Raw genomic sequence first — 57,671 nt, forward strand, 5'->3', positions numbered from 1 at the left:
GGCAACCCAAAAGCAGAACGATTGACGTGATTTTCGGTTTTAGTTTTCCCGACGGGAGCGTATTTCATGAACGAAGTCCTACCTATCGCGCCGGAGGGCGTAGCGCTTCCCCTGCTGAAGGATTCCGATCATCAGGCGCTGGTTGTCGATTACAACGCCACGGCGGCACGCTATCCGTCGGACAGGACGATCATCGATCTCTTCCGCGACCAGGCGATGCGTAGTCCTGACGCTGAAGCGATCCGCTTTGGCGATGCAACGCTGACCTACCGGCAGCTCGACGAACGCTCCAACCAGATGGCCGCGTATTTGAGCTCGACCGGCGTGGGCCCGGGCCGGATTGCCGTTGTCTTCATGGAGCACTCCATTGAAGTCGTCGTTGCGATCCTGGGCGTCCTGAAGTCCGGCGCAGCCTACGTGCCGGTGGATGCGGCAACGCCGAAGGGGCGTATCACAACAATCCTGCAGGACATTTCCAACGGGACCGACGGGCGGGCGCCCGTGGCGATCACCCAATCGCGCATGCGTTCGGGCATCGCCTCGAACCTTGCCGACATTTTCGTACTTGACGCCGATCTCGAGTCGATCTCGAATCAGCCGGCCTCGGCCCGACCGTCCGCTGCGACGCCGGACGGCGCCGCCTATATCATCTTCACCTCCGGCTCGACCGGCACTCCCAAGGGCGTCGAGATCGAGCATCGGAGCCTGGTGAACTACATCTGGTGGGCCGCCCGGGTGTACAGTTCCGGCGAAAGTCTCGCATGGCCCCTTTTCTCATCCCTCGCATTCGACCTGACCGTCACAACGCTCTTTACGCCACTCATCACCGGCGGCCGCATCGTGGTCTATCTTGGTGATCCCGGAGTGCAGAGCATGGTCGTGCTGAAGGTGATCGACGACAATGCGGTGGACATCATCAAGCTGACGCCGGCGCATCTCGCGATGATCCGCGACCGCAATCTCGATACCACAAGACTGCGCAAGTTCATCGTGGGCGGTGAGGACTTCAAGGCCGCGCTGGCTCGCGATATAACCAGCGCTATTCCCCATCCTATCGAGATCTACAACGAGTATGGACCAACCGAAGCCACGGTGGGCTGCATGATTCACCGTTTCGACACCGATCGGGATCAATCCGCATCGGTGCCGATCGGCGTTCCGGCCGCGAATGCGGGAATCTACGTCCTCAGCATAGAATATCAGCCCACCGGCCCCGGAATCATCGGTGAGATGTTCATTGCCGGCGACGGTCTCGCGAGAGGTTATTTCAATCGCCCCGATCTGACCGACGAGCGCTTCCGCACAGTCGCCGATCCCCGAGATGGGCGCTCGAAGCTGCGGCTCTACAAGACGGGCGATCTCGCCCGCTGGAACTCGGAAGGACACCTGGAATTTCTCGGCCGCGCCGATCATCAGGTGAAGGTCGGCGGCACCCGTATCGAGCTCGGCGAGATCGAAGCACGGCTTCTCAAGCACCCGGACGTTCACGAATGCGCCGTCGCCACCTCGATGACGAAAGCAGCGACACAAAAAATGGCCCAAATCGGCAATGGCGAACCGTCGACGCCCGAAGACGGCATCGCACGACTTGTGGCCTACTATGTCGCGTCGAAACCTCTGACCGTGGCGGACCTGCGCGCGCACCTCGCCGAAGAACTGTTGGAGTCCATGATTCCGACGCACTACGTTCGCCTCGAGCGGATGCCGCTCACGTCCAACGGCAAGATCGACCGCTCATCGCTTCCCGAGCCGACGGCGGAAAACATCCAGCCCGCGCACGCCTTCGCCGCCCCCTCGACAGAGACCGAGAAGACGCTGGCCGGTCTATGGTGTCAACTCCTGAAGCTCGAGTCGATCGGACGCCACGACAACTTCTTCGAACTGGGCGGGGAGTCGCTCCTGGTGGTACGGGCGGTGTCGCGCATGCGAAAGATCTTCGGCGTCGACGTGCAGCTTCGCAACCTCTTTGAGCGGCCGACACTGGCCGAACTAGCGGAAGTCATCGACGGAATGCGCTGGGTGGCCGATTCCAATGCCCCTTCCCTCTCGGAGGGACCGAGAGAGGAGGTCGAACTCTAGCCGGAAGGTCTCCGCCTGGTCTTGGGTGGGACAGGAGCCTTTGAGTCAGGCTCACAGCAGATCGGATGAAGATGATGGACAAAGCTTGGAAGGCGGCGCAAGAGCCGGAGCTGCCTTGGATGGCGGCGGAGTATGAGCTCTTGCGGGACCAGGTCCGCCGGTTCGTCAAGGAGGAAATCAAGCCCTGCGCGGATCACTGGGAAGAGAACGGGTTCATTCCCCGTTCGATCCTGCGCCGCATGGGCGAACTCGGTTTCTTCGGCATCCGCTACCCGGCTGAGTATGGTGGCGCCGAAATGGACGCTGTCGCGTCAACGGTCTTCGCCGAGGAGCTCGGGCGCTCGACCTATGGCGGCGCCGCCGACGCGATGCTCGTCCATGCCGACATGGCTTCCTCGTACGTCTTTCACGACGGGACCAAAGCCCAGCGGGCCCGCTGGATGCCGGGCATTATCAGCGGCGAGGTGATCACCGCGATCGCCATTACGGAGCCGGATGCGGGCTCCGACGTGAAAGCCATCCGCACGCGCGCGGTGCGAGATGGCGACTCTTACGTGCTCGACGGCACGAAGCTCTACATCACAAACGGCGTCCACGCGGATCTCTACTGCGTCGCGGCCAAGACTGATCCCTCGGCCGGAAGCAACGGGATCACGATGTTCCTCGTCGAGAAGGGAACGCCAGGCTTCAGCGTCGCGCGCGAGCTGGACAAGCTCGGCTGGCGCTCCTCCGACACGGCGGAACTTGTCTTCGACGGTTGCCGCATCCCCGCCGAGAACGTGCTCGGCGCGGAGGGACAAGGCTTCTACTCAATCATGCGCAACTTGCAGAACGAACGCCTTGTCCTCGCCGCCATGGCGATAGGGATGGCCGAGGCAGCGATCGACATGACCCTCACCTACGTGAAAACCCGCCGGGCATTCGGGGGCGTCCTTTGGGACATGCAGGCGATCCGTCAGCGGCTCGCGATGCTTTCTGCGAAAGTGGAGGCAAGCCGCGGGTTTCTCTATGCCACCGCTTGGCGCATGGCGGCCGATGACGATTGCCTGCGCGAGATCTCGATGCTGAAGGCCATCTGTGGCGAGCTCGTCAACGAGGTCGCGTATGATTGCGTGCAGTTCCACGGCGCCATGGGCGTCATGCGCGAGAGCGCGATCGAGCGCGTCGCGCGCGACGCCCGCGTCCTCTCCATCGCCGGCGGCGCGACCGAAGTGATGCTTGAGGTGGTCGCGTCGATGTCATGATCCTGACGCGGCGTTGAGGACGTCGCTCTGGCGTTGCTTGCAGAAAGGCCAAGTGCCGGCGCTTCGCGCGGCGGGCCGGGCTTTGAATGGTCTCGGCATCCGGGCCGGTCGCGGCGACCGACGCAGCATACGGCGCGCCGGATTCACCCACGAAATCCGGCAGGCGTCATTGCCGCCGAACACCGGGCGACGCTGTGTGGAATCCGAAATTCACTTGAAGGACGATTTCACTCCGCCGCTGCAACCCGTCCGCCCGATGGGGCCTTCGAACTGTTGAGATTTTCAACTGACCGAACATGATCAATGGCTTGAACGTGGATGCCTTTCACTGCCCTTCCAGATGGGTCATTCATGCTCGCAAATTGCTGAGACCAGAGAAATGCCGTCGGCGTGGAGCAGGCGATCGAAGGACCGACGGGCACAGTCAGGCAGGCTGTCGGGTTGTTGAAAATGCTGTCAAAGATGGTCCGGTAGAAATAGCCTTCCTTGGACGTCGGCGTTTGCCGCGGAAAGCGCTTGCTCGCCTCTGCGAGCATCTGATCCGAGACTTTATTCTCGGCTTGATGCTTCAAGCTTTCAATCCAGCTGTACCCTACCCCGTCGGAAAACTGCTCCTTTTGACGCCACAAGATCGCTTGCGGCAACAGATCGGTAAATGCTTCCCGCAATATGCCCTTCTCGATTTTCTCGCCAGGGCACATCTTCTCGGCGGGGTTTATCGACATTGCGTAGTCCAGGAATTCCTTGTCCAGGAAGGGCACACGGGCTTCGACCCCCCACGCCGCCATTGCCTTGTTCGCGCGACAGCAATCATACTTGCTGAGCGCAAAGATCTTTCGGACGGTCTCGTCGTGGAATTCTTCTGCTGACGGCGCCATGTGGAAGTAGAGATAGCCGCCGAATACCTCGTCAGCGCCTTCTCCGGACAACACCATTTTGATGCCCATTGATTTGATTTTGCGCGCCATGAGATACATCGGCGTGCCGGCACGAATGGTGGTGACGTCAAAGGTCTCCAGGTGCCGGATCACGTCCGGCAATGCGTCCAATCCTTCCTGCACGGTAAAAACAATCTCGTGATGGACCGTGCCGATGTGAGCCGCCACGTCTCGCGCATGCCTCATGTCGGGTGAGTTTTCGAGGCCGACAGAGAACGAGTGCAGCCTCGGCCACCATGCTTCTTCGGTTTCTCCCGACTCGATCCGCTTGAAGCGGTGGCGCGCCGCGAGCGCCGCGATAAGCGACGAGTCGAGCCCGCCGGAAATAAGCACCCCGTAAGGCACATCGCACATCATTTGCTGCTTGACCGCAGCTTCGAGCGAAAATCGGAGCTCCTGCAGGGATACCTTCCTGCTTGGAAGAGTATGTGCCCATTGTGGATCATACCACTTGACGAACTTTCCGGCTTTGGCGCTGTAATGATGTCCCGGAGGAAACTCCCGGATCGTCTCGCATACGCCATCGAGAGCTTTCATTTCGCTCGCGACGTAAGTCGTGCCGTCGCTGCCCCATCCGATGTAAAGCGGAACAATGCCGATGTGGTCTCGGGCGACGAAGAACTCGCCACTGCGCTCATCGAAGAGGGCAAATGCAAAAATGCCACTCAGCATATTGCACACGGCAGGGCCGTACTCGTCGTAGAGATACAGGATGATTTCGCAGTCGGACTTCGTTTTCCATGCGTGCGGCAGCTTCAGCGCCTCGCGCAAACCGACATGATTGTAGATCTCTCCGTTCACGGCCAAGGCGCGACCCGCGGTCACGTCGAGAAGGGGTTGAGCGCCGTGCTCCACGTCGACGATGGAAAGGCGCTCGTGCGCGAGCACTGCGCCGTCGCTGGAATAAATGCCGCTCCAGTCTGGCCCGCGGTGCCTGACCGTCTTGGCCATCTCGAGCGCCCGGCTGCGCGCCGACTCAAGCGATTCTTTAAATCCAAAGATGCCAACGAAGCCGCACAAGGAGGTTGCCCCTTCTGTAGGTTCAGATCGCAGCGAAGCGGAACAGCGGATCGAGAACGGCAAAAGTCACAAAATATTCAAGGTTCAGATCAAGCGGAACTACCTTATGTCTATGCCTAAGCGGCGACACCGTCGCATAGGCTAAAATATACGGACAAGCGGCATCAAACTCCGTGGCTGCTCGTGTCTTCTCGACGTGCCAATCCCGATCACTCTGCCGCTTCCGGCTTTGTCACCTGCTGTCACGCCGCGAGTCTGCCGCGGTCACGTCGGTCCGGCCTATCACGACCGGAACGTTTGAACTGCTCAGCTTTCGGGGTGCCGCCTCGGGACCATCCTGGTATCGCAGCGAGACCTCGATGGTGTCACCCGGCTGCAACTCGGCATCCTCGTTCACGACAATCCGTTCCGGTCCTTTCTCGCTCTTTCTAATAATAGCAATATCCGGCTTACTGCCGGCTCCCCGTGCGAGCTGCGATCGAACCATCGAAGTGTATTGAAGCTTCTCACCGACGCTTTGCAGTTTCTCGCGAATCTGATTGAGCTTTAAGCTGGTCTCTTGCAGCTCGCGGAACAGATCAAGCTTCCGCTGATCGTCGAGCTTTGCTAACCGTCTGGCGTACTCGTCCTGCAATTTCTTGACCTGGAGCAATTGCGCAGAGGTTTGCAGCCTCCGGGTCGCCGACAGCAGAACCGCGCGACGCGCATCCGTCACGCGAGGGCTGATCAACGATCCCTTGCCGAACAGGTCGGTCGCTTTCTGAAGGTCCTCGACGTCGGACTGAAGTCCTTCTTCATCTTTCTTTTGCTGCTCCGACAGCACGCGGACCTCGTCGTCTCCCTGCCGAACGCTGCGCTGCAAGTACGCCTTTTCCTGCTGATAGTCACTCTGCTTCGTCTTCAGATATTCGGCTTCCGCATTGACGATTTCCGAAACCGCCGACCGGGCTATCGGCAGGTCGGCAAGAGAAGCGCTTGGATTGATCTGCGTCCCCTCCCCGAGCTCGCTCTTGATGCGCCACATCCGCGCCTGTTCCTTGGCGAGTTCTGTCCAAAGCGAACCATACTCGCTTCTCAGGTCGGCTGACTCGAGATACGGGTTGTTCATTCTGATATGCATGATGTCGTAGCCACCCGCCATGGCGATGAGCTGGCGCGCGGTGCTCGCCGGACGATAAGGATACTCCCCCGGCTTCGACACGTCCCCGTTGACGTAAACAGGCCTGTACTCCGCAACGATCGCCGTGACCTGATCTGCATCTATCACGACCACGACCTCGCGGCCGTCCACAGTCCTCTGTCGAAAGACCTTGCTCGTCATTGCGGCCCCGACCTTGGCCCGAATCTCCTGCAACGGCAGGCCGGCGACCGGGACCATCCCGACCAGCGGCAACGAGATATTGCCATCGACCTGGACGGGCGCGCGCTGCCGCAGCTCCGGCACGCCGGCCACCGCGACCTCCAGAACATCTCCGACGCTCACTCGATATTCGGCTTTCGCCTGCGCGGAAATCGTCAGGCCAACAGCCACAAGGCCCCACCTGACGCAACGGCCTGGTTGACCGCGACGGTTGTCAAGATGGAAGAAATTGCGCAGCTTGGCGTTCGGCATGGCGTGCTCGATGGCTCGGTCTCACGGATTGATCGACAATCTAATCCCGCAGCGCCTCGGCTCAACTGACCATCGTAGTTACTCCCGGCTACCCATTTATTGCCAATCCGCCTCCTGACCCGAATGCTATGTTTTTGTCAGGGGGACGGACTGCGTGACGGACTGCTTGGGAGTAACCGGTGAGTTATGCGTTTTTCACCAATTCGCCGGCCCCTACCGAGCGTTCGGCGCATTCGGTCACTGGCCGCAAGGCAATTGCGGCTGACCTTGGCAAGAACAGATTGGCCGCCTTGCTGGTACTGGCGGCAGGCGCCGAGTTCCTCCTCGTAGCCGTTGGGGCTTTTGCCGCTGCCGTCCTCTATTATCGGCTGGTCCTTGCCCTCGACTATCCGGACACTCCCAAATACATCCTGGAATCTCTTCTGATTGCCACGTTGCAACTGCTCGTATCCGTTGGGCTCCGGCAGTATTCGCGGATCCAGACGCAGCCCCGGCACATCTTCCTATGGAGCGGCGTCAGCGCCGTCTTCTTCGTATTCTCCTTCTTCATCTCAACGATATTTCTTCTCAAGATCTCGGACGGTTACTCGCGCGCGACCGTGATGGCCCAGGCGGCAAGCGTCATCGTCATGGTGCTCTTCGCGCGGGCAATATGCTTCTCGTTGCTGCAGCCTGCCATCGCATCCGGACTGATCGACGCCAGGCGCGTCATCCTCATAGGTGAACCGAGCCACTGCCTGGATTTTTCCGCACGAGTAAGCGCCACCGGAATCCGGACCATTCGCTCGTTCGAGTTGCCGACCTTTCGCAAGGGCTCTTCGGCATCGGAGCACTTCGGGGCGGTCGAAGTGCTATCCCATGTCCGCGAACTGATCGCAGAGTGCCGTCCCCTGCGAGCGGATGACATTGTCATTCTGACTTCGGAGTCGGATGTTCGGGCGGCCCTCGCGCTCGCCGGCGCCCTGTCAGAGCTCCCGGTTGATGTTCACGTCGTCCCGGTCGGTGCAATCGACCTCATGGCCGTGTCGCGCATCACGCAATTCGGCAACATGGTGACGATGCGCATCTTCCAGTCTCCCCTGACGCCGTTCCACCGGGCAATCAAACGAGCCTTCGACATCGCGGCCGCAATTGCCGGTCTCGTCATAATCAGTCCCCTCTTCGTCATCCTTCCACTCGCAATCAAGCTCGATTCCCCCGGGCCGGTGCTATTTCGTCAGACGCGGCACGGCTACAACAACGAGACTATTCGCGTGTTGAAATTCAGATCGATGACCGTGACGGAGGATGGCGACAATTTCAAGCAGGTGACCAGACACGATCCACGCGTGACCCGGTTGGGACGCTTCATGCGCCACACCAATATCGATGAGCTTCCACAGCTCTTCAACGTGCTGGTCGGCGATATGTCACTCGTCGGGCCTCGTCCGCACGCGACCTCGCAGAACGAGAGCTTCGCCCGGCTGATTTCGTCATTCTCCCGCCGTCACAACGTCAAGCCCGGCATTACCGGCTGGGCACAGGTCAACGGCTATCGTGGCGAAACCGACACCCTGGAGAAGATGCAACGTCGTATCGAGCACGACCTGTATTACATCGACAACTGGTCGTTCCTGCTCGATCTCAAAATCATCGTCATGACCTTCTTCGCCAGAAAGGCCTATTGGAATGCCTGTTGACGCGATGCCGATTGCTGCATGCACTCCGTACAGCAGGATCGCAAGGGCATTGCAGTCGATCCCGTTCCCGGCTGATCGGCGGAGCCTTCGGTAGGCCACCAGAAACTGCAGGTTCGAGACAATGCTGCAATCTCACAGAACTGACAATTCGGCACCTCAGGACACGATGCCGCCTGAATTTGGTTCGCCGGCCGAATTCGTGGCGGAGGGCCTCGCCTTCTTGCGCCGCCGCCTCTCGATCATACTGCTGACGTGCTTCTTGATGTTTGGCGCCGGCTTGCTCTATCTCGTTGTCGCAGTTCCGACGTTTACGGCAACCGCGCAACTCATCGTCGACGCCAAGACGACTTCTTCCAACGACACGGCGTCGGCAACGACGGCCGTCGAGAGTCAGGTCGCAATCCTGAGGTCCGAGAGCGTCGCTCGCGCGGCGATCGCGAAGCTCGGTTTGGCGGGGGATCCGGAATTCTCCGGCGGCGCCCTGCACCGACTCGGTCGGTCGACGTCCAGGCTGCTCGGATGGAGCAGACCGGACACGGACGTCGTCACGCGTGATGCGATGGAAGCATTCGCGCGCAAGCTCTCGGTGAAGCGCGCCGGCCTCACCTACATAGTCGATCTCGCCTTCAACTCCGCCGACCCCGAACGGGCCGCGCAGGTCCTGGACACCGTCGTAGAGACCTACATCACGACGCAAATGGACGCGAAATACAAATGGGGTCTGCAAAACGAGAAATGGGTCAAGGAACGTGTCAACGAATTGAGCAGCCAGGCGTCGACTGCCAAAAAGGCCGTAGCGGATTACAACAGGGCCAGGAATGGCGCCGCGGCTCCCGCGAACACCGCCGAGGCAGGTCCACCCTCGTCGCAATCGACCGGAGCGACGCAAGACGAACTCCGCGAACTGGAAGCCACGGCGGACGCCGCCACCAGAACGTATGACAATTTCCTCCGGATGTTGCGTTACATGGACGCCATGCAGCAGCAATCCGCGCCGGTGTTCGAGGCTCGTCTGCTCACCGGAGTGTCTCATCCCTACACGGCCAGCTCGCCGAACGCCCGCTTGATACTTGGATCAGCCATCCTCGGCGGCATGCTTCTGGGGATTGGAATAGGATTGCTGCGCGACAGGTCGGACCGGGAACGCGCGCCCGCGCGCAGGTCTGCAGCCGCCGCATCCGGAGGAACTGCAGTCGTCCAGGGGCTCAAGGCGAACGGCGTCAAGCCCCATTTCGATGGTTCGTTCAAGGTCGAGAAGCAACACACCTACAAGGAGGCCAATCCTGACTTATAGTCGCATGAATTGGCTCCCGATCGCGATACCGCAAGCTCGATTGAAACGCCCCGTACATCACCCGTCGAACAATGCTCGTCGGCGAACCGCCTTCATCGCGACGAAGGCAGCATGTTTCTCGTTACGGCCACCGGAGTAGGTAGTCCGGAAGGGCCGAATGCCTTCCGCATCCACGAAGTTACATTCGGCCTCTATCATGCGACAATCCGCCACACGATGGAAAGTTGGCTCTTGAAGCTTCAGTCAGTGCGCAACCCACCATCCGCCCGCGAAGAGCTCGATTACAATCGCTGGGCGTCGCGTAGCGTTAGCCAACGTTGGAATGCGCAATGACGAGCTTTTTTCAGGCGTCCGGCGGATCGGTGACCATGCTCAGCAATATCCTCCGGCAGTCATGGCTGGCTATGGTCTATCGCTGCTCGGGCGCCGCCGTATCCTTCCTCTTTGGCGTGAGTTTTGCGCGGATGATGACCATAGAGGAATACGGGGCGCTCATGTCGCTGATGACATTCGCGGTCGTCGCCTCCACGGTCGGCCTCTTCGGCCAGCAGTTTCGCGTGCTGCGGGAAATACCAAGCATCGCCGTCCGGAAATGTTTCCCAGAGATCGGTTCGATTGTTGCAAAGCAGGTTCGTTTGGCGTGTCTCGGCAGCATTGCCGTTACTCTGGTCTCTCTCCTCCTGTTCGTCGTCGCGCACGGCCGCGATGGTATATTCGGACGGTGGCAATACTGCACGAGCGTGCTGCTGATCTTGCCATTGGCCTTGATCGAAATGCAGGGCTCGTTGGGGCGCGCGCTCGGTTCCGTCAACCTCGCGCTTATGACCAAGGATGTTTTGTGGCGGTTGCTCATCATACTGTTGAGCAGCGTTCTCTTCTCGACGTTTGGCCGCCCGCTGCAGGCGGGAGACGTTCTGATGATTGCGACCGGCATCCTGGTCGTGCTGATCCCCGCTCAGAACGGTTACCTACGACGTCTCGCAGAGGGCTATAACGTATTCACCGTGGCGGTGAAGCGATCGAATGACCGGATTGGCGACATCCTTTCCACTTCGGGACCGTTCTGGGTAACCAGCATCACCAGCGTGATGGGCGGCACGATAGATGTCATCATCGTCTCGGTGATGGTCGGCCCGGAAGCCGGCGGATATTACTACGCTGCCACCCGGATCGCGTTCCTGCTTGATTTCTTTCTGGCAACTTTCTGCGTACCCGCAGCGCCCCTCATGGCACGCTTGTTCGATGAAAATCGTCATGCGGAAATCACACGCATCACATCAGGAGCGTCACTGGCTGCGTTCGTCGCCGTCCTCGGCTGCGTTGCAACATTGGCCGCCGCCGGCGACCTCGCGCTGATGACGTTCGGAGCCGACTTCACCCGCGCCTACAGCGTCCTGATGGTCTTGGCAATCGGCCTGTTAATCTCGACATACTTCGGCATCGGCCCTATCGCACTGAATATGACCGGACACCAGCGGGCCGCGATGCAAATCGTGGTAACAACCTGGGCCGTGGGACTCCTGGCCATGATCAGCGCGACCTGGGCCTTTGGGGCTCTAGGAGCGGCGGTTGCTGGCTCCTGCGCAGGCGTGGCAACCAGGGTATGGACAGCGGCCTACATGTACGCCGCGGAGGGGATCGATATCACGGCCACCGCGACGCTCATTGCGCTAGCAAGGCGTACAATGCGGCGAGGCCCATCCGAACCGCTCATGGACGCGGTGCGGCCGGAAACCGGCGCGACTATTCTCGACTTGCGGCCGCGCGTGCGGCGGTCGGGACACGACGTGCGTGATTCGGGGAGATAGTTGAATGCGTTCGTTGCCATACGAGGACGCGACTGCTGTAATCGGAATTGGGCGCGAGAGACGGCACCTCATGGACCAGGATACATTCGATTACGAAGTGTCGGGAAACCCGATTTCGATCGGGCTGGTGAAGCTTCTGCACACGATTGTTGCGCGGAGTACGGGGCGTGGAATGGGACTCGCAATGCGAGCGGTCCGTCCGCTCATCCATTCCCAGACGCCTTGCGTCCATTTCGCGGACGGTAGCCGCTTGTACTTTGAGCTGGACGACGCCTACTGGAATGCGTTTTTTGTCGGTCAGCCCCATCGTACCTACGAATCAGACATAGCGATGCTTCTGCTGCGGCTGAAGGATGTCGACTACACGTTCTTCGATTGCGGCGCAAACATCGGGTACTGGTCCGTTCTCGTCACGTCGGAAATGCTGGGTCGCAAGCGCGCAATAGCTGTCGAGGCATCGCGGCAAACGCTCGCGATTCTCGAGCAGAACCGTAGCGCCAACGATCGGCGCTTCGAGATCTGCCGCAAGGCCTTGTTCGAGACTGACGGACAGATGTTGTCCTTCTCCGACGACGGATCTCATGACGCCCGACACATCGTTACGTCGCAAGGTATGCGCTCAAAGCACGTCGAACCGGTCGTATCGATCACGCTTGATTCGCTGGCACGGCAACTGCAGATGACCGACCATGATCGGCTCGTCGTCAAGCTTGACGTCGAGGGTGCGGAAATCTCGGCCTTCAAAGGGGCGCGCGAAGTGCTAAAGCGCGATACGCTGATCATCTACGAGGATCACGGCAACGACCGGAGCCACACGACCACGAGGTACATGCTCGAGACCGAAGGATTTCCGGTCTTCTCCATCGCTATGGACGGGGCAATTACGAAGGTCGAGGAACTCGGCTTTCTGGACAGGGTCAAGACGAACCCGAGAATCGGCTACAATTTCGTAACCTGCCCACCAGGGAGCGGATTCCACCAGTGGATGGAACGGGCTGCCGGTCGCGCATAAACGCGCCGGGCGCCGCTACGGATGATCTTGGCGGAGCGCCTCATAGATTGAGAGCCCGAGCGATCTGATTTCGTGCCTCACGCACGAGCGGCTCACCGCCATCACCAGAGTGTAAGATTACTAGCTAAGACCCAGCAGTCCGTGCATCGCCGACTGGATACCGTTCATTCGGGCCTCGAACGCAAGCTTTGTGTCGAATTGTCCACCCACGCCGATACGAGGCAGTGCAAGTGGATTTGGCTTGCGATCGGACACCTGCCCATGCCGCGTGGTCACCGCGGTCGAAAAACCGACTTCCTCCGCAAGACGTTCCTCCCGAGTGTCACACGCTCCGGGGGTGCCGTAAGGATAGGCGAAATGCCGGACGGGATTCTGAAGCAAATTCTCCAGATAGCTGCGGTTGCCCGCCATTTCGGCGCGCGCTGAGGCTGCATCCAGACACGCCAGTGCCGGGTGGGAATCCGTGTGGCCGCCAATTGAAGCGAGAGGATGCTGCGCCAAGCCTTGAAGCTCGCGTTCATCCAGGAAATAGACGTCGTTCAAGGCCGATAGAGATACACCCGCATTGCGGAACGTCGGGGCGAGCAATTCGGCCCGGTTATAATCTTCGTGAACCCACTTCGCTACCTTGCTCATGGCCGACGCCTTGCTGTTCAGATCGGGACAGGAAAACCGAATGTCCATCGCGTCAATGGTAACGGTGTCTCGCGAGCGAAGAATTTCGCGCAAGCCGAGCCACCATGACTGCAGCGTCCGCGTCGGAGCGCCCGTAGGAACGTAGACCGTGAACGGGGCGTTGTTGCGCTCGAGGATCGGAAGCGCCGTCGAAACGTTGTCTCGATAACCGTCATCGAAGGTAACCACAGCATAGCGGCGCGGCTGCGAATCATTTGCCAACCGCTCAAGACATGTTTCGAGGCTGACGATCTCCCACCCCTCGTGGCGCAGCCACTTGAGCGAATACTCAAAGAAGTCCTCTGACGTTCCGGTCATCAGTTCTGAGCGGAAATCCCGCTGAACCTCGTGGAACATCAGAATAGCGGCCCTGCCTGCAAAAATCTTGCGGAGAGCTGGCGTCAGTCCGGACCAACGTACCGCCTGGAATACGGCTGCCTTGAAACTCTGCCTCACGGCGCCCCCTCGTCATCGCTGGTCAGAGAATTCACCAGATGAATCTGAGGCCGGTTTAATTCCACGCGCGACGCGCCGCCGATATTCATCTTCAAATTGTCCATCGTGAGAACAGTGAGCGTCTCATAGGCACTGGCAGGCATTGCCCTCTATTTATCGTGGAACCGCTGCATCTACGCAACTGCGACACCGGTACTCACTCATAGGTACCCCTCAATTCGCCCATCCCCACCCTGAATGCGCCACCTGCCTCGGATGGCTTTCAAGATAGCCTTTTTCTGTCGAGCACAAAAAGCACCAGGCGCGGGTGGCTGTTGTGATCTGCGTATCGATGGAACGGCTCATTAATGAAGGTACTCCTCGCTAACAAATACCTCTTCAACAATGGTGGCGCAGAGACCGTTCTGTTTCAGGAACGAGCGTTCCTGACGGGCAGCGGGGTGGAAGTCATTGACTTCGCAATGCAGCACGAGCGGAATATCGAGTCACCCTACTCGACCCATTTTGTGTCTCGTCAGGATTATCGCAACGGCGGCTACCTCTCCAAGATCAGGGGCGCTCTCGCGCTGATCCACTCGCGCGAGGCCGTAAGCAAGCTCGCATCCCTGATCGACGAAACGCGACCAGACTTGATGCACTGTCACAACGTCTATCATCAGTTGACACCATCGATCGTCGGCGTCGCCAAGTCGCGCGGAATCCCGGTTGTCCTGACGCTGCATGATACGAAGCCGGTCTGTCCGGTACACACGCGGGCGCTCGGAAACCAATTGTGCTCGCTATGCCTCACCGGCGGCTTCCATCACGTGCTGACGCATCGTTGTTCCGACGGCTCGTTGGCGCAGAGTGCCACGCTTTACCTCGAAGCAGTCACGCAACAATGGCTCGGAAGCTACGAGAAAGTGGATCGCTTTATCGCACCGAGTCTCTTCATGCAGGATTCGGTATCCCGCCGCTTCTCCCCAGACCGAACGGTGCTGCTCTACAACGGCGTGGATGTCAGGAACATTTCGCCGCGCGGCCGGGACAACGGATACGTTCTTTACTGCGGCCGGCTCGCACCGGGCAAGGGTGCGGAGACGCTGTTGCGCGCCCATCAGGCGGCGGGATGTCCGTGGCCACTTGTCATTGCGGGCACGGGCCCGCTGACTGATGACTTGAAGTCGCAGTTTGCACGAAACGTGCAGTTTGCGGGTCACCTCTCCGGAGACACGCTGAGCAAAACAATAGCCGAAGCATCCATAGTGGTTGTGCCTTCGGAGTGGTGCGAGAATTGCCCGATGTCGGTCCTGGAGGCGATGGCGCAGGGCAAGGCCGTCATTGCGACCCGCATTGGCGGCATTCCTGAGCTCGTGAACGACCGGGAGACCGGATTTCTGTTCGAGCCCGGCAATGTCGACGAACTTCGAACCCATCTCGAGTGCCTCATGGGCGACGGCGAGCTCCGCGCACAGATGGGGGCCGCCGGACGGATTCGTGTGGAGAAGCACTTCTCCCTCGAAAAGCACAACGCCGAGCTGATGGCCGTCTACCGATCACTGCTGCCGGAGCGAACCTCGGTGGTGGCTGCAGCGGTAAATGGCGCAAGGAGTCCATGAATAGTTTGTAGATTCTAGGAGGAATTCGTCGTGAGTGCGGATCATCTCGTACTGAGGGTAATCATGCTTGGCCTGCGTGGATTCCCCAATGTGCAGGGAGGGGTTGAAACTCACGCGGAGCATCTGTGTCCCCATCTCAAGAAGTTGGGATGCGATGTCAAAGTGATCGTCCGCTCCTCGTATATGCCGCCCAGTCGTGGCGACGAGTGGCACGGAGTGCGCTACCAGCGGGTATGGTGCCCGAAAGCGTCCGGCCTCGAGACGATTGTGCACTCGTTTCTCGGCGTGCTGGTCGCCGCATGGCAACGACCGGACATATTGCACATCCAGGCCATCGGGCCGGCTTTGATGGCGCCGCTCGCGCGATTGCTGGGACTGCATGTTGTCGTGACGCATCATGGCCCGGATTACGACCGCGAGAAGTGGGGCCGACTGGCCAAGGCGGTTCTGCACGCTGGCGAAGCCTGGGGCATGCGGTTCTCCGACGGCCGCATCGTGATCTCGCAGACCATTCGGAAGCTGGTGCGGGACAAGTACGGCTTGAACTCAGACCTTATTCCAAACGGCATCACCCTGCCCGACGTACCAAGTAGCACCTCAGCGCTCGAGAAGTTCGGGCTTACGCCGGGACGATATGTGCTGACGGTGGGCCGGCTGGTTCCGGAGAAACGGCACCTCGACTTGATTCAGGCCTTTGCCGCTGCCAGGCTCGACGAATGGAAGCTCGTGCTGGTCGGGACATCCGAACATCCCAATGCCTATACCGCGGAGGTGACAGCGCGCGCCGAGGCGACTTCCGGGACAGTCGTGGCAGGCTTTCAGCACGGCATCGCGCTACAGGAGCTGTACGCCCATGCCGGCATTTTCGTCCTGCCTTCTTCGCACGAGGGCTTGCCGATCGCGCTGCTGGAGGCCTTGAGTTTCGGCCTGCCAGTCGTCGCCAGTGACATTCCCGCTCTTCTGGAGATCGGATTAGACGACTCGCACTATTTCCATTTGGGAGACGTATCAGCGCTCGCGGGTCGCCTGGCGTCCTTTGCAAGCAGTCCGTGGCCGCCAGAACTCCGCGAGAAAACGCGCCGCTGGTTGGCAGAGCGAGAGGACTGGCACTCTGTCGCCGAACGAACGCTCGGATGCTATCGCAGAGCCATCGAGCCACACCAGGACGTGCGGCGCCGGACCGCCCCTCCCCATGCAGCCTAGCGCGTTGCTCGGGTGGCGTGGCGGCAAGCACGTGCTGGCCGCCTTGCGCTGGAAGCGTCCCCAGCCAGCGCGACGCCGTACCGATCTTCGGGCTGTCGTTCGACCCCTGAGTGAGCCGGAGTTGCGCTCAAGATGAATGCGCTCCTGACATTTTTTCTTTTCTTTGTTTTTGTGAGATCGTTCTCCAACGGAATCGATCGCCTGTACGGCACCGGCATTTCATCGACTCTTTCGTTGATCATCATCGCGGTCGGCCTCGTGGCAGCCTGGAACATGCGAGATGTCAGGATACACCGGAGACTCTTCGCGCTGTTAATATGCTTGTCGGTCTTCACGGCCACTGCCGTACTGTCGCTTGTCGTCAATACGAGGAGCATCATCGATCAATACGCCGCGTGGTACGAAATCATCAGGTACGTCTACCTGTTCATGCTTGTGATATTGGTCTCTTCCATTTATCGATCTCCCGGCTTTTGCCCGAACATCCATCGTGTTTTTATTGTTCTGCTGTTTCTGATGTCGGCGATCGCATTGTTCCAATACCTGGCCGGATATACCGAGCTCGCATCGCCATACGACAAGCATGCACGAGCGGCGGGGCCCTCGGCGCACCCGGTATCCTTCAGTCTCGAATTGGTGCTGGTCTTCTTCCTTTGCGAGCTGTCGCGTCGCAAACTACGCCTTTCCATGGGATACAAAGACATTGTCGTTTATCTGTTCTTTCTCGTCGCCCTCGCCCTCGCTGCGTCAAGGACTGGGGTCGCGCTACTCGGGGTAACCTTCGCCATATATATCTTTGCTCGGCGGCCTGCCCTCTTGCCGGCGTTCGCTGCGGCATTCGTTGTCGTCATATGGACATCTCCATTTGGAGCATCGTTTTCGGAGCTAAGCTCGATTCCGGATTATATCTTGAGCGGCAACTACACGGTTTGGGATTGGCGCACGGCTCCGAGCTCCGTCCATTGGCGCATTTACCATTGGTACTATCTGTCCACGCTTGCACTCGAACAACCGCTGATTGGATACGGCCCCGGTCAAACGGGGCTCTACAGCCCATTCGCCCTGCTTGCGCATAGTGCGTTCGTAGAAATGTTCTTCGAAACCGGCGTAGTCGGCCTGATCTCCTTTACTGTGTTCTGGTTCAGCCTTCCGCTGGCCGCAATGTCGGACCGGCAGAAGCTTGTTGCCTGCTATGGAAGGAGGTCGGCGCAAATCCAACCTCTGAACCTCTGGATTGCCCTGTTCATTGGCGTGACACTGGTGGCGTTGTTCGATGACAGCTTCAACAGGGAAACGGTGGCGTTGTCGTACCTGATCCTCGGCATTTTCCTGGTGCTGGCCCAACCTGAAGCTGCGGTTGAACGCGCCCCCGGATCGCGTGAATCGCCGACCCCAATGATCGCGGGTTCGCGGACTGAAGCATTGGGGAGCCCTGGAGCCATCTGAGCCGAACTTCGCTGCTGTTCTACTGGCCCCTGCTAGGAATTCTTGCGTGAAGACATACCTTGCCATTTCCCTCACCGCGCTCATGGTCCTCGAAGCTCTCGTCCCGTCACCGGGTGCCGGGGGCAAGCGTGCTCACCAGCCCATTTGCGTGTCCTTATCTATCGAATGCGTCGTATCGCAAAATTCCGGACATGACGCCGGCATCTATCCCCACGGAGTCAGAACCTCCTACTCGTGGTATGCCGGAGGCGCTGCCGCCACTGGAAACGGCGCTCCGCCTTCTGATTTCACTTCACTGACGGGTTGGGGGCAGATCTATCCGCAAGCTGGCGCTCCGAACGTTGCTGCCAATATCTATCTGAAGGACTATCGCGTCTATGTACACTTGACGAGTGGCGGCTGGAGGCTCGTGCAGGATCAGGCAACGAATTCGGTCGATGGCGGGCACTACGTGGCGGATTTCTCCGACAACTCCTCTACAACGATGGATCTTATTCTTGAGCCCGACCGAAGCATCAGGATGAGCTCGCCGTCGCCCGGCTACAATGATCATTTCTGGATGGAGCCGAGGGGCTCGTATGCTCCTGAAACGGTCGACGGAGTGTTCTCGTTGGCAGAACTGCGCACCGATAGCGCGAACGCAAATCTGATTGCAAACTTCGGCGGAGACTGGTGGAGAGACACCTCGGCTCCGTACCTCTACCGTGATGGAGTGTTTGTGAACAATCCTGGCATCGGCATGGGTGCGTGGGTCAGATTGACGACGACCTACCAGTACTTTTTCTTCACGACCATGACCAGATCGCAGCTGCAGACCGATCCACCGCCGCCCTTGCGATAGCCGATCTGAACTCTGGCTCCCGATGGAATTCCGACTAGCTGGCGAGGACCATCAACGAGGCTCCGCCAAGGACGCGCACCGAAAGGTCCTCTCCGGCAATGCTCCGAACCAATTGCCGCCCAGCCATGGCGAGGGTTGATTTCGCGGTTCGCCATTCGGGATGAACATGGAGGAAATCCTCCATCCGGGTGTACTGGTTGTCGATAATCTCAAAACCGGTATCGCGCAGCGTCGCCAGAGCGGTCGTCTGGTCGAAGTAATGCAGGTGACCGACCTCCTTGCGCCGCTGGAGAGGCAAACCTCGCAGAACGCCGAGGATGGTCATGTCGAGCGGGATGTGAAACACGCAGTATTTCGCGCGCCCTCTGATCCTTCGCAGAAAGCCCATATAGTCATCGATGTGCTCGAAGACATCGATGCACAATAGAAGATCGTAATTTTCGCTGGTATGCGAGAAGTCTCCGCAGTGGAATCGCAAATTGTCCCGCTCGCGCGGTTTGGCGGCGGTGATAGCATACGGAGCGATATCGTAGCCGACGGCGGTCGAGTCACGGAAGATGTCGTGCTCGAGCAGGGCGTTCAGAACGCCTCCCACCCCGCAACCGATGTCGACGATCGTCCGGCAGGTGACGTTGTTGTCACGCACGATCTTGGCGATCTTCGCGGCCTTGGTTCCTGCATCTTCGTCATGCCAGCCTGGATGGGCTTCAGCATAACCTTTCCCGGTATAGAGATCGTCGGACCCGAACTCTGCCTCTCTGACGACAGCCATCGTTCTCTCCCTCAATTGAATTGCGCTCGCCTCAGCCTGCGAACCGCAGCCGCGCCGAGAGCGTGCGTTCGAGTTCGTCGTACGCGATCAGGCGACCGCGTGTCCTTCCAGCGCTGTTGGATCGCCGAATCGTCGGGCTTCAGATTCGCCAATCCACGAGCCGCCATTCAAAGAGAACCGATCCATCTCCACCGGCGAGTGTGTTCTTGATCTTGAGGTTGTCGCAATAATCCTTGCGGGCTACCCCGGCGCGCAGAACCCAATCCGCGCTGGCATCGACGAGCATCAGTCGCCGCGACACACGTGCGTCGAGAGCAAGGGATTTGCGCCCCATATACGTGTGTATAAATCACGATTTGAAGGTTTTTTCGCCATTTTTGCTCATTAACCAAACGGCGCAGCAGTCGGGGGGGCAAATTCATTAAACCCGCTGCTTTGAAATCTCCTCGCGGTTCGAGGCCTGCAGTGCATTGAAATCTGTTCGTGGTCGCAAGACCTTACGAGCATGCAGTATGTCGCGCGTCCCCCATGCGCGGCAGTGGAATTCTTCGTCCTCAATTTGGTCTGCAATGGAGAATTAGCTTGGCCGCTCTGAACGATGTCATCACTCAAAATACCACAGGCAATAGCGAAGGATTCCCGCTGGGCGTTCCTTCATCCTACTCTTGGTATTCCGGCAGAAACGGTGGCGGAGGCACCCCTCCTGCCGGCTTCTCGGCCATCACCGGATGGGGTCAGATCTATCCCGAGGTCGGGCAGACGGTTAATCCGGGCAGCGTCGACATAGCAAATTTCGAGACCTGGGTGCATCTCACGAGCGGCGGCTGGGTCAAGGTGCAGGACCAGGACACGAGCTCCCTCGGAGGCGCCCACTTCACCGCTGACTTCGTCGGGAACGCGAACATTGCATGGAATCAAACTACAAACGCGGATGGCAGCGTATCTGTCGATGCACCGACCAGCGGATACAACGACCATTTCTGGCCGGGCGGATCCCGCGGCACCTACACGCCCGGAACGATCGACGGCGTTTTCGTCACGGCGAGCATGAAGGTCGACAATCCGAACGAACACTACGTTGCCAATATCGGTGCCGACTGGTGGAGAGACGCCACCGCGGGATACGTCTACCAGAATGGCGTATTCGTGAATAATCCCGGCGTCGGGATGAGCAACTGGGTCGAGCTGACAACCAGCTATAAGCAACTCTATTTCACAACGATGAATACGACGCAGTTGCAGGGCGATCTGCCGCCTCCGCTGCAGGGCACCTCTTCGCCGACGACGCCCACGACACCGACGACGCCGACGACGCCGACCGATCCGACGATACCGGCGCAGCCGACGACGCCGACCGACCCCACGACGCCGACAACCCCCACGACTCCAAGCGTGACCGCACCGGTGCTCGACGTCGCGGACAAGTCGCTCTGGGTGGCCGGCAGAGGCGGTCAGGTCGACCTGGGGACGACCGTTACAACGACCGACCCCAACGACAACCTCACCCTGAACATCATGGGATTGCCGCGATACGAGACGATCACGACCGGCGACGGCACGACGCTCAGGGGCAACAACATCACCCTGACTTCCGCGCAGGTCGACAGCGGACTGACGCTGACATCGTACTACAAGGGCAATGCTCATCCGGTCGCGAACCTCACGCTGACCGCGAGCGCTATGGATCCGACCACCGGCGCTGTGATGTCGTCGGATCCGCAGACGATCCGCGTGACGGATCCCCGGCCGTCCAGCTGGACTGGCGGAAACGCAGGGAGCTGGGCAAACCACGGCTTTGCGCAGTTGCAGCAGCAGATGGGCGACACCAGCACCCTGGCGAACACAGCATCGCAGACGACCGGTTGGGCCGATCAAGGCGCGCGAGCGTCCCAGGCAAGCCAGGGCTTTGCGCTGCTGAACCAGTATCTGGCCGGTAGCACCGGTCGGGTCGACGCTGGTCAGATCGTGGCGGCCATGTCGAATGGGACCGGCTGGACGCACAACTCGTTCTTGAGCAAACCTCAAGGTTGATCCGGCTACTGCACCCGGGGGCTCTGCGCCCGGGTGCAGTACCATCAACCTGTTGGGAATTGGAAACGGGCGGTCGATCGCGGACGGTAACGGCGAAGGGACTGCCACGCGCGGGTCCTGGTCTCGGTTGGCTTCATCGCTCGCATCTGTTTCCGAGCGATAGAAATGCGTGCTGGCGCAACAGCTTCGGGTATGCGGCAAATTTGCGCGCAACATAACGGTGCAAAAATCAAGATTTGAAACTTTTTTCGCCATTTTTGCGCATTAACGAACCGGTTCAGCAGTCGGGGGGCAGGTCTAAAATCCCACTGCTTTGAAATCCCCTCGCGGTTCGAGGCCCTAGTGCTTTGATGTTGCTTGCGCCTTTTTGGCTGCGAGCAAGCGGTATGTCGCATGCTCTGTCGATGCGCGGCATTGGAATTCCCAGTCTTTGGAAATGCATGAGAAGGAACACTAACGCGGCCGGGTAGCCGCGAAGGGTTGAGTAAGAATGGCGATCCAGAACGGAAATGCCCCCGCCGCAGATCTAGGGCTTCGCGCGCTAGCTCTGTTCCTGCGCCTCCATGGCGTGAATACTGTGCCGGACCAGCTCCGCGATCGTTGCGGGAGCGACGAGATCGGCGTCCGCGCGATGCTTCGCTGCGCGCGCGAATTCGGGGTCAAGGTCCGCTCGCGGACAATGGATTGGACCCGCCTTGCGGGTATCCAGCTGCCCGGAATCGCCTCGCTGCGTGACGGCGGATTTCTGCTGCTGGGCAAGATCGACGACCAGGTGGCGCTTGTGCTGCACCCGACCTCGCCGCATCCGAGCCGGATGACGCGCGCGGAATTCGAAGCGATCTGGGATGGCGGTTTGATCTGTGCTGGATCACAGAGCCTCGCGCAGCGCGCACGTCATGCATTTGCCGGCATCCGCACGCGCTCGTTTGACCTGGGCGCCGGCCTGATGCACCGCGCCGGCGAGGGCCTGATGCGGGCTCGTGACGGTCTCACGAAGAGCTTCTTGGCGATGAGACCTGGCATCCTGATGCGCGGGCCTCGCGACGATGCCGCAATCCATCCGGCGAACACAAACACCGAATCCCCGGCCGCCGGCGTCGAATCCGAACATGACGATGAATCCGGGCTCATTGCGCTGGCGATCTTGCTGCGTTGCCATGGAATCGCTGCCGACCCCGGCCAAATTCGTCACCGGATCGGCGCAGCGCGCCTCGGCGTTACTGAAATCCTGCGCTGCGCCAAGGATTTCGGACTCAAGGCAAAGGTTCAGAGGACGAGCTGGAACAGGCTTGCCGTCACCCCGCTGCCGGGAATTGCGGTGCTGCGCGACGGCAGCTTCCTGATCCTCGGCAAGGTTATCGACGACAAGCTTCTCATTCAGCGCCCGCTGTCTCCGCGGCCCGAAGCAATCACCCAGGCCCAACTCGAGGCGATCTGGGACGGCGGCATCATCCTGATGGCCCGGCGCGCCAGCCTGACCGATCTCGCGCGGCGCTTCGATATCTCCTGGTTCGTCGGCGCCATGCAAAAGTATCGTCGCCTGCTCGGCGAGGTGCTGGCGGCGTCGTTCTTCCTTCAGATCTTCGCCGTTGTCTCGCCGCTGTTCTTCCAGGTGGTGATCGACAAGGTGCTCGTGCATCGAAGCATGAGCACGCTCGACGTGCTGGTCGTCGGGCTGGTCGTACTGACCGTGTTCGAGGCCGTCCTCGAGACGCTGCGCGTCTATCAGTTCGCGCATACGACAAACCGTATCGACGTCGAGCTCGGCGCCAGGCTGTTCCGTCACCTGCTGGCGCTGCCGATCGCCTATTTCCAGACCCGCCGCGTCGGCGATTCGGTGGCGCGCGTCCGCGAGCTCGAGAACATCCGCCAGTTCCTGACCAGCTCGGCGCTCACGCTGGTGATCGATCTGCTGTTCACCGTCGTCTTCCTTGCGGTGATGTTCTATTACTCGACGACGTTGACGTGGATCGTGCTGGCGTCCTTCCCGCTCTACATCGGCATCTCCGCGGGAGCGGCGCCGCTGTTCCGTCGGCGCCTCGACGAGAAGTTCAATCGCGGCTCCGAGAACCAGGCCTTCCTGGTCGAGAGCGTCACCGGTATCGAGACGCTGAAGGCCATGGCGGTCGAGCCGCAGATGCAACGCCGCTGGGAGGAGCAGCTCGCCGGCTATGTGTCCGCAAGCTTCCGCGTGCTCAGCCTGAACAACACGGCGAGCCAGGCGGTCCAGATGATCAACAAGCTGGTCATCGCCGCGACCCTTTACTTCGGCGCCCGCCTGGTGGTCAGCGGGGACCTCACTGTCGGTGAGCTCGTCGCGTTCAACATGCTGGCCGCGCGTGTCAGCGCGCCGGTTCTGCGACTCGCGCAGATCTGGCAGGACTTCCATCAGGCCCGCCTGTCGATCGATCGTCTCGGCGACATCCTCAACACCATTCCCGAGCCGAGCTTCACGCCGGCCCGCGCGGCGCTGCCACCGATCCGCGGTCAGGTCACATTCGAGCACGCGACTTTCCGCTACCGCATCGACGGCCCCGAGGTGCTGCACGACGTGTCCTTCAGCGTCGAGCCAGGCCAGGTCATCGGCATCGTGGGTTCGTCGGGCTCGGGCAAGAGCACCATCACCAAGCTGATCCAGCGTCTCTATGTCCCGGAAAGCGGGCGCGTGCTGGTCGACGGCGTCGACCTCGCGATGGTCGATCTGAGCTGGCTGCGGCGCCAGATCGGCGTCGTGTTGCAGGAGAACGTACTGTTCAACTGCACGGTTCGCGACAACATCGCGCTGGCCGATCCGGCGATGCCGATGGAGCGCGTCATCGAAGCGGCGGAGCTAGCCGGCGCCCACGACTTCATCCTCGAACTGCCGGAGGGTTACGACACCGTTGTGGGCGAGCGCGGCAGCAGCCTGTCCGGCGGGCAGCGCCAGCGAATCGCAATCGCGCGTGCACTCATCACCGATCCACGCATCCTGATCCTGGACGAGGCGACCAGCGCGCTGGACTACGAAAGCGAGCGCGCGATCCAGCAGAACATGAGGCGGATTTCCGCCGGCCGGACCGTGTTCGTCATCGCCCACCGGCTGTCGACGGTGCGCAATGCAAGCCGGATCATCACCCTCGAGCATGGCCGCATCGTCGAGGACGGCAGCCATGACGAGCTGATCCGCACCAACGGCCGTTACGCCAACCTCCATTATCTGCAGGCCGGTATCCATGACGTCCGCTAGCCGCAATGTCGTCGCGTTTCCGAGACGCGAACCTCGCCGCCGCGAGCACGAAATCGCCTTTCTGCCGGCGGCGCTCGAGATCGCCGAATCGCCGCCATCGCCGATCGGGCGCGCGATCGGGGCCTGCATCATCGCCGCGTTCTGCATCGCGCTGTTGTGGGCGACGCTCGGCAGCGTCGATATCGTCGCCAGCGCGACCGGCAAGATCGTGCCGGGCGGGCGCACCAAGCTGATCCAGCCGTTCGAGACCGGTGTGGTCCGCGCCATCCGCGTCCGCGACGGCCAGAGCGTCAAGGCCGGTGACGTCCTGATCGAGCTGGACCCGACAATGACGGAAGCCGACCAGGAGCGTCAGAAGAGCGATCTGCTTGCAGCCGAGCTGGACGTCGCGCGGCTGCGCGCCGCGCTGGCCGCAGACCCGCTCGCGGCCTTCCGGCCGCCGCAAAACGCAAGTGCGGCAGAAATCGAGATGCATCGCCAGTTCCTGATCAGCCAGCGCGCCGAGCAGAGCGCAAAGCTTTCTGAAATCGAGCGCCAGCAGGGGCAGAAGGAAGCGGAACGGGCGACCACATCGGCGAGCGTCGACAAGCTGGAGGCGACGATCCCGGTACTGAAGGAGCGCGTCGACATCCGCAAGGGTCTCGTCGAGAAGGCATTGGCGTCGAAGGTCGTCTATCTCTCCGAATATCAGGAGCTGGTCGCCATGCAGCAGGACCTCGTCCTGCAGCAGAGCCGGCTGCGCGAAGCCGATGCGGCGATCGCGCTGCTGAAGGAGACCAAGGACAAGACCGCCGCGGAGTATCGCCGCGCGACCTATGATGCCCTTGCGAAGGCCGAGCAGAAGGCTGCGAGCGCCGCCCAGGAGGTGGTCAAGGCGGATCGGCGAACGAAACTGCAGAGCTTGACCGCACCGGTCGACGGCGTCGTGCAGCAGCTTGCCGTTCATACGGTGGGCGGCGTGGTGACGCCCGCTCAGGCGCTGGCCGTCGTGGTCCCGAGCGAGAGCCAGCTCGAGATCGAGGCCATGCTGTCGAACCGCGACATCGGCTTCGTGCATCCCGGCCAGAAGGCGGAGATCAAGGTCGATACGTTCAACTTCACCCGGTACGGGCTGCTTCATGGCGATGTGCTCAGCGTGTCGACGGATGCCATCACGCGCGACAAGCAACAGGGCGGCCCCAATGACCGGACACTGGGCACGGCACAGAGCAGCAGCGAGCCTAAAGGTCAGGAGCTCGAATATGCCGCGCGCGTTTCGCTCGACCGGACGCACATGCAAATCGAGGACAAGCTCGTCAAGCTCGGGCCGGGCATGGCGGTGACGGTCGAAATCAAGACCGGCACGCGCAGGATCATCAGCTATCTGCTTTCGCCGCTGGCACGGTACCGGCAGGAGGCCCTGCGCGAACGGTAAAGCGAAGCCCGTCGCCGGACGTTGCGGCCGGGCGCCACTCGCGTGAGAGCGAAGCTGATCGCGGTGGTGCCCGTCGTTAGGACGATTGCGGTGAAATTGCCGGTGGATTGGCAAATGCGCTATCGGCGCAGAGCTTCCAGACGCGATTTCGCCTCATGGACTCCCGCGGCGTTGGCCTTGGCGTAGAGGTCTTGCGCCCTGCGCTCGTCGCCGCGCGTGCCGTAAGTCCCCCACTTCGCAAGAATCAGGGGATCGTAGGTTTCTGCCAGCGCGAAGCTCGCCTGGGCGCTGCCCATTTCCACGGCGCGCTCGAGTACAAGCCGCGCCGCGCCTATGTCGCCCTGACGCAACAAGGAGCTCGCCCGCGCAACCAACCCTCCGGCTTCCGCAGCCTGCTCGGGAGCAGGCTGGGCAACCGCGCGAGCAGGCGCCGCTCGCGTCTGTTCGGCGGTTGGATTGGTGGCCACTTCGATGGACTTGTCCCGCGCGGTCGCACCGGTCGTCAACGCCGCGCCGTGCGCCTTGCGATCCTCGGCCTCATACGCATGGATTGCGCTCCGCGACAAAGGGAGGTGCTGTGCCTGCACGTCGATCCTGGCGCGCAATTGCCTCAATTCGGCAGCGCTGGCTTCCGCCGCCTGCTTCTGCAGCAAGATTTCCTCGCTTGCCTTTGCCGCCCGCGCCGTCTGGGTCTCGCTGTCGCGATGCGCTGCCGCCAGATCTTGCTCCAACCGCGTGGACCGCTCACGCTCCTTTTGCAGGTCCGTCGCAGCGCTCTTCTCCACCGCCCTCAGCCGGGACGTTTCCTTGCCCGCTTCGCTCACCAGCACGGCCTTGCTCTCGACATCACGTCGCGCCGCCGCAAGATCTTGCTCCAACCGCGCGGACCGCTCTCGCTCCTTTTGCAGGTCCGTCGCAGCGCTCTTTCCCACGGCTTGCAGCCGGGACGCTTCTTTGCCCGCTTCGGTCACGAGCACGACCTTGCTCTCGACATCACGTCGCGCTGCCGCAAGATCCTGCGCCAGCCTGGTGGACCGCTCATGCTCCTTTTGCAGCTCGGCCGCACCGCTCTTCTCCACCGCCTTCAGCCGGGACACTTCCTCGTCTGCTTTCGTTGCCAGCGCCGTCTTGGTCGCGACATCGCGCCGCGCTGCCGCGAGATCCAGCTCCAGCCGGTCAGCCCGCGCCGCTTGCAGTGAGTTCTGCAACTCCGCCGCACCGCTTTCCCTTTCCCGCTTCAGTCGGGCGCTCTCCTCGCTTGCTTTCGCCGCCAGCGCGGTCTGCGTCTCGACATCGCTGCGGGCAGCCGCAAGATCCTGCTCCAGCCGCACCAGTCGCTCACGTTCGTCCGGTGTGGCTTTGTGAACCGAAGCTGCGCCGTTCTCAGCCACCTGCCTGAGCTCCGCCGCTTCTTCACCGGCTTTGCGGGCCTGCGCCTCGAAGGCGTAGATCGTGCTTCGGGTCTGGGAAAGCTCCTGTGCCAGCACGTCGGCCCTCGCGCGCGATTCCCGGAGCTCGGCGGCCCCGGCCTCCACCGTCCGCTTCTGCCGCAGGGCTTCATCGGCCGCCTTTGCCGCCAGCGCGGTCTGGGCCTCGACATCACGCCGCGCGACCGCAAGATCCTGCTCCAGCCTTGCGGACCGCTCTCGCTCCTTTTGCAGGGAGCCCTGCGACTCGGCCGCTCCGCTTTCGCTTTGCTGTTTCAGTCGGGAAACCTCCTCGCCTGCTTTGGTCGCCAGCGCGGCCTGGGTCTCGACATTGCTGCGGGCAGCTGCAAGATCCCGCTCCAGCCGCGCGAACCGCTCACCTTCGTCGGGCGTGAATTTGCTGACCGAAGCCGTGCAGCTTGCAACCGCCTGCCTGAGCTCCGTCGCTTCGTCTCCGGATTTGCGGACTTGGGCTTCGTATGCGTAGATCGAGCTCCGTGACAGCGAGAGGTCTTGTGCCAGCGCCTCGGCTCGTTCGCGCAATTGCCTGAGCTCGGCAGCTCCGACGTCCGCTGCCTGCTTCTGCCGCAGAGCTTCTTCCTTTGTCGTTGTCGCCAACGCCATCTGGGTCTCGACATCGCGCCGCGCTGCCGCCAAATCCTGCTCCAGCTGCGCGCTCCGCTCGCGCTCCCGTAGCAGGGACGACTGCAGCTCCGTAGCGCCGCTTTCACGCATCCCCTTCAGCCGGGAAACCTCCTCGCCTGCCTTTGCCGCCAGCGCCGTCTGGGTCTCGACGTTGCGGCGCAATGCCTCGAGATCCTGCTCGAGCCGCGCGGAGCGCTCGCGCTCCCGCTGCAAATCCGCCGCGCCGCCTTCCGCCGCTGCTTTCAGCCGAGACGCTTCCTCACCTGTTTTTGTCGCCAGCACGGTCTGGGTTTCGACATCACGCCGCGCTGCCGCCAGGTCCCGCTCCAGGCGCTCCGCCCGCTCACGCGTCTCTTGCAGGGAGTTCAGCAACTCCGCGCCGCCCTGCGCGGCCTGCTTCTCTTCGGCGGCTTTGTCCGTCAACGCGGCCTGGGCCTCGATATCGCGGCGCGCCGCCGCGAGACTCTGCTCCATCGACTCGGCCCGATAGCGCTCCTGCTCGAGACGTTGCAGCAACTCGATGTCACGTCTTGCATTCGTCAGTTCGCAGGAGAGCGACTCCGCCCAGTTGTATTCCCGTTTCGAGGCCTGCCCCGTGTCGCTGACGCTCGCTTGGGCGACCTGCACCGGTCTGTCATTGCCGCCTCGCCCCGGCGGTAAGGCTTCAGAAGCGCGGTTCCTTGCCGCTTCGATGAAACCGAGACTGCGGGCAGCCGCCGAATGCTGCGGTTGCGTCGATGGGTGGGCTCGATCCGGGGAAGCCCGTGTTTCCGGCGCGCATGCCATTGCGAGCATGGCAGCGGTCGTCCACGACAACGCGGACCGTCCCGCCTTGGGCAGCAGCCGGCGCGACGAATCTGCGATGTCGCAGCCGGCAACTGCCTTGTCCTTGAGGATCACCGGGCCCATCCGCAATCACCTGTCGCGCGGCGACACGATCTGTTGAGGTACGGCATTATGCGCCGTACCGCAGCGCGAAGCCTACAGCCCGCATGGAGGACCCCACCCACCCCTTTCGGGTTAGGCCACAGGTCACGGCTTCACATAGGACCAGCCCTTCTCCTGCAGTTCCATCACGCGCACGACGCCTGACTTCACCACCTCCGCCTGGCGAACAATCGGGATGTCCTTGTTCTCGGCCTTGTGCATTTTTTCCTGGGTATTGCCGCAGGCCTTGAACGAGACCTCCGGCGTGCTCAGCGCCATTTCCTCGAGACGGGCTTTCACCGGCGACGTGTCGTCGCGCAGCATGTGCAGCCCAGGCCCGAAGGTGACCACCTCGATCTTCACCTTCTCGCCGAGATCCTTGTAATATTGCGCAACGTTGACGGCATTGTTGAGCGCGAGATTCATGGCTGCGGGATCGTTCGTGTTCACCTGCAGGATCAGGTTGTGGGACTTGGCGTTGGATGGAAGCCGGGCGTTGGCGTCGAGAGGAGATCGTTCCCTCTTGTGGGTGGTCGCCTTGCGCGAGACATGAACCCTTTGGACCTTTTCTGAAACGTGCTGATAGTCCGCAGTGCGGTTCGTTGTTGTCGGTGTCCAGTACCGTCCGCCGCCTTGCTCCGCCGCAGCGTATGAAGCGGCCAGGAGCGCCGTTGCGGCTCCGATGATGGTTACCTTCGCAATATGCTGAAACACGCGCATGGATACCTCCTGTTAAAGACACGTTATTCAAATCCCTAGCCGTTGGGTTTTGCGGTCGGCTGTGGCCACCTGCAGGCAGCGGTGATCTTCGCGCGCACCACATCCATCCCGCCCAACGGAAACACCGCATCCAGCGCCGGTCCGGTACGGGGTGCGAGGTGAATATTGAGACCTCCGCCGTCCGGAAGGGACTGCAGCAAGCGAACCACGTCACCGCCGAACGCAACGCCGGTCCCGGACGCAGGCACAGCTGCCGCGACTTGCTGCGGCGGACCGTCGTTGATGCGGTAGGAAATCGCATATCCATCGCCGCGACCGGACACGCGGGAGCCCGCGACGATCAGTTCGCTCCGCCCGCCATGGCAGCGAATCGAAAGCGTCATTGCGCTTTCGCCAGCACCGTCGCGCGATGACGTCGTGGCGGTGGCGACCGGTGAATAGTCGAGCGGTGAAGTCGTCAGGCTGACGACCCAGCTGTTACCCAGGTTCGCCTGGGGCAGCGCCGACGCCCGCGGTGTCTTCTCGGAGCACTCCGGCCGTTCGGAGCGTTCCTTGGCGGAGCAATCGCGGAGCTGAGCGATCTGGCGATATCCTGCCGCCTGCGCCGAAGCAATGCCGCTTGCGAGCAAGACTCCAGCCACCGCGCAGGTCGCCGCGCGTCTCATTGCGATGTATTTGCGGCGGCGCGCGGCTCGCGATCGAGCCACGCCTGCGCTGCGGGGAAGCGCGTCAGGCCGGGAACGGTCGCGGCGAGATTGATCGTCTTCCACTTTTGGTCGAAGCCCGGCTGCTGCAGCTTGTCGATCCGCGAGAACAGATACTCCACGAAGCGCGCAAGGCGCTCATAGCGGTTCGATTTGGCCGGAAAGTTGAAAGCCACCAGGGCGGTCGGCACTGCGATTGTCGTGACGCGCTCGCCCTGCTTGATGAGATTGGGATATTCCGTGGCCTCGAGCGAGGCGGGAAGATAAAAGTCTTCGAACCTCCTGTCATAGGGAACAGGCAGGAACTTGAACCCCGGCTCCCAGCGGCCGCGCACGAAAGCATCCACCGGCTTCGAGGTGATGAAGACGACCGCGGCCATCTCGCCCTTGCGCATCTGCTCGAGCGCGACCTGATGCGGGATGAAGGTTTTTTCCACATCGAGGCCCAGGCGGCTGAAGATCAGCGGCCCCGAATAGGCCGCCGCAGTACCCAGATTATTGAAGTTCACCTTCTTGCCGGCGAGATCGCTCAGGCTTTGGATCTCGGGACGAACGAAGATATGCAGTTCGGACGGAAACAGGTTCAGCACGAAAGCCAGCCGTTGCTGGATATCCGGCACCTGGCTCCGGTATTCCTCGAGCACGTCGGAATTGATGATGGCGGCATCGATCCCGCGCAAATACAGCAGTGAGTTCACATTCTCCGTCGGCCCGCGCGTCACGACCGGCAACACATGCAGCTTGTCGCCATCGTCTACGACGCGGGCGATTTCGGCCGCGAGACGAATGGGCGCGCCCTCGAGCAGGCCCCCGGCGAGGCCGATCGTCCAGGCATTCATCGTCACCTGCGGCTTTTGCGACGGCGGCTCACGGCGCAATTGACGCGGTGCAGCAGGTTGCGCCTGTGCATCCACGTTTGACAGCGGAACGGTCGTGAGCAGCGGAATCAGCAGCGCCAGCATGCGCAACGGGTGCAATTCCCTTTTTGCGGTCTGTCCCATGGGATCTCCGCCCTCGCCGATCGGTGATTTTGTCGTAGTTTCATGCAGTTCATCGGCGCGCGCTATTTCTCCCCATGGGGGAGCCCACTACTCCTTCCGGATTATCCATTGTGCGTGTCCCCACGCCGCGGCAGCGAGGGCTCGACAAGCCCGGAACCAGTCGCGCCTGACCGGCTGCCGCTAGCCCAGGATAGCCCACCCATGCGGCTGCAGCGTGAGCTCGGTCCTTGCGCCCGCCCTGCGCACCGCAACTGACCCTGCGAGCCTGTCGACGCCAGAGTCGATGGTGCGTACAACCGCTGCGTCGGCCAGGTTCAGAGCAACCCATAGCCGATTGCCTTCGTCGAATGCTTCGAAGACAAGGTCGGAATTGCGAAGCTCGATCATACGGGACTTCGCCCGGAGCAGCCATGGATGCCTCCGCCGCAGTCCGATCAGCTCCTGATGGAGCCGGTAGACCGGCCAGCCAAATGGCGCCAGCTCGGCTGGCGCCGCCGGAAAGGTCGGACGGATCGCGTCGTCACCTCCGGCACGACGCTCCTTGATCCCGCGGAACGCCTGTTCATCCCCGGCGTAGATCGAAGGCGTGCCGCCACAGGTCATGAGGATGACCAGCGCGTGCGCGATATGCCGTTCGTCCAGAAGCTGGCTCGCGATCCGCGTGACGTCGTGATTGCCGATGAACGTCTGCGGCACGAAGCGGTCGAGCATCGCATTGTGCCGCCCGAGCGCCCATGCGAGTTCATGCAAGTTGCGATCGTTCAGGGCACTCCAGATCGCCTTCCAAAGCTCGTATTGCGTGACGGCATCGACACCGGTCTCGGCGACGAATCCGGCATAGTCGCCGTGGATCACCTCGCCGAAAATGTAGGCGTCGCCATGCCGCGCGCGAACTGCAGGCAGGACGCGCCGCCAGAATTGCCGCGGGACGGCATAGGCTGCGTCGAGGCGCCAACCATCGGCACCGCGATCAAGCCAGTGATTCATCACGCGGATGACATAATCGACGACCGCGGGCTCGTCATGGTTGAGCGTCACAAGCTGGTGGTGACCCTCGAAGGTCGCGCAATCGGGCGCCTGACCGTCCGGGGGCCAGGTCAAGCGAAACCAGGCGGCATCCGGCGATTGCGGGCCGCCGGCGACGGCGCGCTGAAAGCGTGGAGATTCACGGCCGAAATGGTTGAACACGCCATCCAGGATGATGCGCAGGCCACGGCCACGGGCTGCTGCGACCAATGCATCGAAGTCCGCATCGTCCCCAAGCCGCCCGTCGATCAGGAAGTGATCGATAGTATCGTATCCGTGGGTCGACGAGGCAAAGATCGGCCCCAGCAGGATACCGGATGCGCCAAGATCGACGGCGTAATCGAGCCATCCCACCAGGTGGTCAAGGCGATGCACGATGCCGGCACACGCGCCGGTCTCCCGTTCGGCGCCGACGAAGCCGAGCGGGTACACATGCCACCAGACGGCATGCTCGATCCAGTTGCTCCCGCGACCCTCCAAGCCGTATTCACTCCTCAAGCCGGTCACCACCCTTGACGAAGGTCATGCCGATCGCGCCGAGCGTCAACAGCACGGCGATCGGAACGAGACCGACAGCCTGGGACTGAAAGCGCGCCGTCAGGATGCCAACCAGCATCGGTGCGATCCAGACCGTCGTACTGGCAGTCAGGCCGAACAGCCCGAAATACGAGCCGACGCGCATCGGCGGTACGATCTGAATGATCATGGCGCGCCCCGACGCGATCGAGGCCACCGCGAATGCCGTCATCGATCCCGACAGCAGCATGAAGACGATTTCGGGCAGGGTTCGAAAAACCGGGCCGTTCCACAGCGGCGGCGCGGCCGGATCATGGGGCCAGAAGAAGATCATCCTGTCCGGCGTCGTGCCGAGAACCATGACCAACAGCACGACCGTAATCGATATCTGGACGATGATTGCGCGGCGCGTGCCAAGTCGCGCGTTCAGGCCTGCCGCAAGCAAGCCGCCGAGAGCGGCGAACGCGATCTTGACGACGGCAAAACTCAGCAGCTTGAAGCCGTGCCATCCCATCACGCCCGAGGCATAGATGCCTTCGAAGATGATAAGGGTGTGAAAGCCGTCGGCATAGAAGGTGCGGGCGATCAGGAATTTCAGCAGGTTTGGCTGCCTTCGCAGACCGGCGATCAGGGCGAATACGTCCCTTGAGCCGAGGCGGACCGCCCTCACGAAGCTCTCGCCCGATGCCGGCGCGTCGATGGTGAAGCGAAGCAGCATGAACAGGCCGGCGCAGGCGAGCGCCGCGATCAGAGGTCCGATCAGCCGCTCCATCTCGTGGCTCGCCTGCGAGAAGCCAAACAGCGGCTCGTCGGGGATCCCGAACCAGTGCAACTGCCCGGGAAGCGCAAATCCCCACAACAGGAACGTCATGATGGCGACGGACACGAGATTTGCGATACCCAGGCTGACACCCGAGTAGCGGCCAACCCGCGACATCCCGACCGCCGGTCCCAGCATCGCGTTATGCAGGATCTCGGAATAGACGAACAGCAGATTGAGCGCCATCACGATCACCAACACGGCAGCGACCGACAGTCCGCTGCGGTCCGGCTTCGCCCACCACAGGCTGACCAAGAGCGGCAGCGAGATCAGGATGCAGGCCGTAATCCACGGCTTTCGCGGACCCATCCGGTCGAGCGACGCGCCGAGAAACGGCACTGTCACGGCACCGACCAAACCTGCAGCAAAGCCGTATCGCGCAAACAGCGTTTGTCCGAGCATGGGATCGCCGATCATGACCTTGCTGACATAGGGCGCAAAAATGTAGATCTTGAGCAGAACCAGATACGGGATCCGGGTCGCCTCGTAGCCGACCCAGGACCATGCGCTGAGCGTCAGGGCGCGCGAGCCAGGGCTTGCGGTCGCGACGGGTCGCGATACGGCAATAACATCCTCAGACATCCGGAGCGTTTCCCCTGTGGCGTGGCTGCTGCGTCACACGCGGTTGTTACGACGGGCTCTTGCGATCGGGCGCCACAAACCTGGCGACCGACACCGGCCGTTGCATCGATCCTATCGTCACCGATCGCGATCCGCCTCATCCGCGCGGGACGCACGCGCACTTCCATGGATATGGAAATAGCTGCCGGCGCGGAAAGCGAAGACCGGCAACGACGCTCTCACCGAATTCGACGCCGGGCTCCTCTCGCGACGAAAATACGCCGCCGGTCAGTTGGCATGTCCAGCCGATGCGGCGCTGCGTGCGAGCCGCGGCGACAGTGCGGCATCCGAACCGAGCTTTTCGGCATGGAACTGAAGACGCGCGGCGATGCGGCCGAGCCCGACGCGTTCCGCCCAGAACATCGGGCCTCCCGTGCGCGCAGGCCAACCGTAGCCATTGAGCCAGACCACATCGATATCGGACGCGCGCTGCGCGATACCCTCATCGAGGATCTTCATGCCCTCGTCGATCATCGGATAGAGCAGCCGCTCCAGAATTTCTTCGTCCGTGACCCGACGCGAACGATAGCCGCGGCTCCGTGCAAACTCGGCAATCAGCGCCTCCACTTCCGGCGACGGCGTCGCGACACGCTCGGCGTCGTAGTCGTAGTAGCCCTTCGAGGTCTTCTGTCCGCGTCGGTCGCGTTCACACAACAGATCGCGAATGCTTTCGCCCTTCGACGTCTCGCGCCGCCAGCCGAGATCGAGGCCCGCCAGGTCGCCCATCTGGAACGGCCCCATCGGAAACCCGAATGCGGTCAGCACGCGATCGACATCCCAGGGCCTTGCTCCTTCGAGGATGAGCCTTTGGGCCTGCGCCTGTCGCCGGCCGAGCATGCGGTTGCCGATGAACCCCGGGCAGACACCGGAAACGACGGCGATCTTGCCGATCCGGCCGGCAAGGTGCATTGCGGTCGCAAGCTGCGACGGTCCCGTCTTCGCCCCACGCACGATTTCGAGCAACCGCATGACATTCGCCGGCGAGAAGAAATGCAGCCCGATCACCGCCTCGGGCCGGCGCGTCTCCGCGGCAATCGCGTCGATATCGAGCCGGCTGGTGTTCGACGCCAGGATGGCGCCCGGCCTTGCAATCGCATCGAGCTTGCGAAACACATCCTTCTTGACCGCCATGTTCTCAAACACGGCCTCGATGATGAGATCGCAATCGGCAAGCTCGTCGATGACGAGGCCCGGCGTCAGCAATGCCAGCGCGCGCTCGACGTCTTCCGCGGCGAGGCGGCCGCGGCTTGCGGCGCGCTCGTAGTTTCGCCGGATCGTGGCGACACCCCGCTCCAGCGCGGCCTGGTCGCGCTCGACGATCGTCACGGGAATCCCGATCGACAGGAAGTTCATGGCGATGCCGCCCCCCATCGTACCGGCGCCGAGAATCCCGACGCGCTTGATCGGGATCCTCGGCGTATCGGCACTCGCACCATCGATCCGCGCCGCATTGCGCTCGGCGGCGATGATGTGCTGCTGCACTTCCGACAGATCGGCCTCGCGCTTGCTCATGCAGTCCCTCCATGAAAGATCTCGAACAGGCCGGCGGCGCCGATACCGCCTGCGCAACACATCGTCACCACGCCATAGCGGGCCTTGCGACGCCTCCCCTCGTGCATCAGATGTCCGACGCAGCGCGCGCCCGTCATTCCATAGGGGTGACCGATCGCGATCGCGCCGCCCGAGACGTTGAGCCGCTCGTCGGGAATGCCGAGCCGGTCGCGGCAATAAAGCAGCTGCGATGCGAACGCCTCGTTCAGCTCCCAGAGGTCGATATCATCGATCCGCAGCCCGTTGCGTTCGAGCAGCTTGGGTATCGCGAGGACCGGGCCAATGCCCATCTCTTCCGGTGCACAGCCGGCGACCGCCATGCCGCGATAAGCTCCGAGCGGCTCGAGGCCACGCCGCTCCGCCTCCGCGGCTTCCATCAGGAGTACCGCCGCAGCGCCGTCGGACAGTTGCGAGGCGTTTCCGGCGGTGACGAATCGCCCCTGCTTGACAAAGTGCCCGCCGGCAAACACCGGCCTCAGCTTCGCGAGATCCTCAAGGGTGGTTTGCGGACGATTGCCTTCATCCCGCGTCAGCGTGACCTCCCTGACGGTGGTTTCACCGCTGGCATGCTCGGTGACCGTCATCTCGGTCCTGAGCGGCACGATTTCCCGGTCGAAGCGGCCTTCGGCCTGCGCTATCGCCGTCCGCTGCTGCGACCGCAGGGCATAGTCGTCCTGCGCCTCGCGGCTGACACCGTAACGTTCCGCGACGAGCTCGGCCGTCTCGATCATCGAGCTCGTGAGGCCCGTCGCATGGCGAAGGATCCAATCGTCCCACGCCCGGAAGCGATTGACCTTGTCGTTCTGCACCAGGCTGATCGATTCCAGGCCGCCACCGATCGCGACCGGTGCACCGTCATTGATGATGTACTTCGCGGCAGTCGCAATTGCCATCAGACCGGACGAGCATTTGCGATCGATCGACATTGCGGCGACGCTGTCGGGAAGTCCGGCGCGACGCCTGCGCCGAGCGCGGTCTGATGCTGACGACGCTGCGCCAGCAGCTGATGACGGGTCGCTGATCGATGCTGATGCGCATCCCCACTGCCACCCTTCACGGCGCGGTCGCCGGCAACAGGGTATGGACCGAGGCCGAGCGCGAAGTACTCGTCGACCTCTATCTCACGAACCCCCGCCCCTCGATGGACGTGATGGCAGCCAAGCTCGGCCGCACGAAGGACGCCATCAGCACGGAGGTCAGCCGCCTGTGCTTGCGGGTGCCGGGCGCTCAGCCCCGCAAGTGCCTGCCGTGCCAGCGCCCCTTCTTCTCCTCGTGGATCGGCTACCGCATCTGCCCGCGCTGCGAGCTGCTTGTCATGGAGTGTGCGTGATGACCGAACAGAGCAATGTCCTCCCATTCCGCCAGAAGCCGCAGGCGCCGAAGGTCGTCGGCAAAGCGATGTTCACCGTGAACGTGAACGACGCCGAGTATTTCGTGGAGAAGGCCTTCATCCCGGAGACCGGACACGGCTTCGGCAAAGTCGTCGACGACAACGGCAAGCTGATCATGATGTACCCGACGTCGACCATCCCTGACGCTTTCGTGGGGCGGATGATCATGGCTTATCGCACGGGCTACAGCGAAGGCTTGCACAATGGAACCGGCGTCGCCGCGAAGCTGAAGGAAGGTGCGTGATGAAGCGCCCGCCGCCCGAGACGGTGCCTGGCATCCCCGAAGCGCAGCCGCTGCGGCTCCGGATGGTCGGCACCGCCATCTTCGAGCGCGGCTGGCGCGTGCCGCTCGCAAGCGGCATCGGAATGAGCCGCCGCAATCTCTACTACATCCTCGACGGCAAGCGCTCGATCGACCCGACGCAGGTCGACGTCCGCCTCCTGCACCTGATCACCCACGAGCGCCTGCAGAGCGAACGCCGCGTCCGCGCGCTGCGCAAGCTCCAGAACAAACTGTTGGCTCACATCGAGTACGTCGAGGCGGCGAAGATCGCCTACGGAAAGGACTGAGACATGGCGCAGCGCTGGCCCAATCTGCTGCACTGGCAGCTGCTCGAGAAAGTATACCGCGCGACCGACCACGGCTCGTGGCGCGCTTGGGCAGCCGCCGACCTCGGCGTGGCGAAGAAGGATTTGCGCCACAGCTTCGACCGACCGCTCGACGCCCAAGAGCTCGACGCGCTGCTCGCGCAGCTGAAGCGACGCGCCGATCGGCATCGCGCTTTCATCGAGCGTGAATACCTCGCGAATCTCGGTGCCGTGCAGAGCGCCGTCCATGAGGCGCAGTACGACCTCCGGCACGCGGTGATGCTCGAAGCCGCCGCAGAGAACGAGAAGCGCGACCTCGCAGATTGGATCGCGAGCCCGGCTTACGCGCGGGAGCGCGCGTTCTTCGCGGACTTGTTGGCAGAGGAGGCAGCCTGATGACGACGTACACGAAGCCCGGACGCTTTCCGCCGGCGAGCATGCGCTACGGCAAGCCCACGCCGGTCGAACTCAAGTTCGCGCCGCCCGAAGAGGCCGGTGAACGCGACGAGGATGGCCGGCTCCTGCTGGCGACGCCGCTCGCCCCTCCGCCGCGCCCTCCGACGACGGTGATGCCACCGCCGAACCTCCGCGCCGGCGGCATCGGCCAGCTGCCGCGCGCCATGCCTGTACCCGCGCGGGCGGGCGGTAAGTTGCCGCCGGTGACGGGCTCGCCGGAGGCAATCGAGAAAGCCCTCCGTGAAGCTCGGCGTCAGCTGCGCGAGCGGCCCATTATGCCCGACGATATTCCGTGGTGAGCGCCATGCAGATGACGATGTTCGGCCCCCGCGAATGCCCGACCGCGACCGCCGAGATGCTGGCGGACCGCCGCCTGCGCGGCGCCATCCACGCGATGCGCCGGCGCAACGACTTCGAAGGCGAGGAATGGCCATTCGTCGAAGGCATCGGCGAACTCGGCCACCTGCGCGCGTGGGCCGTCGAGAATCACGGTGTCCGCTCCGTCGTAGTCGGCTCGACCGTCTTCGCTGAAGACGATTTCTCGAAGCTCCTGAACCGCGGCATCCACTTGGCCGCGCGCGCGGTGTTCGATCGCCTCGACGCGGGAGCCGCATGATGCAGCAGGAGATGGATTTCGGCGCGTTTGCCACGCCGGCATGCAACCAGGTTCGGCGCAAGAACTCGCCGCCGTCGCCGGACGCGGACGGCCTGTTCGACGCCACAGGCGTCGATATCATCTGCGGGCGTCGGCAGTGTCACTTCGAGCCGGTGATCGACCTGCTCGGTCGCGTCCAGTTCATGGAGACGCGCGTTCAGCTGGTGACGATCGCGCCGGGCCGCTGGGACCCGGCGGCGATCCTGGCGGCGTGCACGCGCGCGCACGGCAACCGGGTGTACGAGGTGGACACCTCGAGGGTGACGCCGGCGAACCCCAGCGGCCTCGACGAATTGAAGATCGCACGCATCGTCGGCGCCGACGGGGTCAGGCCGTACCTTTCCAAGAAGTCTCGCTATTTCGAGGGTAGACTCGGCGTCGTGACGCCGGCAGCCCGTCCCGTCCAGGCAGAGCGACGCTACAATATTCTGCGCCGCTCGGAGGCAGGAAAGCCGACCTGGGCGTTCCGCTCGCTTCTGTTCGACGTCAGGGGGCCGCGCACCAGCGACTACAAGGTCCGCCGCGCGCTGCGCGCCCTCGAAGATGCGGGCCTCATGCACATCCAGCTCGGCAAAATGGGCGGCATGGCGACGGCTAAGTGCACCTGGACGACGCGCGCCTACCTGACCGCGCCTGAATTCTCGCTTTACGACGAGGACGCACTGGCGCAGATCGCGGCGGGGCTTGCATGACCTGGGACGACGACCGACAATCTCCGACCGAATGGCTGCTGCGCCACAAGGACCCGACGTGGCGGCGCTCCCAGCGCGAAAAGGAGGCCATGCCGGAGCATCCGCGCTGGGAGCGCGATTACTACTTCCGCTCTCCGGACGGCTTGCATCAGGGCCTTTCTGTCCAGCTCGACTCTCCGGTCATGCAGCAGCGTGTGCGCGACTGGCTCGTGCTCAGTTTCGACAAGCGCAACGTCCCGCAGTGGATCCACGATCTGATCGAGCGCGAACTGCCGAAGGAAGGTTGGGATCTCCGCGACGGCTGGGACCCCAAGGTGCTGCTGAAGCCCAAAGATCCGGAATCGTAAGTGCGCCTGACGCCAGCACCCCTGCATCTGCTGATCGCGATCTCGCGTGGCGCCATCCTGCACGAGTGCGTGCGGGGAAGGTGGTACACCCTAGAGCGGCCGGAACGGGGCTTCGCTCGCGTTCACACTCGCGCCGTCAACACGCTGAACAAGCTCGCGCTGATCGAGCAGACGGGCGATCTCACCTGGCATGCCTCCGGTGCCGGCCGCGCGTGGCTGGCCGCGAATGGAATTGCGGCGAATTTGGAGAAACCAGAAATTTGTCCGTGACCGGACAGGGGAAGTAACGGGGGGTGTCAGCGAAAATGCCGTACGCGTGACGGGCGTCACGACTAACGCTCGCGGCCATTCGTGTGCTCTTTGGAAGCGAAGGCGGTTCCCTGCCATCCGGTGGTGCATAGCGGATCGCAGCGTGTGTGAGGTGTAAGACAGTGTGCGATAGATCCGCAACTAGACCCGCGAAGTCCGATATATCGGACGATGCCACCCATGCGAGCCGAATTGTCGTCTAAATCGGACACGCGCGACCGGGCGCAGCGCCTCGCCGGCGACGTTCGCTTCGATTTCAATGATGGCAATAATTGCGGAGACTGACGTCAGCGCTTTGATCACCGCCATCCATTCCCAGCTCAGGGGCGGCCGGTGTCGAACGTTCACGGGAAAGACCTACGTGGCGACCGCTTCGGCGACGCGCCGCATGTCCGACCTGGGGGTCGACTGCGGAAACCCGGCGGACGACTCGCTCGAGGCGGACGAGCCGACGATGGTCGTGGAAGTGCTGTCGCCGACCAACGAAGGCTTCGAAGTGACGCTCAAGCTTGCGGAGTAACCAGTCGCTGGAATCGCTTGAGCGGATCATGCTCGTCGATACCGAGGCCCCAAGAGTGCACGTGTATTGGCGCGCCGAGAACGCAGCTTGGGAAACTCGCGTGCTCAGGGGCCCAGATGCCGAGGTCGACCTCGGAAGCCTCGGAGCGGGTCTGAAATTGCGCGAGATCTACGATGGGCTGGAGTTCAGGCCGCGCCTAAGGCTCGCGGAAGCGCCACTCGGCTCCTAGCCGAGGGGATGCCGCAGTCCGGCCGCATCGGGCGAGACCGCCGGCGCGCGTGAGATTTGAGATGGGTCAAGGCGAACCCACGGCATCGGCCTAGAGTTGCATCTGTACCGAGCGGCATGAGCGCTCAGGTGCTGTTACGGTTGCGGGGCTTGGACTCCTAGGCTCTCCAGGCTCCACTCCCTGATTTTAGGACCGCAGACAGGGAGTTGGCTCCGAGAGCGACTCCGCCGAACGACGACCGGCGCTGCGGGTCGGACGACGACAGGATTGGATACTTGGAATCCGTCTCGGCGCCCGCTGGTTGCCGGCCCCGCAGATGGAGGTGACGGAATTCGTGGTAGGGATCGATTGCCTTCTTATCGGTGTTCAGGCTGAGCGAGTAGCCCCAATCCCAGTCCTCGATCGCGACGACAAAGTAGACGTCCTCCTCGTGCGGCCTGCGCTTCCGCTTCTTCCTGGTCGGCTTCGGATCGGTAACCATCGGGATCCCGCCTCTCGGCCCAGCGGCGCCAGGCTATCCGAGTCGGGGAAGCTCATCGAGACGTGAGCCTGCATCACTTGGCGCTGCCTGGCGCGCCGCCCTGCACGAAGTGAACTCTAACTTTGTCACGGCCCGATAGGCGCGCCCGAGTTTTCCGATCCGCTTTGACTCTCTCGACGTACGAAGACGGAAGTGGGGCGACTTTGGGTTCTCTTCCTGCGAGCGACAACCGGCTCTGTTCACGCCGCAACTGCCTCAGCTCCGCGACGATTTCCTTCCGACGCCCCTCGCTTGTGCACGTCTGCAGCTCCTCGCGAAGGTTGTCAATTCGAGACACCAGCTTGATAACAATGGCCCGCCGTCTCTGCTGCTGCTTCTTGCTGATTATGGAAGGACGTCGAGGACCACGGCTCAACTTTGGATCTCCTGCTGATTCGCCAGGACTGAAGCTTTCCGAAGGAAAGCCCAACCGCGAGCTACTGGCAACGCGGCTTCGTATTGGAAGAAGGTTGAAGTAACGCGCATCGCGCGATAAGGCATTCAAGATGAGCGACATCCGCGAAACTCTCAGATCTCAACCCTTACGGATAGGCATTTCTACCCGCTCCCTCTTCAATCTCGAAGAAGAGCACGCAGTATTCGTGAATGAAGGAGTGCAAGCCTACGCAACGATGCAGCTTAACCGAGAGGACACTCTCATCGAGAAAGGATCCGGATTCGAAGTCGTAGAACGCCTTTTGAGACTGAACGAGCCGGGTCAAAAGCCGTATGTTGAAGTGTATTTGCTATCGCGGAATTCACCCGACCTCTCCCTTCGAGCGTTTCATTCCATCGACAACTACGGGCTCAGCATAAAGGCCGGCAGCTTCACTAGCGGCCGCCCTCTAGGCCCCTTTATTTCCGCATGGGAGTTCGATCTTTTTCTTTCCAATGAGATCATCGACGTAAAGGCAGCAATCGAGGCGGGGGCCGCCGCCGCGAAACTCGGCATAGCCTCTCAGTCTCGCCAAGAAGACCCAGGTGATGAAGTTCGCATCGCGTTTGACGGCGACGCGGTCGTGTTCAGCGCCGAGTCCGATGAAGTCTACAAGACCCACGGCTTACAGGCATTCCTGCAGCACGAACGGGAAAATGCAAAAACGGCGATGTCCGGCGGTCCGTTCGGCAAATTCTTGCGAAAACTCTCGATCCTTCGACAGATCTTCATGAACGACCAAGGCGTCAGCAGAGTACGCATCGCCATTGTCACGGCACGTACGCGCCTGCCCATGCCGGCGTGGTGCACACGCTCCGTGATTGGGGAACGCCAGCCGACGAAGCCCATTTCGTGGGCGTACGTCCCAAAGGTCCGATACTGAAAGCACTGGGCGCTCACATTTTCTTTGACGATCAAGAAAAGCATGTCCTCAGCGCTTCCCAGGTCGTTGCCTCCGGCCACGTTCCCGGCCCACACGACCCTGACGAGCCGATAATCCCGGCAGATCTCTAAAGCCCTTCGCGCACCGTCCGTGGCGTCAATAGCCGTGCTACGGCGAGCCAGGTCTGGGTCCGCTGTCCGGTGACTTGGGTCGCCTAGGTCATTTGCAAGCGGAAGCCGCCGCCAAGCGTCGGCGCGGTCACCCAAACGCAAAAGCCTCGCTGCAAAGATCCAAATGCCAAGCCACACTCGATGCCTATAGAGTCGAGCATCGCTGATCCCGGAGGCCGCCGCGGGTCAAACCACATCACTCCAGACGAATGTTGCTAATGTCGATCGAGGCCATCAGCAGGTCGAAGACCGCCCGGTTGTCCGGCCCACGCACATAGGCGCGGCGGCGTGTCGGCACCCGTATCCCGTTGGCCTCGACAAAGCAAGCCGAGGGTGGCGGCACGAAGACGAACGCGCTTGCTCACCACTATCACCGCCTCTCGAACCGATACCGTACCGAGCCGCTCCGCACAACCCGAAACCTATTCCTCGTACCGGCGCTGACCGGATTACTCAGGGGCAGGACGCGCCAGCGCGAGGGGTCGAACACGAATGGCACATACAAGATCCTGAATCGGCGCTTACGTTCGAGACTGGCGCTACCTGCAATCTCGAGTTCCCGAGCGGTCAATTCGAATTCGCCACCTTCGTCCAGCGCCGACTTCACCTCATAGAGATATTCGTGTCGGGCAGTTTCGATACGAAAGTCATAGCCAAGGCTGTCGTCTCCTTCGCTTCCGGTACAAAAGGATGTCCGGTTCGAGGATACCCAACAATCGTCGGTCATTTCCTTGGGGTGACGTCGGCGGAGATATTCACGGGCAAGCCATTCGCTGGCGATCCCCATAGCCTGGCGAACAGAATCTGGAGGTTGGTTCCGCCAAGCTTGGCCTTTCCCACCGCTTGCCCCCGGGTGTCGCCTCTCTCCAGCGGATTGCTCCTGGATAGCAAGACGCGGTGGCCGGCTTCGATTGAACCAATCGGAACCTTGGGCGAGCGCAGTTTCAGCGAGCCGCTCGAACAGCGCGACGAAGCCGTCTCCACCGGTATCGAGCGGCTGATCGCCAAACGTGATCGTGCGCTTCTCGGCGTCCGCCTTGCGGCGTGCCTCGAGCGCCTCGCGCTCTTCGTGCTGGAGGTCGGCCTCGGTAAGCTCAAGATCCTCGATCGCATCCGTTTGCGACATGTCGAGTGGCCATGCCCCTACCCTTACCAGCAAAGTGGGAAGAGATTCCGGTTTGGCCGCCTCAAAGTCGATAAGTCCCTTGTCATGGAGGGCCCGTACGACCGGCTGGGGGTCCGCTGTGTCCATCAGCGAGGGGCGATCAACGTCCTTCTTTCGACACCAAGCGCGTATGAGGCTCGCGAGCCTCGCGTGGTTCGACGCGATGAGCTTACGATTAGCTGCGACGACGGATTCGAAATTGGGCAACGTGATCGACGGGTCATCGGGACCGAGGTGGGCCTCAGCTGCGGTGGAGGCGGCTCCAGCCACAAAATCGCGGTCAATCGTTTCGCGCTCCATCGGCCATGCTGGGTCGAACACGACAAACTCTAGCTTGCGGAGGGCAACATAGTCCCCAAGGTCCCGACCCTCGCGCCAGTTTTTGGCAAAGCGCCGGCGTACGCGATCAACCAGTGCGGGCGCAAGCTCGGCCATGAACACGCTGAACAGACGACGAAAGTCCGCCTCGCTGTTGAGGGGTGGATAGCCTAACTCGGCCAGCGTCCGGCCGTAGGCCTGGAAGTCGAAACCCATTCGCCGACGTATCAGAGCTTGGTCGTCTGTGACGTCGATTGCTGCGAGGGCTTCGCCTGCCGTGTCCGCTCCCAGTTCAGTGACCAGCCAGTCGCGCAGCTTTAGCGCTGGGCCAAGCCTGTCGTGTCGCTGCACTAGACTATCGGCTGTACTTCTCCCTCGTATGAATGAGACGATTGGCAGTACTGCGCGCACTCGTCGATCCACGCCTCCGCGTGTTGCGGCGAAGTGGTCCCGGACAACACCTACGTCGCGGCGTATGGCGCGTGCGAGCATGTCTTCGCTCGGCGCCACGGAAGCATCCGAGTAACCTTCGCGCGCCAGGCGTCCTAACATGGGCTCCAATGTGTTCCTGCGGGAGCCCACGAGCTTGGTGATAGCCGGTGCAGCCTCAAGTAAGAGATCGACGCTGATCGGCTCGTCGCCGGTGATCAGCAGCGTGGGGAGCCGGGCGTGTGGAACCCCCTGGACGCGATCGTCGCCATGAGCCGTGATTTCCTGGTCGTCGATCAGAAGCGCAAAGCGGTCGCATCGCCTCAACCGTATTTGTCGTAGGCGATGGTCGAGCTCGTCGGTCGGCAGAGTGCGCAGTTCTAGTGCATCGCCGAGATATTCGTGGGCAAGGATCGCGACATCGCTCAGCCACGTCAGACTTCCAGCAGCGAAGTGTGGATCGGTCGGGTTAGGTTGGAACGTCTGTCCGTCGACTTGCAGTTGAACGTCTCCTGAATCGGCGAGTCTGGGTGTAAAGCCGCCGGTGGCGACCAGAAGGTCTCGGATGACCGCGCCGTCAGTCTCGCCAACGTCAAGGACGGCCTCACCGCGGTCGGCAAGCGCCCGCGCAGCGAAGCCCTGCCGCTCGGTGGTCACGTGAACAACGGGCGGCGCCTCGGGATCGGGCGCAAGCAGCTCGAACCCACCGGAGCGCTCCACGACAAGCTCCTGTAAGTTCCCAAGCGTTAGCTGTCGCTCCGCGACGTCATTCCATGCGCGACGGAGTTGCTCGCGCAGCTCACGTCGCTCCGCAGCCGACAAATCGGAGAGCGCGGTCGCCAGGGACGCGAGGCGGCCAGGCGCGGACTCAGCCGCAGCCCAGTCGCGAAGCCCAATTCGCTCGTCGAAAAGGATTGCGGGAAGTACCGCGCGGCTGCCGGGTTCCGCCGAGAATCGCGGGACAAACCGGGGCGGCACCTGGCGCATGACCGTCGTCGACCAACTCTGACTAGGCGTATCGAAGCTGGCCTCATCGCGCCGCAGGCTCGCTGGCCAGGGGCTCTCCCGAAGGAAAACCTGGAGCGGCGTTGGCAATGCGACGCTCTGAAGCCCACGCCAATGACTGAGTCTGAAAGTGAAATGCGCTTCACCATTCTCGCGAAGATATGCGACGATTAAGTCGGAAAGTGCTTCCCGTGCGGCGGGTGATAGCCAAGAGTGCTCAAGCTGGCCTGGCAAGCGCCAAACCTCACCCTGGAGCTGATATTCGGTATGTGGATAAGCGAAGCTCGCTTTCCGCGCATGCGCGGTCCATTGCGCATCGAGGCCCAGCTTCGGCACGCCCGAGAATAAGAGACCGTTCCAAAAGTTCGAGGGCGTTCCGGCTCGATGAATCGCGCCGGCGATCGGTTGCAACCCATCACGGACACCTAGCACACCAAGGAAGCGCAACCAGTCCTCACGCCGGTCGTCGGATGCGGCGCGCGGCCAAGTACCAAAACTGATGACTAGCTTACCCTTCTGGTCATCGGCGTCTGCGGACTGTGGCGCCGCTTCGTGCAGATACAGTTCGAGCATCCGGCCGAGCGTGCTCCACGAGGCCGATAGGGACGTGTCGGACGCGGCGAACCACCCCCCGAGACAAGGAACAAATAAGCCTGATTTGCGGAGGCCGTCCTCGACTGCTTTCCCGCCCGCATTTCGCCAGACCCGATACGCCCAAATCAACACCTCACGCCGTTGGTTTTCGGTTGGCGAGCGACTAAGGGCCCCCTCAAGGCCATCGAGTACCTCGAGCGGATCGTAACGCCTCAGCAAACCCGCCTTCTCGAATGCACGCAAACTAGCCTCGGAAATCTCGATCGACTGTTTTAAGAACCGGAACTTGCGGAAAAGTGAGGAGGGAGGGCTGGGCGGCCCCTCGCTGCGCCGCCCGCGCTCTTTGCCCACGCGATGGAACACGGGTGGGGCTCCATCGAGGCCCCTCGCTGTGGCTCCAAGCAACTTGTCATTGTTGTCTGGGAACAGCTTCTTGCCCTCAAGAGTCGAGAGCTGGACAGAGGCGGCCGCGTAGAGCGCGACGACGTCATCATAGAAATCGCGCCATCTGCGTGGGGACTGCCGAGCTTTCGCGGCGAGATGCGCAGCGATCGCTTCACTCCACTGCGAGAGTATGTCTTGGTTCGGTGCAAGCGGCAGCGACACGGCGGCAGCCAGGGCGCGGACGCGCGCGAGGCGCCCCTCGCCGATCGTGGGGAACAAGATCGTTGCATCGGCGACACTGGCAAGTTTGGCCGGCGTCAGCTGATGCGTGCGTATGTCGGGCCATGCATACAGTTCATTGAAGCTGACCCAGCGCGCTGGACCACCCGGCACCACGGGCCAGATTGCGGCCTCTGCCAAGGGGCGCCCAAGAGCGGCGAAGGCCTCTACGACCTTCGAAGTATGGGGAGCTGACCAAGCGGCAAGGTCGACCACGACGTTCTGTGGCAATCTGAAGTCGCCATCAACGATCGATAATGCAGCTTGCACGGCCGTCCTCGCAGCTGCCTCCAACAGAAAATTGTTGAGAGGTAGGTCCGCCTTAATCGAACGGCGGTCGATATCGGCGAAGAAGGGCGCGTCGATATGCCCGGCCATCGGCGACGAGGCGCGATCGTCCATTGGTAGGAAATTGAACAGCCGTGGCGCCGCGAGCATCGGGGAGTTGAGGGGGACCGCGACCGACACCACGGCGTCACCCTTCCAGGAAAGCCAACGCTTCAGCGGGGGCGCGGCAGCGATGCTGGCGCGAACTGCATCAAGGACCGCCGGCTTCGGTAGAACTTGCCGGGCGACCAGGAACGCGTTCGTCCGGTCGAGTGTCACGCGCTCCATCTGAAATCCCTGGGGAAGCTTGGCCTCGATTGGTGCGACCTTGCGCGTCAGTTGTGTACGCCTGGGCGGCTGCCCACGTTCTATGACGGCAGCTTCCAGCGACGACAACCGGTCGAGGAAAAGTAGGACTGGAGCGGGGGCGTCGAGGACCGTCGCCACCTGTTTGCGGGCCAGCTCGACCGCCACGGCCGTGGCGAGCGGAAGGACAACCACCGTGGCATAACCTTCCTTAGCAAGCCGGCGCACTTCGTTGGATTGCTCTTGAGCTGTAACGGGAACGAGATAGCGCGACACATTTGAAGCAACCTTGACCGCTGTTTCTGTGGAGGCACCAAGGTGACCCAGCCGCTCCTCTATTTCATTGGCGGTGGCAAAGCGGAAGCAGTAGCCGTCGAACCCGTCGGCCCTCGCGCGCCGACCGGCCGAGAAAATGTGGACATCATCTGTCAACGCTTCAACGCTGCGGAAGCCTAACCCCTTGTTGCCAATACCTTCGCCAATCTCTTTGTCGCTCGTTCCGATGTTGCGAATCGCTTCCAGATTCGAGGCCGTGAATGGACGGCCCTTGTTCGCGACGAGAAGCTCGCCACGGTCGGGACCATCTATGACAAGACGAATTGAAATCTCGCCCTCTTCGTCGGGGCGGTGCGCGTCGTGTGCATTCTGTAGAAGCTCGAAGAGAACACGGTCACCGTACTGGGTGCCGATCACGTCGTTGAGGTTCTTCAGACTCTCGTATGTCTTGAGCTTGCGATGGTGCGCGTCGAGCGCATGTTCCAGTAGCGAGCGTGTCAAAGCGTCTATCGTATCGGCTGCTGTCGACGGCGCGGGAAAGGCCACTAGCTGGCCCGCCAACTCTTCCGGTGATTCTTCGAAATCATCCATATCGTTACATCACGTCCAAACTATCGAACCGTCGCTGATCGACGGCGTCCGCTGGCGGATAAGCAAAAGGTTACGCCAATCCGTCCAGCGCGTTTTCCACAACAGTCAGCAGTCGCTCCCAAAGATGCAGCCTCGACGCTGGATACCGTCAGTCGCACCAAGAGATCTTGCCTGATCGCAACCAAAAATGCGACTTACATCCTTCGCGTAGCCAGACGGAGGGATGCAACGATACGTGGCCACGAGAATCGACAGAAACATCCCACCGCGGCTTCACCTCCCTCAGCACCATCATTTCCAAACGCTTTCCGCAGCCGCAAGGGCACCGCATGCCGACCGACCAGTCGTCCCCGTCGTCGCGAACCATGACAAGCCCCAAAAAAGGCAGCTTTTCCGGAAGCATGTCGCCATCAACGATCTGGAGCTTCCGGCGTGGCGTAAGGGCGGCGACGAGCCGCCGCCACCAGAGCGGCCTCTTCTTCATGCGACCCTCCGCCGCTTTGCCAACGCCGGCAGTCCGAGAAGCGGCTCGATTTCGCCGTCGGCAACGGGAAAGCGGTGCCCGTTCTTGAATTGGCCTTCGGAAAACGCGTCTTCGTCGCCTTCGGCGAGCATGAAGATTGTGCGTGCCCGCGTTTCGTTGGCGAACTCGCGGAAGGGAAACAGCCGCGCGATGAACTCCATGACACAGGCCGAAGCCGCGCGCATATTCAAGGTGATGACCCCGGGCGCTTCCTCTGCCATTCCCCGCAGATAACCGTCGGCGATTTTCCCGGCGAGCGCATGAGGCGCGGTGCGCGCGAGGTATTCCGCTTCGAGAAGCGCCGCGTCGTAGACGCCGCGATCCATCAGGCTTGAGCCGCCCGGATAGACGTAGTCCACCCTCCCGTAGACCTCGGCAATGCGGCGTCCGCCGTCCGGCAGTGGCTCAGTCGGAATTGCAACGCCGACATCAAAGAGAGGCATCGCGAAATAGGCGCTGAGCCGGTCGGCGATATGGCGGCCTTCCGCGGAGTCGACACACGAGAAGAGAATGTCAGCCTCGCGCGCCGCCAGGATAGCCTCGCGCGTTGCGACGGAACATGGCACGCTGATCACCTCGCCATCGCGACGATAACGCCGGATGGCGTCGGCAAACATCTCGACCTTAAGAACGCCGATGTCGTCCCGCGTCGCATTCAGGATGCGGTTGAGGTTGCGTTCCTCGATCTTGTCAAAATCGATGAGAATGATCTCGCCGACCCCGAGGCGGGCGAGCTGCTCGGCAACAATTGACCCTGTTCCCGACACGCCGATCAAGCAAATGCTGAGACGGCTGAGCGACGCGCGCATATCGCCGGTGAACGCCATCGGGGGGCTCAACGGGCCTGAGCCCGTTGCCCCATCGTTCCACCATGTTTCGATGTCCGCTCCGGCTTTCATCACGAGATCGATGGGTGTAGCGCGATCGTCTTCATAGACCCGCGCTCGCATCGCTCCACTCGCGATCATGATCGCCGAGCCGGGGGCGCGGTCCGTGCCGTGCCGGATAGCGTTCATCAAGATGCGATCACTTTCGTCGTCGGCGCTCGAGAAAGCAAAGAGCCCGCCCGGATGCGAGTGGACGGCGACCACCGCGTCACCGCGCGCCAACGCGCAGTCCATCGCCGCTTCCACAAATTCGCCCGGCCAGGTGATGAAATCCGGCCGGCGCGTACACTCTGCGTGAGGGACGCAGATAACTTCGCGTCCCAGCCATTTCGGGCGACGTTCGCCCGTCACGGTGCAGAGCAACAGCGCGGCGGCTTCGAGCCCATCACCCGGGAAAAGGTGCTCCCGAAGTTGGTCTGCCTGCTTCGCAGGCAGCACCAAGGTGTGATGCAGCTTCATTGGCCGACCTCACGGTGCAGAGACTCGTCCACGAGAGCGAGATGCGTCGCGAGCGTGTCACGGGCGGAGTCCCATTGACGGTGGCGCGACCACCGCTGAAATGGCAGGCCGATGATCGTCTCGATTTGCTGCGTCTGCGGGATCGTGGCCCCCGACGAAAGCGCGAGAGGCGGATGGCAGTAGAACATGTCGAGCTGAGCGCCGGGGTAGCTGACCGGCACCTCGACACCGATTGTAGCGGTCGCAACCTGATACCCCGGCGGAAGTGGATAGTTGCGGATGATCAGCCAGCGGCGGCCGGCGTCGATCAAGGTTTCCCAGTCGAATCCAAGGCGGTCGAGGAACGCCTCGTCTTGCGGCAGCATCGCGAAAGCAATCCGACGTTGCGCGCACATTTCCCCGTTGTTGATCTGCCGTGGGGTAAGGCGAAGTTTTTCGATGCCCTTGTGGCGCAGGTCGATAACAACGGCGAGATCCACCTCCCGCTTTGGCTCGCCCGCCACCTTGAGCACGATAATCCAGGGCGTATCGGGATTGAATCCGGCTTGTTGGATCGCCTCCCGGACGACAATCTCGGGTTTCCGCGACTCGATGATCACGCCCTGAACATTCAGTTTCCACACCTCTTGGTGGGGGTGATGATGGTCGTGCCCCCCGTGGTGATGATCGCCACGGCCTCCCTCACGGTGGTGGCGATTCGGCTCTTCGCCTTCCCCGTGCGGCTGGGGATGGTTCCCTTGGCTCATTTTATTCTCCGTATCTAGCTGTATTAACGTTACTTTTCGGTCGAAGAGACCGCGAGCCTGTACTTTGCTACCGTGCTGCGTCAGATTTGGACGTACACGCAATGCGCTATGACAAGACACGGAACATCCTGGAATTGGCGCGGGCCCTGGCGAGCAGCGCCGAGGGCCTGACGTTGGACGAGATGTGCCAGGTGACGGGATGCGAGCGCCGCACTGTTGAACGCATGCGCGACACCATCCGCACGGTGTTCCCGCAGATGGAAGAACTCGCCGATCACCCGAAGAAGCGCTTCCATATCCCCAAGGGGCTCGACGGGTTTTTTCAGGACCCGACGACCGAAGAACTCAGCGATCTCGGCGTCGTCGTCGCCGAGCTGCGCGAGTCAGGAGCGACCTCGCGCGCGGAATCGCTCACCAGTCTTGAAAGGAAAATTCGCGCCGCCATGCGGCATGGACGCCGGAGGGCTACCGAGACCGACGTCGAGGCTTTGCTGCGCGCCGAACGGATCGCGGTACAGGCGGGACCGCGGCCGACGGAAGACCCGGCCGTCCTGATGCTGCTGCGCCGTGGACTCCTTGAGATGAAGCTCTTGCGCTTCATCTATCATGGCGGTTCAAAGCCAGGCTCTTCGCGCGACGTCGTTCCCTTCGGCATCATCTTCGGTCGCATGAACTACCTGATCGGTGCGGACGCGGGCACGACCAAGCCGAAGCACTGGCGGCTCGACCGGATCGAACAGCTTGAATGCCTCGATGATGCGGCCTCGCCTCCCGAAGACTTCGACCTCGCGGCCTTCGCCAACACCGCTTTCGCCTACTACGAGGGTGAGCAGGAAAACGTGGTTTTGCATGTGCTGCCGAGTGGCATGGAGGACTTCAAGAACCACCGGTTTCATTCGAGCCAGACCGTCGAAGAGCATCCCGAAGGCGGCGTCATCGTGCGCTTCCGCGCAAGCGGCATGCTGGAGCTGGCATGGCACCTCTTCACCTGGGGCAACAAGATCGAGATCGTCGAGCCGGTCTCCCTGCGCCAGCAGATCACCACCGAAATGCGAGCCGCCCTGGCGCATCACGAAGAACCTTTGCGTTTCACTTACGTCCTCGATTCGAAAAGAGCGTCCTAGCCGGAGCCCTACGTCCAATTTTGTCGCACCCCATTTCTATTCTCTCGCACCATGCATCCGCTTTCCGCCTCACGCCTCATTGATTACCTCGGCTGCCCGCACCAGGCCGCGCTCTGGCTTGCCGGCGTCAAGCCTGCCGAAGACGCGGATGCGACCCTGCAACTCATCCGCGATAAGGGGTTCGAACATGAGGCCGCGGTGTTGGCGCGGCTAGAAGAGCGCTTCGGTGCCGCCGCCCGTATTCCTTCAGGTGGCAGTCTTGCCGACCGGACCCGGCTAACGCGAGAAGCAATCGCGCACGGTGCGAAGCTCATCTACCAAGGCGCGCTGATGAAGGAAGCCTGGGTCGGATATCCTGACTTTCTCTTGCAGAACGGAGACCCGGGCACGTTCGAGCCCGAAGACGCCAAGCTTTCTCGGTCGGCCAAAGGCGAATACCTGCTGCAACTCGGGATCTATGCCGAGTTGCTCGAGCATATGTTCGGGATTCCCGTCCAGGGTGGCGTGATCCACGTCGCCGCAGGCGAACCAGTGCCCTTCGATCTGCGCCGGACGCGTTTTATTCTCCGGCGGCTCATGCGCAGCTTTGAGCGCTTCGTCGCCGAAGAGAAGCACATCACCAAGCCGCATCCCTGTGCCGCTTGCGCACAATGCGACCACAAGGCGCGCTGCGAGTCCGAATGGCGCGAGGCCGACAGCCCGTTCTTCGTGGCCAGCGTTAGCGGTGCGCAGGTCACCAAGCTCGCCGCGTCCGGCGTGACGACGCTCGCGCAGTTGGCGGCGCTCCCGGCGAACGCCAAGGTCGACGGCATGGGCGCGGAGACGCTCGCGAAACTGTCGGCGCAGGCGCGCCTTCAGGGTGCCGCCCGAGCGAGCGGCCAACATGGCTTCGAGCTATTGCCCTACGCGCGCGGGCGCGGCTTTGCGATGCTTCCGGCGCCCGATGACGGCGATCTCTACTTTGACATGGAAGGCGATCCTCTCGCGGGCGAAGGGCTCGAATATCTCTTCGGCGTGTATGGCCGCTTGAACGGCGACCGCGATCTGACCTTCCGCCCGATCTGGGCGCACAATCCCGCCGAGGAAAAGCTGGCGTTTGAAAATCTGATGCGCCTCCTGCTTGAGCAGGTGCGGCGGCATCCCAACGCGCACATCTATCATTACGCCGCCTACGAGACGACCGCCCTCAAGCGCCTCGCTATGCGGTACGCTACGATGGAAGCGGAGCTTGACCATCTTTTGCGCGAACGCCGTTTCGTCGATCTTTACCGGGTCGTGGTGCAGGCGCTACGCGCCTCGACCGAGAGCTACTCGATCAAGGACCTTGAGGCTCTTTACTGGCGCGAGCGCGGCGGCGAGGTGCAGACGGCGTCCGACAGCATCGTCGAATACGAGCGGTGGTGCCTCACCAAGGACAACGCCATTCTCGATTCGATTGCCGCCTACAACAAGGATGACTGCGTTTCGACCGCGCACCTGCATGCGTGGCTTGAGAAGCTGCGCCCGGCCGGCGTCAATCTTGAGGTCGTCGACGACACCGCCGCCGAGAAGCGCGAGCAATCTGCCGAACGCGCCCAGCGCGAAGCCCGCAAGCAGGCCCTTGCGGCGGCGGTACGTGCCTCTACGCACGGCGATGCGCGTGTGCGCGATCTTGTCGCCGAACTGTTGTGGTTTCATCAGCGGTCGCAGAAACCAGGATGGTGGGCGCTGTTTGAGCGGCAGACGTGGTCGGAGGACGAGCTGGTCGACGATGCCGAAAGCCTGGGTGGTCTTCAGCTCGACACCTCCACGGCGCGGGTGCCGGTCAAGCGCTCATTTGACACGACGTATGCCTTTCCGCCGCAGGACACCAAGCTCAAGGTTGGCGACAGGCCAAAGATCGCCGAAACGATTGGCTACGCTGGCACTATTGTTGAGATTTCTGCAGACGAGGGACGCGTCGTGCTTCGGCGGGGCGCAAAAGCTCCGGCCATGCCGGACCGCTTCAGCCTGGTTCCCGCGCCGATCGATTTGCAAGGCGTCCCGGACGCGGTATTGGCCTTTGCCGATCGCTTCGCCCGCGGCATGATCAAGGACGATCAGGCGTTGCTCGACATTTTGATGCGCCGCGCGCCTCGCCTGCGAGGCCGCGCGGCCGCATCGCCGATCCGCACCGTAGACGAACCTCTGACCGACGCTGTGATCCGCGCGGTCACCGACCTCGACCATAGCTATCTCTTTATTCAAGGACCGCCCGGAACCGGCAAGACCTATACGGCGGCACAAGCGATCGTCGCGATGCTCCGCGCTGGCAAGCGCGTCGGCGTGTCGTCGAACTCGCACAAGGCGATCAACAAGCTGCTTGCCGAGGTGGACAAGCGCGCCGCTGAGACGGGATGCCGTTTCCGCGGCGCCAAGAAAGGCAGCGACGACAAGCCCGAGACGGAACACACCAGCGACAACATCGTAACGGTCTTTAACTCAGAGGATGTTACCCCGCAGCACCGTCTCGTCGGCGGCACGGTGTTTCACTTCTGCCGCGACGATCAGCGCGGAACCTACGACTATCTGTTCATCGATGAGGCGGGACAGGTCTCCCTCGGCAATCTCGTCGCTATGGGAGCCGCCGCCGCCAACATCGTGCTGGTCGGCGATCAGATGCAGCTTCCGCAGCCCGTTCAGGGCGTGCATCCTGGCGAGACCGGCTTCTCAAGCCTTGAGTACCTTTTGGAGGATCGGGCAACCGTAGCCGATGATCGCGGCATCCTGTTGAATGAGAGCCGCCGCCTGCATCCGGCTCTTTGCGAGTTTATTTCCGATGCAATCTATGACGGGCGGCTTGAGGCACATCCCTCGACCAAGAACCGCTATCTTCGGCTGCGGCCCGGCGTGCACGGCGAACTTCGACCGGCAGGCCTCTCCTTCGTGCCCGTCGCGCACGACGGCTGCACGCAATCGAGCCGGCCCGAGGCGGAGGCGATTGCCGCGCTTGTTCAGGAATTGCAGACCCACGAAATCGTCCGCGATGGCCAGGCGGCGCCCGTCACGCTTGCGGACATCCTGATCGTGGCACCCTATAACCTGCAAGTGAACCTCCTGAGGCAGCTTCTACCGCAGGGCGCGCAAGTCGGCACCGTCGACAAGTTTCAAGGGCAAGAGGCTGCGGTCGTCATCGTCTCGATGACAACATCTAAGGGCGTCGAAGCGCCCCGTGGCACGGAATTTCTCTTCAACCCGAATCGCTTCAATGTGGCGGTAAGCCGCGCGCAATGTCTTGCCCTCGTAGTTCACGGCGCCGAGCTTCTCGAAGGCGCGTGGACGAAAATCGAAGACCTTCACCGCCTGAATCTGTTTGCCCACGCCGAGTCCATCGCGCTAGGTTCATACATTGAGCAGTGAGTTATGTTGAGAGCGCCTTTCAGTTCCGAGTTCGATCCCTCCGAGGAAGCCGAAGGCAGTATTGATCCGCTTGGATTGAACCCGGGCTACGAGCGCCTGGCCGATCGGCTATTGCCCGCGGTCACCGTGCGAATGGGTAATCCGCGCTTTGTTACCGCAATCGCGATCGGCGCCCGCGTTTGCGACGAATGGGATACCGACGCCGTTGCTTCCGACGGAATCACACCTCCCTGGCTTGTCTGGGAATGGTTTGTCGTCGAAGCCTTTGTCCGCATCGGGAATTCGCCCTCCGAATCCTCCGGCGTGCCCGGCATTCTGAAGGTGCGACGAGCCCTTCGGCATCAACGTCCCGTATGCCGCACCTCCTATCTCAAGACGCCTTCCGCATTCGGTTTCACCGGAGTATTTCGGCGGCTGGCGCAAGGAATCGGAGTCATTACGGAGGACGGAACGCTCGATGACGACGGCTACGAATTAGTTTCCGCGTGGGCGAAGGACCGGGGACTCGATGGCTTCCTTGATGCGGCGGCTGGTACTGGGCCTGCATTTCGCGAGCGGCTCCGGCGCGCGGTCGCTCAAGGCATGGAAAAGGGCCATACCACCTACCAGCCGGGAGATTTTTGGCACGATCTCGCGACCCGACTCGACCCGCGAACGCCGGGTCGTCGCGAAAAGAAGGTGCTCATCGAACGCATTTTGTCCCGCGCCGGTGACATCGAAATGATCGCTCAATTGAAAGACGCGCTGATCGGGCAAGGCGGCGTCAGCGAGCGCGACCAAGAGGCCCCCTTTCTTCGCAGGCTGAGCCGCAAAGCGCCCGCCGAGCTTGAACAATTGCTCACCGCAATTGATGCCTATGAAACGTTCGGGCGCGCGATCACCGATGCTTTTGACGCTCTGCGCTATTGCGCATCAGGCCAGGGCGGCGCGCCGGTCGACGCCAAGAGCTTCTCGGCATCGAAGACGGTCGGCTCGTCCCTGGCGCTCCTCAAGACAGGCCTTGCCCGCGTCCGCGCCCACCCGGCGCTGCTCGAATGGGAGCGAGACGAAAAGGGCATTGCGCAAGCCATCGACCGGTTCGAAGACGTTCAAACAACGGCCGATTTCTTCGAGGCGATCCTCCATCATCACGAGCAGGTCCAACGCGAGAAGCCGCCGAATGGAAAGCGCGCCTGGTTCGAACGCAGTCCGCGCGGACGAGTCGTCCTCCGCGCGGGCTACACACTGCGGGAACCGCCAACCGGCAAAGGCGGCTATGTGCACGAATATCGCGTTCCCACCTTCTCGCGCTTTCTCGTCGATCTTGGTGCGCTGCGATGAAGGCACGGCGCCTGTCGACCTCGGAGCAAACACGCGCGCGCCTGCTCGATTGGTGGGC

Annotated in this window: 45 protein-coding genes and 2 pseudogenes (2 of these 47 only partly in view); 29 read left to right on the forward strand and 18 right to left on the reverse strand. The window is 61.9% G+C overall.

Going from position 1 to position 57,671, the window contains the following annotated elements; genetic code table 11:
• The 3 genes from J6525_RS06885 to J6525_RS06895 form a co-directional block, all read left to right on the forward strand.
• Positions 1-25, forward strand: the final stretch of a protein-coding gene (locus J6525_RS06885) for a thioesterase domain-containing protein (protein WP_225643070.1). Its footprint begins 1,016 nt before the window's first position; 25 of the gene's 1,041 nt are visible here — the last part of the coding sequence; the start codon falls outside the window, past its left edge; the stop codon is at positions 23-25.
• A gap of 41 nt (positions 26-66) precedes the next feature.
• Positions 67-2,079, forward strand: a complete 2,013-nt coding sequence (locus J6525_RS06890; protein ID WP_225643072.1) for a non-ribosomal peptide synthetase — start codon at positions 67-69, stop codon at positions 2,077-2,079.
• A gap of 65 nt (positions 2,080-2,144) precedes the next feature.
• Positions 2,145-3,323, forward strand: coding sequence for an acyl-CoA dehydrogenase family protein (locus J6525_RS06895; RefSeq protein ID WP_225643074.1), 1,179 nt, complete (start codon positions 2,145-2,147; stop codon positions 3,321-3,323).
• 227 nt (positions 3,324-3,550) lie between these two features.
• On the opposite strand, the gene asnB is transcribed toward J6525_RS06895, so the two are convergent.
• Positions 3,551-5,281: an asparagine synthase B gene (asnB, locus tag J6525_RS06900; RefSeq protein ID WP_225643076.1), complete on the reverse strand. Its 1,731-nt coding sequence runs from the start codon at positions 5,279-5,281 to the stop codon at positions 3,551-3,553.
• A 232-nt stretch (positions 5,282-5,513) separates the two neighbouring features.
• Positions 5,514-6,893 (reverse strand): polysaccharide biosynthesis/export family protein, encoded by a 1,380-nt coding sequence (locus tag J6525_RS06905; RefSeq protein WP_225643078.1) that lies wholly within the window; start codon positions 6,891-6,893, stop codon positions 5,514-5,516.
• A gap of 179 nt (positions 6,894-7,072) precedes the next feature.
• Between J6525_RS06905 and J6525_RS06910 the strand changes: the two genes are divergently transcribed.
• The 4 genes from J6525_RS06910 (at position 7,073) to J6525_RS06925 (ending at position 12,686) form a co-directional block, all read left to right on the forward strand.
• Positions 7,073-8,572 carry an undecaprenyl-phosphate glucose phosphotransferase gene (locus J6525_RS06910; protein ID WP_225643080.1) on the forward strand — a complete coding sequence of 500 codons (1,500 nt, stop codon included), beginning with the start codon at positions 7,073-7,075 and terminating at the stop codon, positions 8,570-8,572.
• A gap of 121 nt (positions 8,573-8,693) precedes the next feature.
• Complete coding sequence (locus tag J6525_RS06915) at positions 8,694-9,866, forward strand: Wzz/FepE/Etk N-terminal domain-containing protein (RefSeq protein ID WP_225643082.1); 1,173 nt, start codon at positions 8,694-8,696, stop codon at positions 9,864-9,866.
• Between the two features lie 329 nt (positions 9,867-10,195).
• Complete coding sequence (locus tag J6525_RS06920) at positions 10,196-11,674, forward strand: lipopolysaccharide biosynthesis protein (protein ID WP_225643084.1); 1,479 nt, start codon at positions 10,196-10,198, stop codon at positions 11,672-11,674.
• Between the two features lie 70 nt (positions 11,675-11,744).
• On the forward strand, positions 11,745-12,686 hold the full coding sequence (locus J6525_RS06925; RefSeq protein ID WP_225643086.1) for an FkbM family methyltransferase: 942 nt from the start codon (positions 11,745-11,747) through the stop codon (positions 12,684-12,686).
• Positions 12,687-12,806: 120 nt separating this feature from the next.
• Here the strand turns inward: J6525_RS06925 and J6525_RS06930 are convergent, their stop codons facing one another.
• Positions 12,807-13,817: a polysaccharide deacetylase family protein gene (locus tag J6525_RS06930; protein ID WP_225643088.1), complete on the reverse strand. Its 1,011-nt coding sequence runs from the start codon at positions 13,815-13,817 to the stop codon at positions 12,807-12,809.
• A 347-nt stretch (positions 13,818-14,164) separates the two neighbouring features.
• Here J6525_RS06930 and J6525_RS06935 point away from each other — a divergent pair, with 347 nt between their 5' ends.
• From J6525_RS06935 to J6525_RS06950, 4 genes are all read left to right on the forward strand, one after another.
• Complete coding sequence (locus J6525_RS06935) at positions 14,165-15,415, forward strand: glycosyltransferase family 4 protein (RefSeq protein WP_225643090.1); 1,251 nt, start codon at positions 14,165-14,167, stop codon at positions 15,413-15,415.
• Positions 15,416-15,445: 30 nt separating this feature from the next.
• The gene (locus J6525_RS06940) at positions 15,446-16,618 is read left to right on the forward strand and encodes a glycosyltransferase family 4 protein (RefSeq protein WP_225643092.1); all 1,173 of its coding nucleotides are present in this window, start codon (positions 15,446-15,448) and stop codon (positions 16,616-16,618) included.
• 132 nt (positions 16,619-16,750) lie between these two features.
• The gene (locus J6525_RS06945; protein WP_225643094.1) at positions 16,751-18,064 is read left to right on the forward strand and encodes an O-antigen ligase family protein; all 1,314 of its coding nucleotides are present in this window, start codon (positions 16,751-16,753) and stop codon (positions 18,062-18,064) included.
• 46 nt (positions 18,065-18,110) lie between these two features.
• Positions 18,111-18,905: a hypothetical protein gene (locus tag J6525_RS06950; RefSeq protein WP_225643096.1), complete on the forward strand. Its 795-nt coding sequence runs from the start codon at positions 18,111-18,113 to the stop codon at positions 18,903-18,905.
• A gap of 34 nt (positions 18,906-18,939) precedes the next feature.
• Here the strand turns inward: J6525_RS06950 and J6525_RS06955 are convergent, their stop codons facing one another.
• Positions 18,940-19,677 carry a class I SAM-dependent methyltransferase gene (locus J6525_RS06955; RefSeq protein ID WP_225643098.1) on the reverse strand — a complete coding sequence of 246 codons (738 nt, stop codon included), beginning with the start codon at positions 19,675-19,677 and terminating at the stop codon, positions 18,940-18,942.
• Positions 19,678-19,816: 139 nt separating this feature from the next.
• Positions 19,817-19,963 carry a hypothetical protein gene (locus J6525_RS06960; RefSeq protein ID WP_225643100.1) on the reverse strand — a complete coding sequence of 49 codons (147 nt, stop codon included), beginning with the start codon at positions 19,961-19,963 and terminating at the stop codon, positions 19,817-19,819.
• 296 nt (positions 19,964-20,259) lie between these two features.
• Between J6525_RS06960 and J6525_RS06965 the strand changes: the two genes are divergently transcribed.
• The 3 genes from J6525_RS06965 (at position 20,260) to J6525_RS06975 (ending at position 26,348) form a co-directional block, all read left to right on the forward strand.
• Positions 20,260-21,708, forward strand: a complete 1,449-nt coding sequence (locus J6525_RS06965; protein WP_225643102.1) for a hypothetical protein — start codon at positions 20,260-20,262, stop codon at positions 21,706-21,708.
• A 577-nt stretch (positions 21,709-22,285) separates the two neighbouring features.
• Positions 22,286-24,934, forward strand: coding sequence for a type I secretion system permease/ATPase (locus J6525_RS06970; protein ID WP_376708447.1), 2,649 nt, complete (start codon positions 22,286-22,288; stop codon positions 24,932-24,934).
• Complete coding sequence (locus tag J6525_RS06975; RefSeq protein WP_225643106.1) at positions 24,921-26,348, forward strand: HlyD family type I secretion periplasmic adaptor subunit; 1,428 nt, start codon at positions 24,921-24,923, stop codon at positions 26,346-26,348. The genes J6525_RS06970 and J6525_RS06975 overlap by 14 nt, the downstream gene beginning before the upstream one ends.
• A 119-nt stretch (positions 26,349-26,467) precedes the next feature.
• Here J6525_RS06975 and J6525_RS06980 read toward each other — a convergent pair whose 3' ends face one another.
• The 8 genes and pseudogenes from J6525_RS06980 to J6525_RS07015 form a co-directional block, all read right to left on the reverse strand.
• Complete coding sequence (locus J6525_RS06980) at positions 26,468-29,329, reverse strand: coiled-coil domain-containing protein (protein WP_225643108.1); 2,862 nt, start codon at positions 29,327-29,329, stop codon at positions 26,468-26,470.
• A 123-nt stretch (positions 29,330-29,452) separates the two neighbouring features.
• On the reverse strand, positions 29,453-30,067 hold the full coding sequence (locus tag J6525_RS06985; RefSeq protein WP_092079179.1) for a DsrE family protein: 615 nt from the start codon (positions 30,065-30,067) through the stop codon (positions 29,453-29,455).
• A 35-nt stretch (positions 30,068-30,102) separates the two neighbouring features.
• Positions 30,103-30,696 carry a hypothetical protein gene (locus J6525_RS06990; RefSeq protein ID WP_225643109.1) on the reverse strand — a complete coding sequence of 198 codons (594 nt, stop codon included), beginning with the start codon at positions 30,694-30,696 and terminating at the stop codon, positions 30,103-30,105.
• A 32-nt stretch (positions 30,697-30,728) separates the two neighbouring features.
• Positions 30,729-31,733: a TAXI family TRAP transporter solute-binding subunit gene (locus tag J6525_RS06995; RefSeq protein ID WP_225643250.1), complete on the reverse strand. Its 1,005-nt coding sequence runs from the start codon at positions 31,731-31,733 to the stop codon at positions 30,729-30,731.
• Between the two features lie 219 nt (positions 31,734-31,952).
• Positions 31,953-33,308, reverse strand: coding sequence for an alpha-amylase family protein (locus J6525_RS07000; RefSeq protein WP_225643111.1), 1,356 nt, complete (start codon positions 33,306-33,308; stop codon positions 31,953-31,955).
• Positions 33,286-34,716, reverse strand: coding sequence for an MFS transporter (locus tag J6525_RS07005; RefSeq protein ID WP_225643113.1), 1,431 nt, complete (start codon positions 34,714-34,716; stop codon positions 33,286-33,288). The genes J6525_RS07000 and J6525_RS07005 overlap by 23 nt, the downstream gene beginning before the upstream one ends.
• Positions 34,717-34,983: 267 nt before the next feature.
• A complete protein-coding gene (locus J6525_RS07010) occupies positions 34,984-36,267 on the reverse strand; it encodes a 3-hydroxyacyl-CoA dehydrogenase (protein WP_225643115.1) in 1,284 nt (427 codons plus the stop codon).
• Positions 36,264-37,262: pseudogene (locus J6525_RS07015) on the reverse strand (acetyl-CoA C-acyltransferase); the annotation flags it as partial. The pseudogene J6525_RS07015 and the gene J6525_RS07010, both read right to left, overlap by 4 nt.
• A 68-nt stretch (positions 37,263-37,330) precedes the next feature.
• On the opposite strand from J6525_RS07015, the gene J6525_RS07020 reads away from it, so the two are divergent.
• The 10 genes from J6525_RS07020 (at position 37,331) to J6525_RS07065 (ending at position 41,264) form a co-directional block, all read left to right on the forward strand.
• On the forward strand, positions 37,331-37,636 hold the full coding sequence (locus J6525_RS07020) for a hypothetical protein (RefSeq protein ID WP_225643117.1): 306 nt from the start codon (positions 37,331-37,333) through the stop codon (positions 37,634-37,636).
• Positions 37,636-37,941, forward strand: a complete 306-nt coding sequence (locus tag J6525_RS07025) for a hypothetical protein (protein WP_225643119.1) — start codon at positions 37,636-37,638, stop codon at positions 37,939-37,941. The genes J6525_RS07020 and J6525_RS07025 overlap by 1 nt, the downstream gene beginning before the upstream one ends.
• The gene (locus J6525_RS07030; protein WP_225643121.1) at positions 37,941-38,267 is read left to right on the forward strand and encodes a hypothetical protein; all 327 of its coding nucleotides are present in this window, start codon (positions 37,941-37,943) and stop codon (positions 38,265-38,267) included. Before J6525_RS07025 ends, J6525_RS07030 begins: the two co-directional genes overlap by 1 nt.
• 3 nt (positions 38,268-38,270) lie before the next feature.
• Positions 38,271-38,681: a hypothetical protein gene (locus J6525_RS07035; RefSeq protein WP_225643123.1), complete on the forward strand. Its 411-nt coding sequence runs from the start codon at positions 38,271-38,273 to the stop codon at positions 38,679-38,681.
• Positions 38,681-39,040, forward strand: coding sequence for a hypothetical protein (locus tag J6525_RS07040; RefSeq protein ID WP_225643125.1), 360 nt, complete (start codon positions 38,681-38,683; stop codon positions 39,038-39,040). Before J6525_RS07035 ends, J6525_RS07040 begins: the two co-directional genes overlap by 1 nt.
• A gap of 5 nt (positions 39,041-39,045) precedes the next feature.
• Positions 39,046-39,357 carry a hypothetical protein gene (locus J6525_RS07045; protein WP_225643127.1) on the forward strand — a complete coding sequence of 104 codons (312 nt, stop codon included), beginning with the start codon at positions 39,046-39,048 and terminating at the stop codon, positions 39,355-39,357.
• A gap of 11 nt (positions 39,358-39,368) precedes the next feature.
• Entirely contained in the window at positions 39,369-40,088 is a 720-nt protein-coding gene (locus J6525_RS07050; RefSeq protein WP_225643129.1) for a hypothetical protein, read from the forward strand.
• Positions 40,085-40,435, forward strand: a complete 351-nt coding sequence (locus J6525_RS07055; RefSeq protein WP_225643131.1) for a hypothetical protein — start codon at positions 40,085-40,087, stop codon at positions 40,433-40,435. The genes J6525_RS07050 and J6525_RS07055 overlap by 4 nt, the downstream gene beginning before the upstream one ends.
• Complete coding sequence (locus J6525_RS07060; RefSeq protein WP_225643133.1) at positions 40,436-40,705, forward strand: hypothetical protein; 270 nt, start codon at positions 40,436-40,438, stop codon at positions 40,703-40,705. It begins immediately after the preceding gene.
• A 400-nt stretch (positions 40,706-41,105) separates the two neighbouring features.
• Entirely contained in the window at positions 41,106-41,264 is a 159-nt protein-coding gene (locus J6525_RS07065; RefSeq protein ID WP_225643135.1) for a PDDEXK family nuclease, read from the forward strand.
• 386 nt (positions 41,265-41,650) lie between these two features.
• On the opposite strand, the gene J6525_RS07070 is transcribed toward J6525_RS07065, so the two are convergent.
• Positions 41,651-41,974 (reverse strand): hypothetical protein, encoded by a 324-nt coding sequence (locus J6525_RS07070; protein ID WP_225643137.1) that lies wholly within the window; start codon positions 41,972-41,974, stop codon positions 41,651-41,653.
• Positions 41,975-42,519: 545 nt separating this feature from the next.
• On the opposite strand from J6525_RS07070, the pseudogene J6525_RS07075 reads away from it, so the two are divergent.
• Positions 42,520-43,463: pseudogene (locus tag J6525_RS07075) on the forward strand (5'-nucleotidase).
• A 409-nt stretch (positions 43,464-43,872) separates the two neighbouring features.
• Here J6525_RS07075 and J6525_RS07080 read toward each other — a convergent pair.
• The 4 genes from J6525_RS07080 to J6525_RS07095 all read right to left on the reverse strand — a co-directional run bounded on the left by J6525_RS07080 (position 43,873) and on the right by J6525_RS07095 (position 51,791).
• Entirely contained in the window at positions 43,873-49,176 is a 5,304-nt protein-coding gene (locus tag J6525_RS07080; RefSeq protein ID WP_225643139.1) for a sacsin N-terminal ATP-binding-like domain-containing protein, read from the reverse strand.
• Positions 49,177-49,324: 148 nt separating this feature from the next.
• Entirely contained in the window at positions 49,325-49,660 is a 336-nt protein-coding gene (locus J6525_RS07085) for a ubiquitination-like system serine protease family protein (protein WP_225643141.1), read from the reverse strand.
• Positions 49,657-51,045: a ThiF family adenylyltransferase gene (locus tag J6525_RS07090; protein ID WP_225643143.1), complete on the reverse strand. Its 1,389-nt coding sequence runs from the start codon at positions 51,043-51,045 to the stop codon at positions 49,657-49,659. Before J6525_RS07090 ends, J6525_RS07085 begins: the two co-directional genes overlap by 4 nt.
• The gene (locus tag J6525_RS07095) at positions 51,042-51,791 is read right to left on the reverse strand and encodes an E2/UBC family protein (RefSeq protein WP_225643145.1); all 750 of its coding nucleotides are present in this window, start codon (positions 51,789-51,791) and stop codon (positions 51,042-51,044) included. Before J6525_RS07095 ends, J6525_RS07090 begins: the two co-directional genes overlap by 4 nt.
• Positions 51,792-51,892: 101 nt before the next feature.
• On the opposite strand from J6525_RS07095, the gene J6525_RS07100 reads away from it, so the two are divergent.
• The 4 genes in view from J6525_RS07100 to J6525_RS07115 are tightly spaced (at most 51 nt apart) and all read left to right on the forward strand, a layout consistent with a single transcriptional unit that may run on beyond the window.
• On the forward strand, positions 51,893-52,915 hold the full coding sequence (locus J6525_RS07100) for a helix-turn-helix transcriptional regulator (protein ID WP_225643147.1): 1,023 nt from the start codon (positions 51,893-51,895) through the stop codon (positions 52,913-52,915).
• A gap of 51 nt (positions 52,916-52,966) precedes the next feature.
• Positions 52,967-56,293, forward strand: a complete 3,327-nt coding sequence (locus J6525_RS07105) for a TM0106 family RecB-like putative nuclease (RefSeq protein ID WP_225643149.1) — start codon at positions 52,967-52,969, stop codon at positions 56,291-56,293.
• Positions 56,294-56,296: 3 nt separating this feature from the next.
• On the forward strand, positions 56,297-57,613 hold the full coding sequence (locus J6525_RS07110; RefSeq protein ID WP_225643151.1) for a hypothetical protein: 1,317 nt from the start codon (positions 56,297-56,299) through the stop codon (positions 57,611-57,613).
• A protein-coding gene (locus J6525_RS07115; protein ID WP_225643153.1) for a phospholipase D-like domain-containing protein crosses the window boundary here: on the forward strand, positions 57,610-57,671 show its 5' portion. 1,984 nt of this gene lie beyond the right edge of the window; 62 of the gene's 2,046 nt are visible here — the first part of the coding sequence; it begins with the start codon at positions 57,610-57,612; its stop codon lies off the right edge, out of view. Before J6525_RS07110 ends, J6525_RS07115 begins: the two co-directional genes overlap by 4 nt.

Origin of the sequence: Bradyrhizobium australafricanum, assembly GCF_020329495.1 — a bacterium.
Classification (GTDB): domain Bacteria; phylum Pseudomonadota; class Alphaproteobacteria; order Rhizobiales; family Xanthobacteraceae; genus Bradyrhizobium; species Bradyrhizobium australafricanum.

Excerpts from the sequence above, each read along its gene's own strand:
- J6525_RS07025 (WP_225643119.1), top strand. The coding sequence starts at position 37,636 with ATGACCGAACAGAGCAATGTCCTCCCATTCCGCCAGAAGCCGCAGGCG.
- J6525_RS06995 (WP_225643250.1), bottom strand. The coding sequence starts at position 31,733 with ATGCTGGCGCTGCTGATTCCGCTGCTCACGACCGTTCCGCTGTCAAAC.
- J6525_RS07050 (WP_225643129.1), top strand. The coding sequence starts at position 39,369 with ATGGATTTCGGCGCGTTTGCCACGCCGGCATGCAACCAGGTTCGGCGC.
- J6525_RS07100 (WP_225643147.1), top strand. The coding sequence starts at position 51,893 with ATGCGCTATGACAAGACACGGAACATCCTGGAATTGGCGCGGGCCCTG.
- J6525_RS07090 (WP_225643143.1), bottom strand. The coding sequence starts at position 51,045 with ATGAAGCTGCATCACACCTTGGTGCTGCCTGCGAAGCAGGCAGACCAA.
- J6525_RS06960 (WP_225643100.1), bottom strand. The coding sequence starts at position 19,963 with ATGCTCGTCGATGCCAGCGCGGATTGGGTTCTGCGCGCCGGGGTAGCC.
- J6525_RS06890 (WP_225643072.1), top strand. The coding sequence starts at position 67 with ATGAACGAAGTCCTACCTATCGCGCCGGAGGGCGTAGCGCTTCCCCTG.
- J6525_RS07030 (WP_225643121.1), top strand. The coding sequence starts at position 37,941 with ATGAAGCGCCCGCCGCCCGAGACGGTGCCTGGCATCCCCGAAGCGCAG.
- J6525_RS06920 (WP_225643084.1), top strand. The coding sequence starts at position 10,196 with ATGACGAGCTTTTTTCAGGCGTCCGGCGGATCGGTGACCATGCTCAGC.
- J6525_RS07040 (WP_225643125.1), top strand. The coding sequence starts at position 38,681 with ATGACGACGTACACGAAGCCCGGACGCTTTCCGCCGGCGAGCATGCGC.
- J6525_RS07010 (WP_225643115.1), bottom strand. The coding sequence starts at position 36,267 with ATGAGCAAGCGCGAGGCCGATCTGTCGGAAGTGCAGCAGCACATCATC.
- J6525_RS07005 (WP_225643113.1), bottom strand. The coding sequence starts at position 34,716 with ATGTCTGAGGATGTTATTGCCGTATCGCGACCCGTCGCGACCGCAAGC.
- J6525_RS06935 (WP_225643090.1), top strand. The coding sequence starts at position 14,165 with ATGAAGGTACTCCTCGCTAACAAATACCTCTTCAACAATGGTGGCGCA.
- J6525_RS07035 (WP_225643123.1), top strand. The coding sequence starts at position 38,271 with ATGGCGCAGCGCTGGCCCAATCTGCTGCACTGGCAGCTGCTCGAGAAA.
- J6525_RS07055 (WP_225643131.1), top strand. The coding sequence starts at position 40,085 with ATGACCTGGGACGACGACCGACAATCTCCGACCGAATGGCTGCTGCGC.
- J6525_RS06895 (WP_225643074.1), top strand. The coding sequence starts at position 2,145 with ATGAAGATGATGGACAAAGCTTGGAAGGCGGCGCAAGAGCCGGAGCTG.
- J6525_RS06905 (WP_225643078.1), bottom strand. The coding sequence starts at position 6,893 with ATGCCGAACGCCAAGCTGCGCAATTTCTTCCATCTTGACAACCGTCGC.
- J6525_RS07070 (WP_225643137.1), bottom strand. The coding sequence starts at position 41,974 with ATGGTTACCGATCCGAAGCCGACCAGGAAGAAGCGGAAGCGCAGGCCG.
- J6525_RS07095 (WP_225643145.1), bottom strand. The coding sequence starts at position 51,791 with ATGAGCCAAGGGAACCATCCCCAGCCGCACGGGGAAGGCGAAGAGCCG.
- J6525_RS06985 (WP_092079179.1), bottom strand. The coding sequence starts at position 30,067 with ATGCGCGTGTTTCAGCATATTGCGAAGGTAACCATCATCGGAGCCGCA.
- J6525_RS07080 (WP_225643139.1), bottom strand. The coding sequence starts at position 49,176 with ATGGATGATTTCGAAGAATCACCGGAAGAGTTGGCGGGCCAGCTAGTG.
- J6525_RS06980 (WP_225643108.1), bottom strand. The coding sequence starts at position 29,329 with ATGGGCCCGGTGATCCTCAAGGACAAGGCAGTTGCCGGCTGCGACATC.
- J6525_RS07110 (WP_225643151.1), top strand. The coding sequence starts at position 56,297 with ATGTTGAGAGCGCCTTTCAGTTCCGAGTTCGATCCCTCCGAGGAAGCC.
- J6525_RS07105 (WP_225643149.1), top strand. The coding sequence starts at position 52,967 with ATGCATCCGCTTTCCGCCTCACGCCTCATTGATTACCTCGGCTGCCCG.
- J6525_RS07045 (WP_225643127.1), top strand. The coding sequence starts at position 39,046 with ATGCAGATGACGATGTTCGGCCCCCGCGAATGCCCGACCGCGACCGCC.
- J6525_RS07085 (WP_225643141.1), bottom strand. The coding sequence starts at position 49,660 with ATGAAGAAGAGGCCGCTCTGGTGGCGGCGGCTCGTCGCCGCCCTTACG.
- J6525_RS06915 (WP_225643082.1), top strand. The coding sequence starts at position 8,694 with ATGCTGCAATCTCACAGAACTGACAATTCGGCACCTCAGGACACGATG.
- J6525_RS06945 (WP_225643094.1), top strand. The coding sequence starts at position 16,751 with ATGAATGCGCTCCTGACATTTTTTCTTTTCTTTGTTTTTGTGAGATCG.
- J6525_RS06975 (WP_225643106.1), top strand. The coding sequence starts at position 24,921 with ATGACGTCCGCTAGCCGCAATGTCGTCGCGTTTCCGAGACGCGAACCT.
- J6525_RS06955 (WP_225643098.1), bottom strand. The coding sequence starts at position 19,677 with ATGGCTGTCGTCAGAGAGGCAGAGTTCGGGTCCGACGATCTCTATACC.
- J6525_RS07020 (WP_225643117.1), top strand. The coding sequence starts at position 37,331 with ATGCTGATGCGCATCCCCACTGCCACCCTTCACGGCGCGGTCGCCGGC.
- J6525_RS06925 (WP_225643086.1), top strand. The coding sequence starts at position 11,745 with ATGGACCAGGATACATTCGATTACGAAGTGTCGGGAAACCCGATTTCG.